This is a genomic window from Saccharopolyspora taberi (genome assembly GCF_039534165.1).
Lineage (GTDB): Bacteria > Actinomycetota > Actinomycetes > Mycobacteriales > Pseudonocardiaceae > Saccharopolyspora_D > Saccharopolyspora_D taberi.
The window spans coordinates 56,321-113,991 of record NZ_BAAAUX010000002.1 but is presented as its reverse complement, the minus strand read 5'-3'; the positions used below and the strand labels follow the sequence as shown (position 1 = coordinate 113,991).

At 72.2% G+C, this 57,671-nt stretch carries 47 protein-coding genes (2 of these 47 running past the window's edge); 19 read left to right on the top strand and 28 right to left on the bottom strand.

Annotation, left to right across the window (positions count from 1 at the left end):
- The 4 genes from ABD691_RS02180 to ABD691_RS02165 form a co-directional block, all read right to left on the bottom strand.
- Window positions 1–681: the 5' portion of an MlaE family ABC transporter permease gene (locus ABD691_RS02180; protein WP_344677621.1), read on the bottom strand. Its footprint begins 135 nt before the window's first position; 681 of the gene's 816 nt are visible here — the first part of the coding sequence; it begins with the start codon at window positions 679–681; its stop codon lies beyond the left edge, outside the window.
- A gap of 4 nt (window positions 682–685) precedes the next feature.
- On the bottom strand, window positions 686–1,474 hold the full coding sequence (locus tag ABD691_RS02175; protein WP_344677620.1) for an MlaE family ABC transporter permease: 789 nt from the start codon (window positions 1,472–1,474) through the stop codon (window positions 686–688).
- 224 nt (window positions 1,475–1,698) lie between these two features.
- Window positions 1,699–2,469, bottom strand: coding sequence for an adenylate/guanylate cyclase domain-containing protein (locus ABD691_RS02170; RefSeq protein WP_344677619.1), 771 nt, complete (start codon window positions 2,467–2,469; stop codon window positions 1,699–1,701).
- 15 nt (window positions 2,470–2,484) lie between these two features.
- On the bottom strand, window positions 2,485–3,339 hold the full coding sequence (locus ABD691_RS02165; RefSeq protein WP_425564939.1) for an SDR family NAD(P)-dependent oxidoreductase: 855 nt from the start codon (window positions 3,337–3,339) through the stop codon (window positions 2,485–2,487).
- A 38-nt stretch (window positions 3,340–3,377) separates the two neighbouring features.
- On the opposite strand from ABD691_RS02165, the gene ABD691_RS02160 reads away from it, so the two are divergent.
- Together ABD691_RS02160 and ABD691_RS02155 are read left to right on the top strand one after the other, a co-directional pair.
- Window positions 3,378–4,022: a TetR/AcrR family transcriptional regulator gene (locus ABD691_RS02160; RefSeq protein WP_344677618.1), complete on the top strand. Its 645-nt coding sequence runs from the start codon at window positions 3,378–3,380 to the stop codon at window positions 4,020–4,022.
- A 75-nt stretch (window positions 4,023–4,097) separates the two neighbouring features.
- A complete protein-coding gene (locus ABD691_RS02155) occupies window positions 4,098–6,074 on the top strand; it encodes an SDR family oxidoreductase (RefSeq protein WP_344677617.1) in 1,977 nt (658 codons plus the stop codon).
- Between the two features lie 586 nt (window positions 6,075–6,660).
- Here the strand turns inward: ABD691_RS02155 and ABD691_RS02150 are convergent.
- The 8 genes from ABD691_RS02150 to ABD691_RS02115 all read right to left on the bottom strand — a co-directional run bounded on the left by ABD691_RS02150 (window position 6,661) and on the right by ABD691_RS02115 (window position 21,572).
- Window positions 6,661–7,332: a PaaI family thioesterase gene (locus ABD691_RS02150; RefSeq protein ID WP_344677616.1), complete on the bottom strand. Its 672-nt coding sequence runs from the start codon at window positions 7,330–7,332 to the stop codon at window positions 6,661–6,663.
- Window positions 7,329–8,093 carry a crotonase/enoyl-CoA hydratase family protein gene (locus ABD691_RS02145; RefSeq protein ID WP_344677615.1) on the bottom strand — a complete coding sequence of 255 codons (765 nt, stop codon included), beginning with the start codon at window positions 8,091–8,093 and terminating at the stop codon, window positions 7,329–7,331. Before ABD691_RS02145 ends, ABD691_RS02150 begins: the two co-directional genes overlap by 4 nt.
- A gap of 108 nt (window positions 8,094–8,201) precedes the next feature.
- On the bottom strand, window positions 8,202–9,239 hold the full coding sequence (locus tag ABD691_RS02140) for an MBL fold metallo-hydrolase (protein WP_344677614.1): 1,038 nt from the start codon (window positions 9,237–9,239) through the stop codon (window positions 8,202–8,204).
- Window positions 9,240–9,404: 165 nt separating this feature from the next.
- Window positions 9,405–12,518: an amidohydrolase family protein gene (locus ABD691_RS02135; RefSeq protein WP_344677613.1), complete on the bottom strand. Its 3,114-nt coding sequence runs from the start codon at window positions 12,516–12,518 to the stop codon at window positions 9,405–9,407.
- Between the two features lie 105 nt (window positions 12,519–12,623).
- Window positions 12,624–13,565: a sporulation protein gene (locus ABD691_RS02130; RefSeq protein ID WP_344677612.1), complete on the bottom strand. Its 942-nt coding sequence runs from the start codon at window positions 13,563–13,565 to the stop codon at window positions 12,624–12,626.
- Window positions 13,566–13,737: 172 nt separating this feature from the next.
- The gene (locus tag ABD691_RS02125) at window positions 13,738–15,189 is read right to left on the bottom strand and encodes a glutamate synthase subunit beta (RefSeq protein ID WP_344677611.1); all 1,452 of its coding nucleotides are present in this window, start codon (window positions 15,187–15,189) and stop codon (window positions 13,738–13,740) included.
- Window positions 15,182–19,744, bottom strand: a complete 4,563-nt coding sequence (gene gltB, locus ABD691_RS02120; protein ID WP_344677609.1) for a glutamate synthase large subunit — start codon at window positions 19,742–19,744, stop codon at window positions 15,182–15,184. The genes ABD691_RS02125 and gltB overlap by 8 nt, the downstream gene beginning before the upstream one ends.
- 559 nt (window positions 19,745–20,303) lie before the next feature.
- Window positions 20,304–21,572: a glycosyltransferase family 87 protein gene (locus tag ABD691_RS02115; protein WP_344677608.1), complete on the bottom strand. Its 1,269-nt coding sequence runs from the start codon at window positions 21,570–21,572 to the stop codon at window positions 20,304–20,306.
- A gap of 210 nt (window positions 21,573–21,782) precedes the next feature.
- Between ABD691_RS02115 and ABD691_RS02110 the strand changes: the two genes are divergently transcribed.
- Window positions 21,783–22,445 carry a 4'-phosphopantetheinyl transferase family protein gene (locus ABD691_RS02110; RefSeq protein ID WP_344677607.1) on the top strand — a complete coding sequence of 221 codons (663 nt, stop codon included), beginning with the start codon at window positions 21,783–21,785 and terminating at the stop codon, window positions 22,443–22,445.
- Between the two features lie 46 nt (window positions 22,446–22,491).
- Here the strand turns inward: ABD691_RS02110 and wrbA are convergent, their stop codons facing one another.
- Window positions 22,492–23,091 carry an NAD(P)H:quinone oxidoreductase gene (gene wrbA, locus ABD691_RS02105; RefSeq protein WP_344677606.1) on the bottom strand — a complete coding sequence of 200 codons (600 nt, stop codon included), beginning with the start codon at window positions 23,089–23,091 and terminating at the stop codon, window positions 22,492–22,494.
- A gap of 163 nt (window positions 23,092–23,254) precedes the next feature.
- Between wrbA and ABD691_RS02100 the strand changes: the two genes are divergently transcribed.
- Window positions 23,255–23,752, top strand: coding sequence for a MarR family winged helix-turn-helix transcriptional regulator (locus ABD691_RS02100; RefSeq protein WP_344677605.1), 498 nt, complete (start codon window positions 23,255–23,257; stop codon window positions 23,750–23,752).
- Window positions 23,753–23,762: 10 nt separating this feature from the next.
- Here ABD691_RS02100 and ABD691_RS02095 read toward each other — a convergent pair whose 3' ends face one another.
- From ABD691_RS02095 to ABD691_RS02080, 4 genes are all read right to left on the bottom strand, one after another.
- On the bottom strand, window positions 23,763–24,587 hold the full coding sequence (locus tag ABD691_RS02095) for an MFS transporter (protein ID WP_344677604.1): 825 nt from the start codon (window positions 24,585–24,587) through the stop codon (window positions 23,763–23,765).
- Between the two features lie 264 nt (window positions 24,588–24,851).
- Window positions 24,852–25,601: a heparin lyase I family protein gene (locus ABD691_RS02090; RefSeq protein ID WP_344677603.1), complete on the bottom strand. Its 750-nt coding sequence runs from the start codon at window positions 25,599–25,601 to the stop codon at window positions 24,852–24,854.
- Window positions 25,601–26,614: a glycoside hydrolase family 5 protein gene (locus ABD691_RS02085; protein WP_344677602.1), complete on the bottom strand. Its 1,014-nt coding sequence runs from the start codon at window positions 26,612–26,614 to the stop codon at window positions 25,601–25,603. Before ABD691_RS02085 ends, ABD691_RS02090 begins: the two co-directional genes overlap by 1 nt.
- A gap of 175 nt (window positions 26,615–26,789) precedes the next feature.
- Window positions 26,790–28,316, bottom strand: a complete 1,527-nt coding sequence (locus tag ABD691_RS02080) for a 3-hydroxyacyl-CoA dehydrogenase (protein WP_344677601.1) — start codon at window positions 28,314–28,316, stop codon at window positions 26,790–26,792.
- Between the two features lie 163 nt (window positions 28,317–28,479).
- On the opposite strand from ABD691_RS02080, the gene ABD691_RS02075 reads away from it, so the two are divergent.
- From ABD691_RS02075 to ABD691_RS02040, 8 genes are all read left to right on the top strand, one after another.
- Window positions 28,480–29,373, top strand: a complete 894-nt coding sequence (locus ABD691_RS02075) for a LysR family transcriptional regulator (protein ID WP_344677600.1) — start codon at window positions 28,480–28,482, stop codon at window positions 29,371–29,373.
- 103 nt (window positions 29,374–29,476) lie between these two features.
- On the top strand, window positions 29,477–30,685 hold the full coding sequence (locus tag ABD691_RS02070) for an acetyl-CoA C-acetyltransferase (RefSeq protein WP_344677599.1): 1,209 nt from the start codon (window positions 29,477–29,479) through the stop codon (window positions 30,683–30,685).
- On the top strand, window positions 30,682–30,858 hold the full coding sequence (locus ABD691_RS02065) for a hypothetical protein (RefSeq protein ID WP_344677598.1): 177 nt from the start codon (window positions 30,682–30,684) through the stop codon (window positions 30,856–30,858). The genes ABD691_RS02070 and ABD691_RS02065 overlap by 4 nt, the downstream gene beginning before the upstream one ends.
- A gap of 314 nt (window positions 30,859–31,172) precedes the next feature.
- Window positions 31,173–33,872 (top strand): class IV lanthionine synthetase LanL, encoded by a 2,700-nt coding sequence (gene lanL, locus ABD691_RS02060; protein ID WP_344677597.1) that lies wholly within the window; start codon window positions 31,173–31,175, stop codon window positions 33,870–33,872.
- On the top strand, window positions 33,869–35,626 hold the full coding sequence (locus tag ABD691_RS02055) for a S9 family peptidase (RefSeq protein WP_344677596.1): 1,758 nt from the start codon (window positions 33,869–33,871) through the stop codon (window positions 35,624–35,626). The genes lanL and ABD691_RS02055 overlap by 4 nt, the downstream gene beginning before the upstream one ends.
- Window positions 35,627–35,736: 110 nt before the next feature.
- Window positions 35,737–35,892 (top strand): VenA family class IV lanthipeptide, encoded by a 156-nt coding sequence (locus ABD691_RS02050; RefSeq protein WP_344677595.1) that lies wholly within the window; start codon window positions 35,737–35,739, stop codon window positions 35,890–35,892.
- An 85-nt stretch (window positions 35,893–35,977) separates the two neighbouring features.
- Window positions 35,978–37,732 (top strand): ABC transporter ATP-binding protein, encoded by a 1,755-nt coding sequence (locus ABD691_RS02045; RefSeq protein WP_344677594.1) that lies wholly within the window; start codon window positions 35,978–35,980, stop codon window positions 37,730–37,732.
- Window positions 37,725–39,488, top strand: a complete 1,764-nt coding sequence (locus ABD691_RS02040; RefSeq protein ID WP_344677593.1) for an ATP-binding cassette domain-containing protein — start codon at window positions 37,725–37,727, stop codon at window positions 39,486–39,488. Before ABD691_RS02045 ends, ABD691_RS02040 begins: the two co-directional genes overlap by 8 nt.
- Here the strand turns inward: ABD691_RS02040 and ABD691_RS02035 are convergent.
- Window positions 39,455–39,715, bottom strand: coding sequence for a GlsB/YeaQ/YmgE family stress response membrane protein (locus tag ABD691_RS02035; protein ID WP_344677592.1), 261 nt, complete (start codon window positions 39,713–39,715; stop codon window positions 39,455–39,457). The two genes, ABD691_RS02040 and ABD691_RS02035, sit on opposite strands and share 34 nt — an antisense overlap.
- A gap of 75 nt (window positions 39,716–39,790) precedes the next feature.
- Entirely contained in the window at window positions 39,791–40,885 is a 1,095-nt protein-coding gene (locus ABD691_RS02030) for a glycosyl transferase family 9 (RefSeq protein ID WP_344677591.1), read from the bottom strand.
- 183 nt (window positions 40,886–41,068) lie between these two features.
- Between ABD691_RS02030 and ABD691_RS02025 the strand changes: the two genes are divergently transcribed.
- From ABD691_RS02025 to ABD691_RS02015, 3 genes are all read left to right on the top strand, one after another.
- A complete protein-coding gene (locus ABD691_RS02025; RefSeq protein WP_344677590.1) occupies window positions 41,069–42,415 on the top strand; it encodes an NsdA family TPR-like regulatory protein in 1,347 nt (448 codons plus the stop codon).
- A 6-nt stretch (window positions 42,416–42,421) separates the two neighbouring features.
- The gene (locus tag ABD691_RS02020; protein ID WP_344677589.1) at window positions 42,422–43,258 is read left to right on the top strand and encodes an NAD(P)-dependent oxidoreductase; all 837 of its coding nucleotides are present in this window, start codon (window positions 42,422–42,424) and stop codon (window positions 43,256–43,258) included.
- A gap of 144 nt (window positions 43,259–43,402) precedes the next feature.
- Window positions 43,403–44,635: an NAD(P)/FAD-dependent oxidoreductase gene (locus tag ABD691_RS02015; protein WP_344677588.1), complete on the top strand. Its 1,233-nt coding sequence runs from the start codon at window positions 43,403–43,405 to the stop codon at window positions 44,633–44,635.
- A 580-nt stretch (window positions 44,636–45,215) separates the two neighbouring features.
- Here ABD691_RS02015 and ABD691_RS02010 read toward each other — a convergent pair.
- Window positions 45,216–46,352 (bottom strand): FAD-dependent oxidoreductase, encoded by a 1,137-nt coding sequence (locus ABD691_RS02010; protein ID WP_344677587.1) that lies wholly within the window; start codon window positions 46,350–46,352, stop codon window positions 45,216–45,218.
- A 141-nt stretch (window positions 46,353–46,493) separates the two neighbouring features.
- On the opposite strand from ABD691_RS02010, the gene ABD691_RS02005 reads away from it, so the two are divergent.
- Genes ABD691_RS02005 through ABD691_RS01995 form a run of 3 tightly spaced genes read left to right on the top strand, consistent with a single transcriptional unit; the run spans window position 46,494 to window position 48,483 of the window.
- Window positions 46,494–47,330, top strand: coding sequence for a metallophosphoesterase family protein (locus ABD691_RS02005; RefSeq protein WP_344677586.1), 837 nt, complete (start codon window positions 46,494–46,496; stop codon window positions 47,328–47,330).
- Between the two features lie 41 nt (window positions 47,331–47,371).
- The gene (locus ABD691_RS02000; RefSeq protein ID WP_344677585.1) at window positions 47,372–47,941 is read left to right on the top strand and encodes a TetR/AcrR family transcriptional regulator; all 570 of its coding nucleotides are present in this window, start codon (window positions 47,372–47,374) and stop codon (window positions 47,939–47,941) included.
- Window positions 47,938–48,483, top strand: a complete 546-nt coding sequence (locus ABD691_RS01995) for a hypothetical protein (RefSeq protein ID WP_344677584.1) — start codon at window positions 47,938–47,940, stop codon at window positions 48,481–48,483. The genes ABD691_RS02000 and ABD691_RS01995 overlap by 4 nt, the downstream gene beginning before the upstream one ends.
- Here the strand turns inward: ABD691_RS01995 and ABD691_RS01990 are convergent.
- From ABD691_RS01990 to ABD691_RS01965, 6 genes are all read right to left on the bottom strand, one after another.
- Complete coding sequence (locus ABD691_RS01990) at window positions 48,480–48,692, bottom strand: DUF2277 domain-containing protein (protein ID WP_344677583.1); 213 nt, start codon at window positions 48,690–48,692, stop codon at window positions 48,480–48,482. The genes ABD691_RS01995 and ABD691_RS01990 overlap by 4 nt on opposite strands.
- A 44-nt stretch (window positions 48,693–48,736) precedes the next feature.
- Window positions 48,737–49,207 carry a nitroreductase family deazaflavin-dependent oxidoreductase gene (locus ABD691_RS01985; RefSeq protein ID WP_344677582.1) on the bottom strand — a complete coding sequence of 157 codons (471 nt, stop codon included), beginning with the start codon at window positions 49,205–49,207 and terminating at the stop codon, window positions 48,737–48,739.
- 60 nt (window positions 49,208–49,267) lie between these two features.
- The gene (locus ABD691_RS01980; RefSeq protein ID WP_344677581.1) at window positions 49,268–50,422 is read right to left on the bottom strand and encodes a dipeptidase; all 1,155 of its coding nucleotides are present in this window, start codon (window positions 50,420–50,422) and stop codon (window positions 49,268–49,270) included.
- A 137-nt stretch (window positions 50,423–50,559) separates the two neighbouring features.
- The gene (locus ABD691_RS01975) at window positions 50,560–51,117 is read right to left on the bottom strand and encodes a type 1 glutamine amidotransferase domain-containing protein (protein ID WP_344677580.1); all 558 of its coding nucleotides are present in this window, start codon (window positions 51,115–51,117) and stop codon (window positions 50,560–50,562) included.
- A 63-nt stretch (window positions 51,118–51,180) separates the two neighbouring features.
- Window positions 51,181–52,626: a purine-cytosine permease family protein gene (locus ABD691_RS01970; RefSeq protein ID WP_344677579.1), complete on the bottom strand. Its 1,446-nt coding sequence runs from the start codon at window positions 52,624–52,626 to the stop codon at window positions 51,181–51,183.
- A gap of 65 nt (window positions 52,627–52,691) precedes the next feature.
- Window positions 52,692–54,287, bottom strand: a complete 1,596-nt coding sequence (locus ABD691_RS01965) for an AMP-binding protein (protein WP_344677578.1) — start codon at window positions 54,285–54,287, stop codon at window positions 52,692–52,694.
- Window positions 54,288–54,462: 175 nt separating this feature from the next.
- Here ABD691_RS01965 and ABD691_RS01960 point away from each other — a divergent pair, with 175 nt between their 5' ends.
- Window positions 54,463–55,290, top strand: coding sequence for an enoyl-CoA hydratase family protein (locus ABD691_RS01960; RefSeq protein ID WP_344677577.1), 828 nt, complete (start codon window positions 54,463–54,465; stop codon window positions 55,288–55,290).
- A 251-nt stretch (window positions 55,291–55,541) separates the two neighbouring features.
- On the opposite strand, the gene ABD691_RS01955 is transcribed toward ABD691_RS01960, so the two are convergent.
- Window positions 55,542–56,561 (bottom strand): NAD(P)/FAD-dependent oxidoreductase, encoded by a 1,020-nt coding sequence (locus tag ABD691_RS01955; RefSeq protein ID WP_344677576.1) that lies wholly within the window; start codon window positions 56,559–56,561, stop codon window positions 55,542–55,544.
- A gap of 74 nt (window positions 56,562–56,635) precedes the next feature.
- Window positions 56,636–57,671: the 3' portion of an acyl-CoA dehydrogenase family protein gene (locus ABD691_RS01950; RefSeq protein ID WP_344677575.1), read on the bottom strand. 77 nt of this gene lie beyond the right edge of the window; 1,036 of the gene's 1,113 nt are visible here — the last part of the coding sequence; its start codon lies off the right edge, out of view; its stop codon occupies window positions 56,636–56,638.

Genomic DNA, 57,671 nt, shown 5'->3' with positions numbered 1-57,671 from the left:
CGCGCGGTAGCCGAAGTAGCAGTGCACGAGGACGATCACCACCGCGAACAGCAGCACCTTCGCGAACGACCACAGGACGTCCTGCGGCGGCAGGAACAGCGTGAAGTAGTGGTCGTAGGTGCCCGCCGACTGGCCGTAGAAGGAGACCGTGATGAGCCTGGACGCGAGGTAGGACGACAGCAGGCCCAGGACGTAGAGCGGGATCACCGCGAGGAACCCGGCCAGCACCCTGGTGGTCACCAGGAAGGGCAGGCTCGGCACCGCCATCACCTCCAGCGCGTCGACCTCCTCGGAGATCCGCATCGCCCCCAGCTGGGCGGTGAACCCGCAGCCGACCGTGGCCGACAGCGCGAGCCCCGCCGCCAGTGGCGCCACCTCGCGGGTGTTGAAGTAGGCGGACATGAACCCGGTCAGGGTGTCGGTGCCGAGCTGTTCGAGCGCGGCGTAGCCCTGCATCCCGACGACGGTGCCGGTGAACAGGGTCAGCCCGACCATCACGCCGAGCGTGCCGCCGATCACCGCCAGCGCGCCGCTGCCGAAGGTGACCTCGGCCAGCAGCCGGACGATCTCGCGGCCGTACCGCACGACCGCGCGCGGCGCCCAGGCCAGCGCGCGCAGGTGGAAGATCGCCTGGTCGCCCAGCGACTCCAGGCGGCGCAGCGGGCCGTCGACCGGGGTCATGGCCTCACATCCCCCTGGGTGGCACGAGTTGCAGGTACGCGGCCGTCAGCACGACGTTGACCAGGAACAGCAGCAGGAACGTGATGACCACCGCCTGGTTCACCGCGTCGCCCACGCCCTTCGGCCCGGGCGCGGGCCGCAGGCCGCGGTGCGCCGCCACCACTCCGGCGACGAAGCCGAAGACCACCGCCTTGATCTCCCCGATCCACAGGTCCGACAGCTGCGCGAGGGACGCGAAGCTCGACAGGTAGGCGCCCGGAGTGCCGTCCTGCATGATCACGTTGAAGAAGTAGCCGCCCGCCACGCCGACCACGCTGACCACGCCGTTGAGCAGCACGGCCACGAACATCGCGGCCAGCACACGCGGCACCACCAGCCGCTGGACCGGCGAAATGCCCAGCACCTCCAGCGCGGAGATCTCCTCGCGGATGGCCCGCGCGCCCAGGTCGGCGCACATCGCCGAGCCGCCCGCACCCGCGATCAGCAGCGCGGTCACCAGTGGACTGGCCTGCTGGACGGTCGCGAGCACGCTGGCCGCGCCGGTGAACGACTGCGCCCCGATCTGCTTGGTCAGCGATCCGATCTGGAGCGCGACCACCGCACCGAAGGGGATCGCCACCAGCGCGGTGGGCACGATGGTCACGCTGGCGACGAACCAGGACTGCTGCACGAACTCGCGCACCTGGAACGGCCGGGCGGGCATGGCCCGCAGCACCGCCCAGGTCAGGGCGAACAGCTCCCCGCTCTCGCGGAGCACTCCACCGTGAGTCCCGGTCCTGGCCGTCGTTCCCATGCCACCTCCGCAGTGCGGTCAACGCGTTGCGGCGTGTTCCCGGTCACGGTAACGATCAGTCGGCGCACCTGCGAAGACGCGACGGCGAAGTTCGCCGGGACAGCCCAATTGCGCCGTTCGGGCCACCGGTTCGGATCCTGGCCAGCGGTGTCGGCTGGCTGATGAAGCACGTGGGTCCGGTGTCGAGCACTTGGACGGCGACGACTACCGCCTTCCCGCAGAGCTCAGGTCCGGACCGAGAAGACCTGGACGTCGTCGGGAACTCCCTTGGCGCGGAAGAAGATCCTGCGCCGCAGCCGCAGGTCCGCGTCGCCCAGCCGGTCCCGGACCGCATTGGAGATCAGCACTTCGCCCGGTCCCGCCGCGGCGGCGACCCGCGCGGCGATGTTGACGTCGCGGCCGAAGTAGTCCTCCCCCAGCTCCCGCGGACGGCCCACGTGCACCCCGGCCCGCAGTCGCAGCCGGTGCCCGTCCACCACGACGCCCTCGACCGCATCGGCCGCGGCGAGCCCGGCGGCCACCGCGTCAGCGGCGTACGGGAAGACCGCCATCAGCCCGTCGCCGAGCCGTTTGACCACCCGGCCGCGCCGCTGGACCAGCGGCTCGACCGCGATGCCGACCTTGCGCAGCATCTCCACCGCGACGTCGTCGCCGACCTGGAGGGTCCAGTCCGAGAACCCGGCGAGGTCGGTGAACAGCACCGCCATCTCCTGGTCGGCGGCGTCCGCGGGCTGGCTGCCCGCGTGCGCCTGGAGGACCTGGAGCGCGCCGAACCCGACCTCCCGCAGGACGCTGGGCTGCCGGGCGGCCAGCGCGGTGAGCCGCCGCGACAGCGGGGTTCCGGGCGCCCCGACCGACAGCGGATCGCCGTAGCCGGCGTCGCCGGGGAGGCGCAGCCGCACCCATTCCGCCAGCGCGACCAGCCACGGATCGCCGTCGACCCGCCGCGCGAAGGTGCGCAGCCGGGCACCGAGCCGCTTGCGGTCCTCCCCCACCGGCCCCACCGCCGCCTACTGGACGAGCCTGCGGCTGACCGCCGCCACCAACCGCTGGTAGCCGGACCCGAGCACGCGCGGCAGCGCGTCGATCACGTGGGCGTCCGGGCCGACCAGGATCCGCGCCCGGCGGCGGCTGATCCCGTCGACGATGATCTCGGCGGCGCGCTGCGGCGTCGTCCTGGCGATGGAGTCGAAGGACTTCGCGACCTTCTCCCGCTCGCCGTCGGCCACCCCGCGGGCACTGCGCGCGATGTTGGTGCGCACACCGCCCGGGTGGATGCAGGAGACGTACACCGGTGCGCGCTCGGCCAGCATCTCCTGCCGCAACGCCTCGGTGAACCCTCGCACCGCGAACTTCGAGGCGTTGTAGGCGCTCTGCGTCGGCACGCCGATGAAGCCGAAGACGCTGGAGACGTTGGCGAGGTGACCGCGCCCGGAGGCGATCAGGTGCGGCAGGAACGCCTGGCTGCCGTGCACGACGCCCCAGAAGTTGACGTCCATCACCGCGCGCAGCTGCGCCTCGCTCATCTCCCGGACCTGCGCCTTCAGCGCGATTCCGGCGTTGTTGAGCACCAGGTCCACGCCGCCGAAGTCCTCGGCCACCTGCGCGGCGTGGCCGTGCACGGCGTCCCGGTCGGTGACGTCCAGCGCGTACGCGCGGGCCCGCGCCCCGATCCGCTCACAACCGCGGACCGTTTCCTCCACAGTGGACTCGTCAACGTCGGAGGCGGCCACCGCGGCCCCCGCCCGCGCGAGCCGCAGGGCGACCGCTCGCCCGATGCCCGATCCGGCTCCGGTCACCACCGCGACCCGGCCCGTCCACGTCTCCAGCCTGGCCAACTCTGCCGCCCATCTTTGGTGGTACATGTCGTACCGGGTAATTTTGCCGTTATCGTAGCCGGGTGATGGCCCGAGTCAAGAGCGGCGGGCCGGCCGCGGTGGACGGCCGGTCGACCAGGTGGACCCAGCACCGGCAGCGCCGCCGCGCGGAGTTCGTCGACGCCGCGATAGCGGCGGTGGAACGGCACGGGCCGGACGTGCTCATCGAGCAGGTCGCCGCGGCGGCCGGGGTGCCGCGGCCGAAGCTCTACCGGTACTTCGACGGCAAGGCCGACCTCCAGCGGGCGGTCGCCGAGCGCGCGATCGAGCTGTTCGACGCCGAGATCGAGCCGCTGTGGCGGGCCGGGCTGGCGCCGGAGGAGCTGGTCCGCGGCCTGGTCACGGCCGCGCTGGACTGGATCACCGGTCATCCGCACCTCTACCGGTACCTCCAGCACGACATCGGCGGAACCGGCGCCTACGCGCAGGGGCGCAGCGCGCTGCGCGCGCAGGTGACCAGCGTGGTCAACGCCCACCCGGACGCCGCGGGTCATCCCGCCGCCGAGGCGCTGGCGGCGGGCCTGGTCGGCATGGTCGAGGCGGCCGTGGACCAGTGGCTCACCAACCCGGCGGGCATGAGCCGGGCGGAACTGGACGACGAGCTGGTGCGGTGGATCTGGGCCGTGCTGAGCGATCTGGCCCGCCGGCACGGCGAGGGGCCGATCGCGTAGTTCCGCCCGGAGCCGGGCAAATAGGTGGTACACGGATTCCCACATATCCTGCTACGGTTCCCGCGGGAGGCTGGCATGAGCAGGTACTTCGTCACCGGCGCGACGGGTTTCCTCGGCCGAAGGCTGGTCCACCGGCTGGTGGAGCGGCCCGACTGCGAGGTCGTGCACGTCCTGGTCCGCGCCCAGTCCCGGCACCGCGTCGCCGAGCTCTTCGACTCGCCGCGCGTGGTCGCCGTCGTCGGCGACCTCACCGCGGACGGGCTCGGCATCCACCCGCTCCCGGACCCGCCCGACCACGTGCTGCACCTCGGCGCGATCTACGACTTCACCGCCGACGACGCCGAGGTCCGCGCGGTCAACGTCACCGGCACCCGCAACGTGGTCGCCTTCGCCGCGGCCACCGGTGCGCGCTGGCTGCACCACGTCTCGTCCATCGCGGTCGCCGGTGACCACAGTGGATGGTTCGCCGAATCCGACTTCCAACTCGGGCAGAACCTCACTTCCCCTTACCACGAAACGAAGTTCGCCGCCGAGCGCATCGTGCGGGAGGAGTCCGCCGTCGCCTACCGCGTCTACCGCCCGGCGGTCGTCGTCGGGGACTCCGGGACCGGCGAGATGGACAAGGCCGACGGGCCGTACTACTTCCTGCCCGCGATCTCGCGCCTGGCGCGGCTGCCCTCGCGGATCCGGTTGCCGGGCGTGGTTTCCGGCCGGACCAACATCGTCCCCGTCGACTACGTCGTCGCCGCGATGGACCACCTGATCCACGCCGACGCCGCGCCGGGCTCGACCTACCACCTGGCCGCACCGCGTTCCCAGCCGCTCCACGAGGTTTACAACGCGTTCGCCAGGGCAGCGGGGGCGCCGAAGATGCTCCCGACACCTGTGCCGGACAGCGTGCGCGGACTCGGACGGCGCACCACCAACGCGATCGACCGGCTCCCTCGCGGACGCGCGGCCCGTCACGCCGTGCTGAGCGAGCTGGGCGTTCCGCCTCAGGTCCTCCCGCACCTGCACCAGCAAGCCGACTTCGACACCACCGCGACGCGCGAGGCGCTGCGCGGGACCGGGCTCGAAGTACCCCGCTTCGCCGACTACGCCGGAAAGCTCTACGACTACTGGCACCACCACCTCGACCCGGACCGCGCCCGCTGCGACCACCCGCGCGGGCGGTTGCACGGGCGTCGCGTGCTGATCACCGGGGCGTCCTCCGGCATCGGGCGCGCGACCGCGCTGGAAGTGGCTCGGCGAGGCGGAATCCCGCTGCTGGTCGCCCGGCGCGCCGACCGGCTCGACGAGGTCGCGGCGGAGGTCGCCGGGCTTGGGGCGCGGGCCGCGACCTACCCGTGCGACCTCAGCGACCCCGGTGCCACCGACGCGCTGGTCAAGCAGGTGCTAGCCGAACACGACGGCGTCGACATGCTGGTGAACAACGCGGGCCGGTCGATCCGGCGCTCGGTGCAGCTGGCCACGGACCGCATGCACGACTACGAGCGGACCATGGCGCTGAACTACTTCGCCGCGGTCCGCCTGACGCTGGGGCTGCTCGACCACATGCGGCAGCGCCGGTTCGGCCACGTCGTCAACGTCACGACGCAGGGCCTGCAGGCCCACACGCCGCGGTTCTCCGCCTATCTCGCCTCGAAGGCGGCGCTGGAGGAGTTCGGCCGTTCGGCCGGCCGGGACACCCTCGCGGACGGCATCACGTTCAGCTCCGTCCGGCTCCCGCTGGTCCGCACCGAGATGGCGGGGGAAACCGACGCGTGGCGGGGTTTTCCGCACATGAGCGCGAAAACCGCGGCCAGGTACGTCGTGCGGGCGCTGGAGGAGCGGCCGGAGATCGTCAACGTCGGGATGCCGCCGGGAACCGCCGCCGAGATCGCCGCGCGGATCGCGCCGAGGACGATCCGCGCGGTGGCGCACCTGGCCGGTTACCAGGCGATGCGCGAAAGCGCGCCCGAAGCCCGCGACACCGCGCATCCCGGCGCGCTCCCCGCGGTCGCCGGTGCGGTCACCCGCCTGTTCTGGCGGCGGTTGCGAAGCCGCGGCTGAACCCGGCGGGGCGGTCCTGCCTGGGAGGGCGCCGAACCGCGCGTCGGGCCCAGTCCTGGCTGCGAGGCCGCTGCCGAACCGGCTGGCTCCAGTTCCGCCTGGCAGGTCGGCGCCGAACAGCTGCCCCGAGATGTCCCGGCGGAGCCGCTGCAGGACCGGGCGGTTTTGTCGCGCCTGGCGAAGCCGCAGCCGAACCGGGCAAGGCAGGCCCAGCCCCGCCCGACGGAGCCACCGCCGAACCAACCGGCTCAGCCGCGCCCCGCGAAACCACGGCCGAACCGGTGAGGCAGCTCAGTCCCGTCCGACGGAGCCGGTGCCGAACCAGCCGGTTCAGTCGTGCCTGGCGAAGCCACCGCCGAACCGGCGAGGCGGCCCAGTCCCGCTCGGCGAAGCCGCCGCCGAACCGGGCAAAGCAGGCCCAGCCCCGCCCGACGGAGCCACCACCGAACCAACCGGCCCAGCCCCGCCCCGCGAAACCACCGCCGAACCGGGCAAAGCAGGCCCAGCCCCGCCCGACGGAGCCACCACCGAACCAACCGGCCCAGCCCCGCCCCGCGAAACCACCGCCGAACCGGGCAAAGCGGGCTCAGTCCCGCCTAGTACCGCGGCTGAAAGCCGAGGTGTCACCGAACAGCGCCTGCACCTGCTCCGGGCTCGGGCTCACGAAGACCCCGGTCGCCTCGACCAGCGGCTCCTCCGGCTCGGCCTCGGTCGCGATGGTCGCGCGGCATCCGCCCGGCGCGACCTGGCGGTCGGGCCAGCCGGTCAGCCGCAGCGGCGTCTGCAACGGCACCGGGCGCCGGTAGCGCAGCGACAGCTTGATCGTCATGCCCGGCCGTCCCCTGGCGGCGTGGACGTGCCCGAGCAGCTGGTCCAGCAGCAGCGCGCTGATCCCGCCGTGGCCGTAGCTCGGCGGACCCTCGAACGCCAGCCCCAGGGTGCAGCTGCCGACCACGGTCCCGTCGTCGCCGACCTCCACCCGCATCGGCGGCGCGATCGGACTTCCGGGCCCGACAGCGGGGTTGTACATCCGCCGCCTGCCCTGGCCCAGGACGTCCACTGTGGGCAGCTCGTGCCGGGTCCGCTGGGCCGCCTCCAGCGGCGCGACCAGCTTCCTGGCCTCCTCGGCCACCCGCACCAGGGTCTCGGTGTCGACCTCGGTGGACACCGCCGCCTCGTTCAGCTCCCGCAGAACGGCGCCGAGTTCCCGGATCGCGCGCAGCCGCACGGCGGTGTCGGCCGTGGCATCGACGCTCATTCGCCCTGCCAAACCGGACGGCGCTTCTCGGCGAACGCCCGAGCACCCTCCTGCGCGTCGGCGGAGGCGAACACCGGCGCGGCGATCTCGGCCTGAGCGGCGAACGCCTCCGCGTCGGTCCAGCCCACCGCGCCGGACACGATCCGCTTGGTGGCGCGGATCGCCAGCGGTCCGTTCTCCGCGATGCGCGCGGCCAGCTCGCGCGCGCCGTCGAGCGCCTGGCCCGGTTCGGTCAGGACGTTGACCAGCCCGTGCGCGTGGGCCCGCTCTGCCGACAGCGGATCGCCGGTCAGCGCGAGCTCCATCGCCAGCTGGTACGGCAGCGCCTTGGGCAGCCGAAGCAACCCGCCCGCCGCCGCGACCAGCCCGCGCTTGACCTCGGGCAGGCCGAACTTCGCGTCCCTGGCGGCGACGACCAGATCGGAGCTGAGCGCGAGCTCGCAGCCACCGGCCAGCGCCCAGCCCTCCACCGCGGCGATCAGCGGCTTCGACGGCGGGCTTTCGGTCAGGCCGCCGAAACCGCGCCCGGGAATCCCCGGCCGCTCGCCGCGGGTGAACGCCTTGAGGTCCATCCCGGCGCAGAAGGTGCCTTCGGCTCCGGTGAGGATGCCGAGCACGAGGTCGGGCCGCGCTTCGAGCTCGTCGACCGCCGCCGCCAGCCCCTCGGCGACCGAGCGGTCCACCGCGTTGCGGGCGTGCGGCCGGTTGATCGTGATCACGGCGACCCCGTCACCGAACTCGGTCAGGACACTCCCACCCACACCGTCTCCTCTGCATCAGGGGGAAACCGCCAACCAGTCTGACCGCAGCCGCAAAAACAGTCCAGCGTGATTGTTATTGCAGTTGTCGTCGTCACTGCTCCGTGGTCGTCACCGCGCGGGCCACCACAGCGGTACCGCCTCGCCGCCACGCCGGACCCGGCCTCCGGACTCCAGCACCAGCAGGTGCGCCAGCGACTCCCCGACGGCCAGCCGCATCTGGAACTCCCGCATCTCCTCGAAAGGCCGGGACCAGCCCAGCCGGGTCGTCAGCTCCCAGCAGGTGCTGCCCGGCCGGTCGAACACGGCTTTCTCGATCTCGGCCAGCCGTTCGCCGTGGTGCGTCAGGAGGTCGTCCACGCGGTCGCGCAGCCCGCGGAAGCGGTACTCGTGCGCCGGGAGGACCTCACCGGCGTCGATGTCGGCGACCGCCCGCAGCGACCGCAGGTAGGTGCCCAGCGGATCGGGGAGCTGGCGCGGCTGCACCGAGATGTTCGGGCTGATCCGGGGCAGCACGTGGTCGCCGGACAGCAGCACGCCCAGCTCCGCTTCGTGGAAGCACAGGTGCCCGGGCGTGTGCCCGGGAGTCCACACGGCGCGCAGGTTCCAGCCGGGCAGGTCCACCCGCTCCCCGTCCTCCAGGAAGCGGTCCGGGCCGGACTTCATGAGGTTGCGGGCTCCGGGCGAGCCGATGCCGAATCCGGCCACCACGGCGTCCGGTGCTCCCGTGGCGGCCAGGTGCGCGCGGGATTCCGCCAGCAGCTCACCCACCACCGACTCGTCGCGGCCGACCAGCGCCGCGTCCGCGGAGTGCATGCCGACCCACGCACCGGACTCGGCGCGCACCCGCCCGGCGAGTCCGAAGTGGTCCGGGTGCATGTGCGTCACCAGCACCGCGCGGACGTCCCCGATCCAGTGGCCGGCCTCGGCCAGCCCGGCGACCAGCGCCTGCCAGGAATCCTCGCTGTCCCAACCGGCGTCCACAATGGCCACTCCACCGGGCAGTTCGAAGGCGTGCACGAGCACGTAGCGCAGCGGGCTGTCCGGGATGGGGACCGGGATCGACCACAGCCCGTCGCGAACCCGCTCCACCGGCGGCAGCACCTTCTCCCGCCACGCCGCGTGCTGCCGAACACCGGAAATCTCCATCGCCGTCCCCTCCGCGCTCCTCCGGCCTTTCAATCCACCAGGCGTGATCCCGACGCGCAAGGGCCGGCAGGAGAGGTCCAGATCACCGGCTCGCTTCCGGGGGAGGCGGAACGGAGGTGACGGAGCGCTCTGCCCGGTGACCGACCGTGGTGAAAGCCGGTTGCGTCAGCAGCAGCACCGGTCGGGCTGGAACTCCCTGCGATGCCACCAGAACCGGTCCCGGGCGGGCCCCTGCGGAACCTCGCCGCGCACCGCGTGGACCGGCACCGGCTCAGATGGCCCGGCAGTCCGAGGTGTGGGCGGTGAAACGAGGTCCGCGACGGTGTGCAGCGCACCGCCGAGCATCACCTGCCGGACGTCGGCCGCGGTGCCGATGTCGGTCAGCGGATCTCCCCGCACGAACGCGAGATCCGCCAGTTTGCCCGGCTCCACGGTCCCGATCCGGTCGCTCATCCCGAGCGCCCTCGCCCCTTCCACCGTCGCCGCGCGAAGCGCCTCGTACGGCGTGATCCCGTTGCGGACCATGCACTGCACGTTGAGGTGGTAGTGGACGCCGGAGGCCGCGATCGGTGAGTCGGTGCCCACCGCGACGTGCCCGCCACCGTCGAGCACCCGGCGCATGGTCGTCACCTCGCGCTGGACGAACGTTAGGGCGTTCTCGGGCCGGTGCTCCATCGCCTCCCGCACCTGCTTCCGGAACTTCTCGTAGGTCTGCGGCGGAAGCAGCGCGGCCAGCCGCCGGTCGTCCAGCGCCCAGCCCGCGTGGTGGTACAGCGCGGGGCGCGTGCTAGCGGACAAGCCCAGCGTCGGGGTGAGCGTCATTCCGGACCACACCAGCGGTTTCACCACGTCGTCGTAGGCGCGTCCGGTCGAGGTCCCCTTCTGGTTCCGCCCGTAGCGGCTGGTGGCGCTGAGGTGTTCCACCCCGTCCGCACCGAGGTTCGCCGGGCCGAACAGGTAGTGCGACGCCGCGGGCACGCCGAGCGCGTGCCCGGCCTCGATCGCCTCCCGCTGGAGCGCGTACGGCAACCGCACGTAGGTCTTGACCAGGTCGTGGCCGAGCTCGGCGACCCGTTCCAGTTCCCGGTGCAGCTGCTCGTGATCCGTGATCGGGCGGGCGGTGTCGTAGTACACGCGGGAGCCGTCGATGAGCTCCCCCGCGGTGAACAGCCTCGGACCGAGCCTGCGGCCGGACTCCTGCGCTTCCTTCGCCTCCACCGCGGAGTAGTGGTGGCTGCCCGGCGACCGGAGCGAGGTCACGCCGAACGACAGCCACAGCCGCCCTTCGGTGCTGTTGCGCTGCCAGGGGAAGTGTTCGTGCGTGGCGACCAAACCGGGCAGGACCGTCAGGTCACGGGCGTCGATCACCTCACCGCCGAGGTCCTGTCCGCCGGCGGTGACTTCGACGATCCTGTTGTCCTGCACGACGATGTCGACATCGCGGCGCAGCTCCGGACGCCGGCCGTCCCAGAGCGCGCCGGCCCGGACGACCTTGCGGCCGTGCGGTTTCTCCGGTCGCCAGGTCAGGGTCATCGGCACCCTGCGCGGGGCGCCGCCACCCGCGGCGACCCGGCGCAGCCTGCCGTTGGACAGGTACAGCAGGGTGTCCCCGCTCCAGCTGGGCGCGTCGGCCGTCTCGTCGCCGATCCGCCTCGCATCCGGTCGCGGGCGTCCCAGTTCATCCACAGAGGACACCCACAGCACACCGTCGACGACGAACGCCATCCGGCTGCCATCGGGCGAGTGCACCGGACCGGCGTCGACCCGGTTGCCCAGCGACCGCCCCGGCACCGCCGGGGTGTAGTGCAGGTCGCCGGTCGCGAGATCGATCGTGAGCACCAGGTTCTCGCCCTCGCGGTAGCGCCCGGTCGCGGGCGCGAACCCGGCGAGGGCCAGCCGGGCACCGTCGGGCGAGAAGTTCGGACGGCCCGGCAGGTTCAGCTTCCCCGTGACCTTGCGCAGCTCACCGGTCCGCGCGTCGACCGTGTGCACGGCGTTGTCCGACAGGAACGCGACCGTCACGCCGTCCGGGCCGAACGCCGGGGCGCGCTCGTCCCCGGCCAGGTCGGTGAGCCTGCGCTGCCGGCCGGTTTCCAGGTCGTGCAGCCACAGGTTGAGCGTGCCGTGCCGGTCGCTGGCGTAGACGATGGTCCGGCCGTCCGGCGACCACGCCGGGTCGGTGTTGAAGCTCCCGTCGGACACGATCGCCCGCGGGTGCTCGTCCTCCTCGCCCAGCAACCACAGGTCGCCCAGCGCGTGGAAGGCGACTCTCGTACCGTCCGGAGAGAGCGACGGGCTGACGATTCCCTTGACCTGCCGGTCTTCCGCCGAGTCGAAATCCCGGTCGCTGCGCGGAAGTGACACCGTCTGGACCTCGACCTCGGCAGTGAAGTCGATGTCCCGCACCGCACCTCCGAGAACGCGGCACCGGATTCGGCCATCGGCCGCGTACAGCAGCTCCCCGGAGGAAATCCACCTTGCGGCGAAAGGAAAAACGTCCTCCTCTTCGGCGGACACCGCCTTGCCGTCGACCACCAGCGAGGTCCCGGCCTCGGTCCGGTGGACGTAACCGAGCTTGCCGTCGGGAGACCAGGTCGGCGCCACGACATCGCCGTCGTCGACAGTCACCAGGGTTCGCCGCCCACCCCGTGCATCGACGACTTCGATCGCGTGCGGGGTGCTCTCCTCGGCGACGGTGAAGGCGATGGCCGAGCCGTCCGGCGTCCACACCGGCTGGCCCTCCTCCAGCTCACCGCGCGTCCACTCGGCGACCTCACCGGTGGCCAGGGACAGCACGTGGATGCCGTAGTGCCCGCCGGACTCGGCGGCGAACGCGATTCTCCCGCCGTCCGGCGAGAACCGCGGCTCGCGGTGGTCCGACCGGCCGCGGGTGAGGCGGGTCAGGCCGGTTCCGTCCGCGCCGATCAGGAAGAGGTGGAAGTTGCCGTCCTGATAGGACTGGAAGACGATGGTCCTTCCGTCCGGCGAGAAGTCCGGCTCGGTGGCCTCCTGCACCACGTCGGTGAGCCGGACCGCTTCTCCCCCGGTGACCGGAACGGTCCACAGCATGTTGAGCAGGTCGAACACGACGGCCCGCCCGTCCGGCGACACCGCCGCCGACGCGTTGGTGATCTGCCGCAGGGTGATCCGCTCGGCCTCCGCCGACAGCGGCCCGGCCGGAGCGACCGGACGTCCGAGCGGATCGAGGAGCCACGTCGCGCCCAGCCCGGCCGCCGCCTGCCCGCCCCGGCGCAGCAGCGCCCGCCGCGAAAGATCCATCACGCACCTCCGTCAACGACCCCGGTCGATCACGGAGAGTGTGCCACGCATGACGGACGGTGGATCAGCGGGAACGAGCGTGGGAATGCCCGTTCCCGCCGGTCATCAGCCTTCGTCGCCCTCGAAGAAGTCGCCGACCTCGTCCACGACCTCGCCGAGCACCATGCCGCCGACGACGCCCGCCACGGCACCGGCCGCCGCACCGGCGATCACGCCGCCCATGCCGGGACCGGAATGGTGCTCGCCGTTGTCGTGGTAGCCGTGGTGGTGGTTGCCGTGCCCGCGCTGCGCGACCTGCTCCGTCCAGTCGCGGATCCGGGCGACCCAGTCGGCCGATTCCCCGTGCTCGGCCCGGAAGCGGCCGAACGCGTCGTGCGACGGGGTGAAGAACCCACCGCGCTTGTCCGCCTCCAGCACGACGTCGAGTCCGTGCGGACCGGCGACGAAGGTCAGCTCGACCTCGTTGACCCGGCCCGCGTACTCGGCGGGCGGGTAGAACTCGATCTCCTGGTAGAAGGGCAGCTCCTGGTGCACGCCGTGGATGCGGCCGTGCTCCAGGTCGGCGTGCTTGAAGTGGAAACCGAGCCGGGAGAACGCGTCCAGCACGTCCTCCTGGAGCGGCAGCGGCTCGACCGAGACCGGGTCGAGGTCACCCTTGTCGACCGCCCTGGCCACCGACAGCTCGGTGCGCACGCCGAGGGTCATGCCGTGCAGGTGCTGGCCGTAGACGTCGGTGATCGGGGTTTCCCACGGGACCGGGAACTCGAACGGGATCGTCCGGTCCTCGCCCTCGCCGAGCCGGAACGGACCGCTGACTACTACGCGGTGGAACTCGGCCGTCGCGTTCCCGTCGTGGTCGCCGTGCTCGGTCTCGATCCTGGTCACCAGCCCGAGGGCGACGTGCTCGACGTCCACCTCCTGCGAGCCGCCGGTGATGCGGACCTCGCCCGCGAGGTTTCCGCCCGGGCGCACCTGCGGGTGGTGGAGCACGGTGTCGACCGACGGTCCTCCCATGCCGAGCGCCCCGAGCAACTTCTTGAAGACCATGAGCTGGCCCGTTCCCTTCCTGCGGTGTAGGCGTGACGGGTCGTCCGTCCGCTCGTACCAACGCAAGATCGGGACCGCCGGTTCCGACCGTGATCAACCCGACACCCCGGGTATCGGCGCGAAGCAGACCGGGGGTGGGACGGAATCCGCCCCACCCCCGGTCCCGCGTGCCTCACACCAGCGGGCGGTCCGTCGGTGCGATCGGGGCGGGCAGCACGTCCCGGCCCGACAGGTAGCGGTCCACCCCGGCGGCGGCCGACCGGCCCTCGGCGATCGCCCACACGATCAGCGACTGGCCGCGTCCCATGTCACCCGCGGTGAACACACCGTCCACAGTGGTCATGAAGGCGTCGTCGCGGGCGACGTTGCCGCGCTCGTCGAGCTCCACGCCGAGCTCGTCGAGCAGCCCCGCCCGCTCCGGGCCGACGAAGCCCATCGCCAGCAGCGCCAGGTCGCACGGCAGCTCCCGCTCGGAGCCCTCCACCGGCACGAACCTCCCGTCCTCGCGGCGGACCTCGACCAGCCGCAGCGACCGGACCCGGCCCTGGTCGTCGCCCAGGAACTCCTGGGTGTTGACCGAGAACAGCCGCTCGCCGCCCTCCTCGTGCGCCGAGGACACCCGGTAGATCATCGGGTAGGTCGGCCACGGCTGGGACTCGCTGCGGGTCGAGGGCGGGGTCGGCATGATCTCCAGCTGCGTCACCGACGCCGCGCCCTGCCGGTGCGCGGTGCCGACGCAGTCGGCACCGGTGTCACCGCCGCCGATGACCACGACGTGCTTGCCCTCGGCGTGGATCGGCGACCGCTGGAGGTCGCCCTCCTGCACCTTGTTGGCCAGCGGCAGGTACTCCATGGCCTGGTGCACCCCGTCCAGCTCGCGGCCGGTGATCGGCAGGTCCCGCGCCTGCGTCGAGCCGCCCGCCAGCACCACCGCGTCGAACTCCGAGCGCAGCTGCTCAACGGTGAGGTCGATGCCGACGTTGACCCCGGTGCGGAACTCGGTGCCCTCGGCCCGCATCTGGCCCAGGCGGCGGTCCAGCCGCATCTTCTCCATCTTGAACTCGGGGATCCCGTAGCGCAGCAGCCCGCCGATGCGGTCGGCCCGCTCGAAGACCACCACGTCGTGGCCCGCGCGGGTCAGCTGCTGCGCCGCGGCCAGCCCGGCGGGACCGGAACCGATGACCGCGACCTTCTTCCCGGTCCGGGTCACCGGCAGCTGCGGCTGGATCCGGCCCTCGTCCCAGGCCCGGTCGACGATGGAGATCTCGACCTGCTTGATGCTGACCGGGTCGGAGTTGATGCCGACCACGCATGCCGCCTCGCACGGGGCGGGGCACAACGTCCCGGTGAACTCCGGGAAGTTGTTGGTGGCGTGCAGCCGCTCGATCGCCTCGCTCCAGTCGTCCCGCCACACCAGATCGTTCCACTCCGGGATCAGGTTGCCCAGCGGACAGCCCTGGTGGCAGAACGGGATCCCGCAGTCCATGCAGCGGCCGGCCTGCTTCTGCAGCCTGCCCGGCTCGAAGTCCAGGTAGACCTCGCGCCAGTCGCGGATGCGGATGTCGACCGGACGGCGCTGGGGCGTCTCCCGCGGCGTGGTCAGAAAGCCCTTCGGGTCAGCCATGTGCGGCCTCCATGATCGCCTCGTTGACGTCGCGGCCGTCGCGCTCGGCGGCGGCGCTTGCGGCGAGCACCCGCTTGAAGTCCCTCGGCATCACCTTGCCGAAGCGCTCGACCGCGGTGTCCCAGCTGTCCAGCAGCTCGCGGGCCACCTGCGACTCGGTCTGCTCGAAGTGCCTGCGCAGCCGGTCGGTCAGGAACTCCCGGTCGGCGTCGTCGAGCGGGTCGATGTCGACCATCTCCGGGTTGACCCGCCGCGGGTCGAGGTCGAGCACGTAGGCGATGCCGCCGGACATGCCCGCGGCGAAGTTGCGCCCGGTGCCGCCCAGGACCACCACCCGGCCGCCGGTCATGTACTCGCAGCCGTGGTCGCCGATGCCCTCGACGACCGCGATCGCGCCGGAGTTGCGGACGCAGAACCGCTCGCCCACCACACCGCGGACGAACAGCTCACCGCTGGTCGCGCCGTAGAGCAGCACGTTGCCCGCGATGACGTTGTCCTCGGCGGTGAACTTGGCGTCCGGGTCGGGGCGCACCACGATCCGGCCGCCGGACAGGCCCTTGCCGACGTAGTCGTTGCCGTCGCCGAGCAGCCGCAGCGTGATGCCGCGCGGGACGAACGCGCCGAAGGACTGACCGGCGGACCCGGTGAAGGTCACGTCGATCGTGTCGTCCGGCAGGCCCTCGCCGCCCCACCGCCGGGTCAGCTCCGACCCGAGCATGGTGCCGACGGTCCGGTTGACGTTGCGCACCGGCAGGTCCAGCCGCACCGGCGAGCCCTCCTTGAGCGCGCCCTCGCAGAGCTGGATCAGGGTGTTGTCCAGCGCCTTCTCCAGACCGTGCTCCTGCGAGGTGGTCTGGTGGCGGGCCTCGCCCCTGTCCAGCTCCGGAACGTGGCTGATCGGCGAGAGGTCCAGGCCCTCGGTCTTCCAGTGCCGCACCGCGGCCTCGGTGTCGATCACCTCGGCGTGCCCGACGGCCTCGGCGACGGAGCGGAAACCGAGCTGCGCCAGGTACTCCCGCACCTCCTGGGCCACGAACTCGAAGAAGTTCACGACGTACTCGGCCTTGCCGTCGAACTTCGCGCGCAGCTGCGGGTTCTGGGTGGCCACGCCGACCGGGCAGGTGTCGAGGTGGCAGACCCGCATCATGATGCAGCCCGAGACCACCAGCGGCGCGGTGGCGAAGCCGAACTCCTCGGCGCCCAAAAGCGCCGCGATGACCACGTCCCGGCCGGTCTTGAGCTGGCCGTCGGTCTGCACGACGATCCGGTCCCGCAGCTTGTTGGCCAGCAGCGTCTGCTGCGTCTCGGCCAGCCCCAGCTCCCAGGGACCACCGGCGTGCTTGATCGACGACAGCGGCGACGCACCCGTTCCGCCGTCGTGACCGGAGATCAGCACCACGTCGGCGTGCGCCTTGCTGACACCCGCCGCGACCGTGCCGACACCGACCTCGGAGACCAGCTTCACGTGGATGCGGGCCCGCGGGTTGGCGTTCTTCAGGTCGTGGATCAGCTGCGCCAGGTCCTCGATCGAGTAGATGTCGTGGTGCGGCGGCGGCGAGATCAGCCCGACGCCCGGCGTCGAGTGCCTCGTCCTGGCCACCCACGGGTAGACCTTGTGACCGGGCAGCTGGCCGCCCTCGCCGGGCTTGGCGCCCTGCGCCATCTTGATCTGGATGTCGTCGGCGTTGACCAGGTACTCGCTGGTGACGCCGAAGCGGCCGGAGGCGACCTGCTTGATCGCCGAGCGCCGCGAGTCGCCGTTGGCGTCCGGGGTGAACCGGTCGGCGTCCTCACCGCCCTCACCGGTGTTGGACTTGCCGCCCAGCCGGTTCATCGCGATCGCCAGCACCTCGTGCATCTCCTGCGAGATCGAGCCGTAGGAGATGGCGCCGGTGGCGAACCGCTTGACGATCTCGGAGACCGGCTCGACCTCCTCGATCGGCACCGGCTTGCGCAGCCCCTCGCGGAACTGGAAGAGCCCGCGCAGGGTCATCAGGTCCTTCGACTGGTCGTCGACGGCCTTGGTGTACTCCTTGAAGACCTCGTAGCGCCCGCTGCGCGTGGAGTGCTGGAGCTTGAACACCGTCTTCGGGTTGAACAGGTGCGGATCGCCCTCGCGCCGCCACTGGTACTCCCCACCGACGTTGAGCGTTCGGTGCGGCGCCCGCACCCCGTCGACCGGGTACGCCTTGCGGTGCCGCTCGGCGATCTCGCCCGCCAGCACGTCGAATCCGACGCCGCCGAGCCGGGAAGTGGTGCCGGTGAAGCACTTCTCGACCACTTCCCCGCCGAGCCCGATCGCCTCGAAGATCTGCGCGCCCGTGTAGGAGGACACAGTGGACACACCGATCTTCGACATGGTCTTGCGCACGCCCTTGCCCAGGGCCTTGATGAGGTTCGCAGTGGCCTGCGCGGCGTCGACGTCCTTGATGACTCCGGTCCGGACCTGGTCCTCGACGGTGGCCATCGCCACGTACGGGTTAACGGCGGCGGCGCCGTAACCGATGAGCAGAGCGACATGGTGGACTTCGCGGACGTCGCCGGCCTCGACGACCAGCCCGACCCGGGTGCGCTTCTTCTCGCGCACCAGGTGGTGGTGCACGGCCCCGGTCAGCAGCAGCGACGGGATCGGCGCGTGCTCGGCGTCGGCCGAGCGGTCCGAGAGCACCAGCACGTGCGCGCCGTCGACGACGGCCGCCGAGACCTCGTCGCAGATCTCGTCCAGCCGGGCGCGCAGCGCCTGCCCGCCGCCCGCGACGTCGTAGGTCATCCGGATCGTCGCAGGCTTGAGGCCGGGGCGGTCGCCGTCGTCGTTGATGTGCACGATCTTGGCGAGCTGGTCGTTGTCCAGCACCGGGAACGGCAGCACCAGCTGGCGGCACGCGTCCGGGTCGTGGTCGAGCAGGTTGTGCTCCGGCCCGACGTGGGTGCTCAGCGAGGTGACCAGCTCCTCGCGGATCGCGTCCAGCGGCGGGTTGGTGACCTGCGCGAACAGCTGGGTGAAGTAGTCGAACAGCTGCCGGGGGCGCGGCGAGAACGCCGCGAACGGCACGTCGTTGCCCATCGAGCCGATCGGCTCGGCGCCGGTGGTGGCCATCGGCTTGAGCAGCACGCCCAGTTCTTCCTGGGTGTAGCCGAAGACCTGCTGCCGGTGCACCAGCGAGGCGTGCGACGGGAGTTCGCGCTCGCGGTCGGGCAGGTCCTCCAGGTGCACGACGCCGTCGTCGAGCCACTCCTGGTAGGGGAACTCCGCGGCGAGCCCGCTCTTGATCTCCTCGTCGTCGACGATGCGCCCGGCCTCGGTGTCGACCAGGAACATCCGCCCCGGCTGCAGCCGACCCTTGCGCACGATCCGCTGCGGCTCCACGTCGAGCACGCCGACCTCGCTGGCCAGCACGACCAGCCCGTCGTCGGTCACCCAGTAACGACCCGGCCGCAGACCGTTGCGGTCGAGCACCGCGCCGATCTGGGTGCCGTCGGTGAAGGCCACCAGCGCGGGACCGTCCCAGGGCTCCATCAGGTAGTTGTGGAACTCGTAGAACGCCCGGCGGGCCGGGTCCATCTCGGCGTGGTTCTCCCACGCCTCGGGGATCATCATCAGGACCGCGTGGGGCAGCGACCGGCCGCCCAGGTGGAGCAGCTCCAGCACCTCGTCGAAGGTCGCCGAGTCGCTGGCGTCCGGCGTCGCGATCGGGAAAAGCCGTTGCAGGTCACCGGGAATCAGGTCGGTGGCCAGCATGCTCTCGCGGGTGCGCATCCAGTTCCGGTTGCCGCGCATGGTGTTGATCTCACCGTTGTGCGCGATGAACCGGTACGGGTGCGCCAGCGGCCACGACGGGAACGTGTTCGTCGAGAACCGCGAGTGGACCAGGCCGATCGCGCTGGTGTAGCGCTCGTCGGTCAGGTCGGGGAAGAACAGCGGCAGCTGCGCCTCGGTCAGCATCCCCTTGTACACGATGGTGCGGGCCGACAGGCTCGGGAAGTACACGTCGGCCTCGTGCTCGGCGCGCTTGCGCACGCAGAACGCGCGCCGCTCGAACTGCAGCGCCGTCTCGTCGTGCGCGGCGTCGGCGCCGTGCCCGAGGAACAGCTGCCGGAAACCGGGCATGACCTCGCGCGCCGCCCAGCCCGCGCTGGACGGGTCGGTCGGCACCTCGCGCCAGCCGAGGACCCGCAGGCCCTCCTCGGCCACGATCCGCTCGATCACCGCGACGGCCTGTTCGGCCGCCTGCTCGTCGGCGGGCAGGAACGCGGTACCGACCGCGTACCCACCGCGTTCGGGCAGCTCGAACGGCACCGCTGAGCGGAAGAACCCGTCCGGGATCTGGGTCAGCAGGCCGACCCCGTCGCCGGTGTCGGGATCGGCGCCCTTGGCGCCCCGGTGCTCCAGGTTCCGCAGCGCGGTCAGCGCTTTGCCGACCAGGTCATGGCTTCGCCGTCCGCGCAGGTCGGCTACGAACGCGACGCCGCAGGCGTCCCGGTCGTTGGCGGGGTCGTAGAGACCCCGGGTCTCGGCGCTACGCTGCACCGCTCTCACATGGTGGGAATTAGGCATCGGACCTCCCGTCGCCAGGCCGCGGGCCGCGCGAGGGCAGAGTCACTCGACGCGTGCCCGCAAGAACCTTTCGGGCACTGACAAAAGGATGCGCCGTTGCACTCTTGGTCAGTTTGAGGCACTCTACATACCGAGCCACCGGAAAGCTACCGTTAAGTAACACGAGTTAAGCCGACGTGAACAATCCCACTCAATGGGAGTAATGTCGGACCAAACCCGGTGACCTCGGCAAACACCCGGGACATGGCCGTCCACACGCGACTCGTGCCCGCCCGGCCGTGGCGTTGTTCACGATCCCCTTGCGGCCCAGGGCGATCGTCCGGCAGCGGAACGCACCGGGGCCGCAAACCGCGCACCGGCAACGGACAGCGGACCGTAACCGTCCACAGTTGACCCGTTACCGTACCGGTTCAGCGCCGTCGCTTCGGCACCCGTCGCTTCAGCCCCGGAGGATTCGGCGCCCATGGCTTCGGCCCTGGAGGATTCGGCGCCCATGGCTTCGGCCCTGGAGGATTCGGCGCCCGAGGATTCGGCGCGCGAGGATTCAGCGCCGGAAGACTCAGCGCGACCCCGCCGCGAGCGCCACCGGCGGCTCGTCCGGATCCGCTTCCCCAGCGCGGGAAACCCGCGCGTAGCGCGCGAGCAACACCAGCAGCACCAGTCCCAGCAACAGGTACGGGTTGCCGACGACGTGCTGCACCGGCGTCCAGGTGACCCCGTTCGGCACCCACCTGAACGACGCCAGCAGCACGGTCGCCGTGGTCGCAAGCCCGGTCGCGAGCCAGCCCGCGCTGCGCAGCCGCCACGCGCAGCCGAACATCACCAGCAGCGCCGGAACGCACCACACCCAGTGGTCCGACCAGGACGTGGGCGATGCCAGCAGAGCGAGCAGCCCGTTGGCCACCACCGCCAGCGGCACCTCGACCCTCGCCATCGCGTACGCCGCAAGCGCCGCGACCGCCAGGCACAGCGCGACCCACAGCGCGGTCCGCAAGCCGTGCGGGATTTCCATCCTGGCCAGGCCGCCAATGATCGATTGGTTGGTGTGGAAGGCGGATCCGCTTACGCCGTTGGCAGGTCCGCTGCCGAACCAGTACTCCACCGCCGCCCGCCGGTCGAGCAGGAAACCGACGGCGGTGCACGCCGCCGCAGTCACCACCGCAGTGACCGCGGCCCGGAAGTCCTTGCGGACCACGAAGAAGAGCAGGAACGCGGCCGGCGTCAGCTTGATCGCCGCCGCAATGCCGACCAGCAGGCCGCGCGGCCAGCGCGGGTTGCGGGCCAGGCAGTCAACGGCGGCCAGGCCCATCAGCACGATGTTGATCTGGCCGAGCCCGAAGGACGCGTAGACCGGTTCCAGGAACAGCGCCGCCGGCAGCAGTCCGGCAGCGGCCGCGATTCCGCCGCGCCGGTCCAGTTCCGGCCACAGGTGCCGCACCACCAGGTACAGCACCGCGCCGATCGCGAGCAGATCGACGGCGTAGAGCGCAAGCAGCCCGGCGACGTGCGGCAGCAGTGCGAACGGCAGCAGGGGAAGCAGTGCGAACGGCGGATAGACCCAGGGCAGCACCCGTCCGGTGCTGGTGGTCGGCGCGGTGTGCATGATGTCGCCGCCGGAGAGCCAGGTGTGCACCGCCCACCGGTACACCTGGTAATCGATCCCGGACCCTGCGTCCAGACCCGCGCGGCGCAGGAGCAGCATCACCGCGAACGACAGCAGCACCCCGGGCACCGCCAGGGCGATCACCACGTGGGCGTGCTTGCTCAGAAACCGGATCAGGCCGGGGCGCGACACGGCGCGACCGGACTCGCCTGGCACCGTGGCCACTGGCGTCCTCTCGCTCGTGCGGCCGTCACCTGGTGTTCTGTCACCTGGTTTTTCGGCTGCCTGGTGTTCCGCAGAACCTCCGGCCGCTGGATTCAACCCGTCAAAGAACCGGGTGACCTTAACCCACCCCCGCGGCCGGACCGGAACCGGGCGAGTGCGGGACCGGCTCCGGCTAGCATGGTGCGCAGCGACGAGACGAGCGGACACAGGATGATCGAGGAGCTGCTGCCCGACGGGCCGAGCTGGGCCGAGGCGTTCGACGACCCGGCCGACGCGACGCTGTTCCCGGAGGAGGAAGCGGTGATCGCGCGCGCGGTCGACAAGCGCCGCAGGGAGTTCACCACCGCACGGCACTGCGCCCGCCGCGCGATGGCGGGCCTCGGCGTCGCACCCGCACCGCTGCTGCCCGGTGAACGCGGAGCGCCGAAGTGGCCGGACGGCGTGGTCGGCAGCATGACCCACTGCGCCGGTTACCGCGCCGCGGTCGTGGGCCAGGCAGGCAAGGTGCTCACCGTGGGCATCGACGCCGAACCGCACGGGCCGCTGCCCGACGGAGTCCTCGACGTCGTGTCCCGGCCTGCCGAGCGCGCCCAGCTGCACGATCTGTCCACAACGGACCCGGACACGCACTGGGACCGGATCCTGTTCAGCTGCAAGGAATCCGTCTACAAGGCGTGGTTCCCGCTGACCGGCGAGTGGCTGGGCTTCGACGACGCGGAGCTGAGCTTCGACGCCGGTTCCGGGGAGTTCACCGCGCGGCTGCTCAAGACCGGGCACTCGGCGGAGGGCGAGCCGTTGACCGGTTTCCACGGCCGGTGGCTGGTCGGCAACGACCTCGTGGTCAGCGCCATCGTCCGCCTCCGCCGGAACTGACGACGCGGAGGGGCGGCCCGGGCCCACCCCTCCGCGCTCGCGATCGTCAGGCGGTGAGGGCCTCGGCGACCTTGACGACGCGACGGGCCTGCACCGCGGCGGCGTTGCGGGTGGTCTCGCCCACCTTGATCTGGCCCTGGCCGTCGACGTGCGAGGTGCCGTAGGGGTTGCCGTCGGCGAACTTGGCGCTGTCGGTGTAGCCGGGAGCCACCAGGATCCCGCCGAAGTGGTGGATCATGTTGTACATCGCCAGCAGCGTGGACTCCTGGCCGCCGTGCTGCGAGGCGGACGAGGTGAACCCGCTGTAGACCTTGTCGGCCAGCGCGCCCTGCGCCCACTGGCCGCCCAGGGTGTCGATGAACTGCTTGAGCTGGGAGGCGATGTTGCCGAACCGGGTGGGCGATCCGAAGATCACCGCGTCGGCCCAGGTCACGTCATCGGCGGTGGCCTCGGGCACCGCGGCGGTCGCGTCGGCGTGGGCGCGCCAGGCCGGGTTGGCGTCGATCGCCGACGCGGGCGCCAGCTCGGCCACCTTCCGCAGCCGCACCTGCGCGCCCGCCGCCTCGGCCTCGACGGCCAGGGTGTTGGCGATCTCGGAGATCGTGCCGGTCGCCGAGTAGTAGATGACGCTCAGCTTCACGCTCATGGAACCTGACTCCTCAAACCTCACCACGCCGAGCGCTCCCGGCGCCAGAACTGACTTACGCCGAAGACGCTAATCCGCGAATATCTTCCATGCAAGCCTTTTCCTCGCAAAGCGAGCTGCGCTACACTCGGCGACGACCCGATCACGGCGGAAGGAGCACACGGTGACCAGCGACAGCACGGCTCGTCCCGGAACGGGCGTGGATCCGCGCACCGACGATGACGAGATCATCACGTGGTGGGGCCTGGTCATCGAGGGCTACCACGTGACCCAGGCCAAGGTCGACGCCGAGCTGTCGGACCGGTTCAAGCTGGCCCCGGCGTCGTTCGACATCCTGCTGCGGCTGGTCCGCTCCCCCGACTGCCGGCTGCCCATGACCCGCCTCGCCCGCGAGGCCGCGCTCAGCAGCGGCGGGTTCACCAAGGTCGCCGACCGGCTCGCCGCGGCCGACCTGATCCGCCGCGAGCCCTGCGACACCGACCGCCGCGTCACCTACGCCGCGCTCACCGACCACGGCCGCCACATCGCCGAGCAGGCCCGCGCCGCCGTCGCGGTGATCCTGCGCGAGCGGGTGCTGGACGTCCTGGGCGTCGAGCGGTCCGGCGAGCTGGCCACGGCCATGCGCACGCTGCGGTCGGCCAACGGGGACTGCAAGGAGTGACGGCTGGCGGTCAGCGCCGCACCACGACCGCGACCGCGGCCAGCACCAAGATTCCGATCGCAGCGGCCCGGAGCGTGCCGCTCGCGCCGAGGAGGGCGATCGCCGGTCCGGCCAGCGCGGTTCCGAGCGGGACCGACAGCACCCGCACCGACGAGCTGGCGGCCAGCACCTCGGCGAGCATCGCCGGTGCCGCCGAGTTCTGGACCAGCGTCGTCGACAACGACGCGTAGGGCGGCCAGAGGAGTCCGGCCAGGGCGAACCCGCCGAGCGCGACCGCCTGCGGCACGTCCATGCCCAGCGGCAGCATGGCGACGCCGAAGGCGCCGACGATGCCGACCGTGGTCGGCCACAGCGGAAGCGCGCGCAGGTGACCGGCCAGCGCGCCTCCGGCGACCGATCCGGCTCCGAACGCGGTGTAGAAGGCGGCGAGCAGTTCCGGCGAACCTCCTGGTTCCTCGGACACGTGCAGCGGCAACGCCACGTACACCGGACCAAAGAGGAAGAAGAAGCAGAAGGTCAGGCTCAGCAGCCCGAGCAGAGCGGGCGTGCGCCGCACGACTGCGAAGCCCGAGCCGCGCTGTTCGGCGGGTGGCGGAGGCGGGACCGGGGCTACGCCGATCAGGAAAGTGCCTGCCAGCACGGCGAAAGTCGCGGCGTCCAAAGCGATCACGGTCGCCGCGCCGCTCCAGGCGATGATCGGTGCCGCCAGCACGGGCCCGATGACCGTGGTGGCAGCACCGATCGTCGACAGCACAGCGTTGCCGGGCAGGCGGTGCTCCTCGGGCAGCGATCTGGCCATGAAGGTGTAAATGCCCGCCTGGCCCCAGGAATGCACGGCGGTGCAGGTAGCGGAATCTCGGACGCGGTCTTGTCGCGAGACCAGCGATTCTGCCGTTTCGGAGTCCAACATGAGCGAAAGGACTGGCCTCGCCTGGAGATCCGACTGGCCGGGGCAGAGCCAGAACCCGCAGCTGTGCCAGCTACAGGCGTGGACCAAGCGGCCGGCTCCGCTTCAAGAACCTGAAGCTCCCCGGTCTCCTGTCTTGGAACACGTGCCGCAGCACGGATGCGGCGCGCCCCACGGGACGCGCCGCCCCGATCACGGTGCGACGTCCTCGTACGACGTCCCGACCCTGGCGTCGGCAAGGTACGCCGTGGCGGGGCCGGTGATGCCGTCCGAGCGGTAGACGCCCCACTTGTCGGTCACGAAGTCCGCGCGCAGGGTCGCGGCCGGGTACTGCCCCGGCCTGCCGCCGAGCTCCTGTTCCTCGCCGTTGACCCAGAAACGCACCCAGCCCCGCGCCGGGTCGCTGGAGACCCCGATCCCGACGACGAAGCTGTTCCACTGCTCCAGCGGCAGGTCCGCCTGCCACAGCCGGGTCGTCTTCATGCCGGGATCGGCGTACTCCAGGTCGAGCTGGTCGCCCCGGGCCCGGATCGACAGCGGCGGGGTCGCCGCGCCCGATCCGTAGTCCTTGAGCTGCCACAGCGCGACCCACTCGCCTTCCGCGGTCGGCAGCGGTCCCCACATCGACCGCCAGCCGACGTAGTAGGTGCCGCCCTCGGTGAACCGGAGCGGCCTGCCGTCCGGGGTCAGGTGCCCCCTGGTCTCGACCCGGACCCGCTCGGACCCCTCCGGCTCGCCCGAGGTGTCCAGCCGGTAGACGTCACCGTGCTGCCCCTTCGGATCCGCGATCACCTCAACGTTGCCCGGCTTGGTCTCGATCCCCTCGAACACCTCGGTTCCCCGTCCCGGATCGGCTTCCCACCGCGGTGCGGGCGCGCCGGCCGCCACGAGCACGGCGACCGCGACCAGCGATCCGAGCAGCGTCGACGCTCTCCGCCGCATCACTGCACCCGCTCGCGAACCCACGCACCCGCGGGCTTGAGCGGTTCGGTGCCGGTGTACGGACCGCTGTCGCAGGTGCCCTCCTTGAACACCGCGCCGGACCGGGAGTCGTCGGAGTAGTTCCAGTTGGTCCAGCTGATGTTCTTCTCGGCCATCAGGTCGAGGTAGCGCTGGGCGCTGCCGAAGTCGTCACCGCCGTCGCCGGAGGCTTCCTGGGTGCCGAACTCGGTGACGAACATCGGAAGCTTGTCCGCCGCGCGCGACAACGTGTTCAGGTACTCCTCGCCGTGCGAGGCGGCGTAGAAGTGGAACGTGTACATGATGTTGTCGGCGTTGACCGGGTTGTCGACGACCTCCTGCTCGCTGCCGCCCTCGGACACGCCGAGCGACGACCAGGCGCGGGTGCCGACCAGCACCACCGAGTCCGGGTCCTGCTCCCGGATCACCGGGATGACCTCCTCGGCGTAGCCCTTGATCTCCGGCCACTCCACGCCGCTGGGCTCGTTGGCGATCTCGTAGAGGACGTTGGTCTTGTCCCGGTGCGTCCTGGCGACCTCGGCGAAGAACGTCCTGGCCCGCTCCAGGTTGAAGTTCGGGTCGCCCGGGTCCAGCATGTGCCAGTCGATGATCGCGTACATGCCGCGCTGCGTCGCGGCCTCGACGTACTGGTTGACCAGCGCGGTGAACCGCTCCGGGTCCTCCTCGTAGCCGCCTTCCTGCACGTACATGGAGATCCGCAGCACGTCGGCCCGCCAGTCCTGCGCGAGCGCGTCGAGCGACTCGTCGTTGACGCACTGGCTGTACCACTGCAGGCCGTGCGTGCTCATGCCGCGCAGCTGCACCGGCTCACCGCTGTCGTTGCACAACGTGTTGCCGCAGACCGAAACCTTGCCGTTGGCCGCCAACGGCGTCTCCGCCGCCGGCTGCGGGGCGGGCGCGGCGTAACCCGCCGTGCCCGCCGTTCCCAGCACCGCGGCCAGTGCCACCGCGCGAACCGGATTCTGCCATCTCATCAGCGTTCTCCTTGCCACGGCGGCGGAAGGAAACAATTAGGAAAGTAACTTTCCGATTGCGGACCGTAAGCGGCAAGCCGAGTGGACGTCAAGAAATCCGTTGGCACAGCGGGAAAACGGCCGTACGGCTACCGCCGAACGGCCGCGTTCCCGCTGGTTCAGGTGAAAGAGGGGCTCAGGGAGCGGTTCCGGTTTCCGTCAGCGGGATGCCCAGCTCAACGCGCTCGGTCAGCCACCGGCTCGGGCGGTACCGGGGGTCGCCGGTCTCGGCCTGCATGCTCCGCAGGATCCGAAGAATCCGCTCCGCGCCGACGTGTTCGCCCCACTCCAGCGGACCGCGCGGGTAGCCGAGCGCGAGCCGCACGGCGGTGTCGATGTCGGCCGGAACGCCGATGCGCTGCTCGGCGATGCCGCAGGCGGTGTTGACGATCGAGGCCAGCAGCCGCTGCGCGATCGTGGCGGGTGCGTCGGCGACCACGGTCACCGGCAGTCCGGTCGCGGCCAGCACGGCATGCGCCGAGTCCGCCAGCTCGCGGTCCGCTCCGATGTGGACAGCCATGACCATGCGGTTGCCGAAGTCGTTCAGCGGCTCGACGCCGAAGGTCCGCTCCGGCCGCAGTCCGTTGCCCAGCGCCGTGCGCGCGGCACTGCGGCCGCAGGAGGCGACGAAGGCGATCGTGTCGTCGGACGGCTTCTCGGCGATCTCCACACCCGCGTCGGCCAGCAGGGCGATCAGGCGCTCGCGGCTCTCCGGCTCGGAATCGTCGACCCAGACCGGCAACAGCGGCGCGTCCGGCACCGGAGCCTCCGGAGCTTCCTGCTTCACGCCGTCGACGTAGCGGTAGAAGCCCTCCCCCGTCTTCCGCCCGAGCAGCCCGGCCTCCAGCCGGGAGCGGGTGATGCCGGACGGCCGCAGGCGGGGATCGCCGTAGAAGCCCGACCACACGCTTTCCAGCACCGGGTGGGAAACGTCGAGACCGGTCAGGTCGAGCAGTTCGAACGGACCCATCCGCAGCCCCAGGACGTCCCGGCCGATCCTGTCCACATCGGACGGAGCGACGCCGGATTCGGCCATGATCTGCAGGGCTTCGGTGACCAGCCCGCGGCCTGCGTGGTTGACCAGGAACCCCGGGGTGTCGGCGGCGATGACCGGCTCGTGGCCGAACCGGCGCACGAGGTCCACCAGGTCGCCGGTCAGGGCGGGCCGACTGCGGGCGCCGGGGATGACCTCCACCAGCCGCATCAGCGGGACCGGGTTGAAGAAGTGCAGCCCGGCGAACCGGGACGGGTCCTCCAGCGCGGCGGCGATCGCGGTCACCGACAGCGAACTGGTGTTGGTCGCGAGCACGGTGCGCTCCGGGCAGACCTTCTCCAGCGCGGCGAACAGCTCGCGCTTGGTCTCCAGGTCCTCGCGGACCGCCTCGACGACCAGGTCGCAGTTCTCGGCCGGGGCGAGCGGGTCACCGACCGGGCGCAGCCGGGCGGTCGCGGCCTCGGCCTGCTCGGCGGTCATCCGGCCCTTGGCCGCCAGCTTGCCGAACATCTGCCCGACGTGGTCGACCGCGGCCGCGACCGCCTCCGCGCGCGCGTCGGCGAGTTCGACGGTCAGCCCCGCCGCCGCGGCGAGCTGGGCGATGCCGCGGCCCATCACCCCGGTGCCGATCACCCGAACCGTGCCGACCTGCCGTGCCCACTGGCCCATCGCCGTTCCTCTCCTCCGATCCGTCCGCGGCCCCAGCGTAGTGACCCGCACCCGGAGTCCCGGTTGATCAGCCCCTGAACCAACCACAGGACGCCCAAGAGCGTCCAATACCGAATCGAGACGTCAGTAAGATGGAAAGCCGAACAATCGAGGGAGGTGCGCCGTGGAGTTCCGCCATCTCGCCGGGTTCGTCGCCGTCGCCGAGGAACTGCACTTCGGGCGCGCCGCCGCCCGGCTCAACATCGCGCAACCCCCGCTGAGCCAGCAGATCCGGCAGCTCGAACACGAGCTCGGGGTGCAGCTGTTCGAGCGCAGCACCCGCTCGGTCCGGATGACCTCGGCCGGGCAGGCGATGCTCGACCCGGCCCGCCGGGTGCTGGCCGACCTCGACGTGGCGACCCGGGCGGCGCTGGCGGGCGGGCGCGGCGAGACCGGCCGGGTCAGCATCGGCTTCCCCGGGGCGAGCAGCCACCACGCGCTGCCCCGGCTCACCAGGGCGGTACGCGCCCGCCACCCCGGGATCGAGCTCGTCCTGCGCGGGCAGACCTATTCCGGGGAGGCGCTGACCAAGGTCGCCGAGGGCGAACTCGATCTCGGTTTCGTGCGGCTGCCGGTGCGCCGGGACGGCGTCGACGTGCGGCTGATCGAACACGAGCAGCTGGTCGCCGCGCTGCCCGCCGAGCACCGCTTGGCGGGCGAACCCGAGGTCAGCCTGCCCGACCTGGCCGACGAACCGTTCGTGACCTTCCCCGGCACGCGCGGCTCCGCCGTCCGCGACGCGCTCGTGCACGCCTGCGTCACCGCCGGGTTCAACCCGCGGATCGTGCAGGAGGCACCGGACTCCTACACGATCCTGGCCCTGGTGGGCGCGGGCGTCGGCGTGACGCTGACGGTGTCGTCGGTGCAGCACATCCAGGCCGAGGGCATGGTCTTCCGCCCGCTTGCCGGACCGGCCCGGCCGATGTCGTTCGCCCTGGCCTGGCGCCGGGACAACCCGTCACCGGCGCTTCGGAGCGTGCTCGCCGTCGCCGAGGAAGCCATGCCCACGCCGCCCTGACGACCGATTATGTCGATTGGCGTCTTGCTGCGGGCCTGATTTGGTATTGGACGCTCTCGCGGGCCTAGTGTCAGGGTGTCGATTCGAGAGAGAAGGAGCAGCAATGCGCGATGCGGTGATCTGTGAACCGCTGCGGACCCCGATCGGCCGCTTCGGCGGCGCGCTGAAGTCCGTGCCCGCCGCCGAGCTGGCGGCCACCGTGATCACCGCGCTGGTGGAGCGCACCGGGCTGCCGGGCTCCGCGATCGACGAGGTGATCCTCGGCCACTGCTACCCGAACTCCGACGCGCCCGCGATCGGCCGGGTCGCGGCGCTGGACGCCGGGCTGCCGGTCGAGGTCGGCGGGACCCAGATCGACCGCCGCTGCGGCTCGGGCCTGCAGGCCGTGCTCGACGCGGCCATGCAGGTGCAGACCGGGGTGAGCGACGTGGTGCTCGCCGGCGGCGCCGAGAGCATGAGCAACGCGCCCTTCTACACCACCGAGGCGCGCTGGGGCATCCGCGGCAGCGGCCTGGAGCTGCACGACTCGCTCGCGCGCGGGCGCGTGACCGCGGGCGGGGCCAACCACCCGGTCCCGGGCGGGATGCTGGAGACCGCCGAGAACCTGCGCCGGGAGTACGGCATTGCCCGCGAGGAGCAGGACGAGCTGTCGGTCCGCTCGCAGCAGCGCGCCGCCGAGGCGATCGCCGCGGGCCGCTTCGACGACGAGCTCGTGCCGGTGACGGTCCGCTCCCGCAAGGGCGACACCGTCATCGACGCCGACGAGCACCCGCGTCCGGACACCACACTCGAATCGCTGGCCGCACTGCGCCCGGTGCTGGGCAAGTCCGACCCGGAGGCCACGGTCACGGCGGGCAACGCCAGCGGGCAGAACGACGCCGCGGCGGTGTGCGTGGTGACGACGCCGGAGCGGGCCGCCGAACTCGGGCTGCGACCGCTGGTCCGGCTGGTGGCGTGGGCGCGGGCGGGCGTGCCGCCGCGCACGATGGGCATCGGGCCGGTCCCGGCGACGGCCACCGCGCTGGAGCGGGCCGGTCTCGGGCTCGCCGACATCGACCTGATCGAGCTCAACGAGGCGTTCGCCGCCCAGGTGCTGGCCTGCACCCGCGAATGGGAGTTCGCACCGTCGGACTTCGACCGGCTCAACGTCAACGGTTCCGGGATCTCGCTCGGGCATCCCGTGGGCGCGACCGGCGGCCGGATCCTGGCGACGCTCTCGCGCGAGATGCACCGCCGGGACGCCCGGTACGGGCTGGAGACGATGTGCATCGGCGGCGGCCAGGGTCTGGCCGCGGTGTTCGAGCGGGTGTGAGGTCGGTCGGCGCCGCCGAATCGCTTCGGCGGCTCTTCTCGCGATTCCTGTTGCAGTACAAGGATTTTCTTCTCGACAAGCACCTGGCACAAAGCAAGCAACTGTCTGAAGTGGACACAGAGATCCAGTTCGATGGCGGCCCCGCACGGCGGGCCGCCATCGTTTTCCGCTGATGCCTCAAACAGGTAATCGAGCCCGTTCGATGCAAGGCGTCATCTTCGGACAGAAACCAAAGTCCTCTTGTGATCCCTCCACGGAACACTCTGGTGAGTGACCGTTTGCCCGAGACCGGCTCCCTTGCGTGAACTCCTCACGAGCGCGTCGCCCCGGCGCCGCGAGCGTTACCGTCCCGTTCGAATGCATTTCACCCCTCCGCGCCTACCCACGGTCCACCCAGCGGACCTCCGCCTCTACCGGCCACGGCGAGCGCACCTGCCGAATCGAACTCAGCATTGGAGAAGCTGGTCGGCTCACTGGGGAGGGGCGAATGAAGCAGGAGTCACGTGCGCCTGCGAGCGGTGCGATGCCGTCGTGCGACGCGAAAATCCCCGGCTCCGACGGCAGTCTCGTGCCGCTGCTGCGGGACGCGCTCGGCGTCCGCGCCGCCGCGTCGTGGGCGGTGCGCGAGGACGAGTTCTGGTGCCGGGCGACGCCGGTGGAGTCCACGATGGCCAGGCAGGGCTGGAAGCTGCACCTGGCAGCCACCACCCCGACCGCCGGCGCCGTGCTCCAGCGCAGTCTTCCGGTGCTGCTGGACGCGCGGGTTCCGTTCAAGTTCGCCGCCACTCTCGCAGGCGTCCACGCGCTGAACTCCAGCCACGCCCCGCGGTCGAGCGCGGGCAAGTTCCTCACCGTGTACCCGGGCACCGACGAGCAGTGCGCGGAACTGGCCGAAGCACTGCACCTGGCCACCGTCGGCCTCAACGGACCGGTGATCCTCTCCGATCGGCCCTACCGCCGGGGAAGCCTGGTCCACTACCGCTACGGTTCGTTCGTCGACCAGCGGGTGCTCACCAACGACGGGCTGTACCGCAACATCATCCGAGGACCGTCCGGCGAGGCGCTGACCGACCGCCGCGAGGCGCGCTACACGCCGCCGGACTGGGCGCGGTCGCCGTTCGCCGACGCCGAGCCGTTGCCGCGGCGACGGCGACGGCGGCAGCCGATCCTGCTCGGGGACCGCTTCGCGGTGAAGGAGGCGATCCGCCACGCCAACAAGGGCGGCGTCTACCGAGCGCGGGACACCTTCACCGGTGCCGAGGTCGTGCTCAAGGAAGCGCGTCCGCACGCCGCCGCCGGTCCCGACGGCACCGATGCCAGGGACCTGCTCCGCGTCGAGGCCGACGCGCTGAGAACGCTGGCGCCGCTGGGCGTCTGCCCGCGCGTGGTGTCGCTGTTCGACCACGGCGGGCACGTGTTCCTGGCCGTCGAGCAGCTGACCGGCGCACCGCTGCGGAAGTGGGTCGTCGACGGCATCCGCGAGCACGGCTCGCGCGGACACCTGCCCGCCGGGCTGCGGATGGCCGCACGGCTCGCGGCGAAGCTGGAGGCCGTGCACGGCGCGGGGCTCGTGCTGCGCGACTTCAACCCCAACAACGTCGTGGTCGTCGACGGCGAACCGTGGCTGATCGACTTCGAGCTGTCCGTTCCGGTGCACCGGCCCGCCGAGCGGCCGGCCATCGGCACCCCAGGTTACGCCGCGCCCGAACAGCTGCGCGGCGACCCGGCGGAGCCGACCGCCGACCTCTTCGCCCTCGGGGCGACGATCCTGTTCGTCCTGACCGGGGCGCACCCGATCATCCCGGACGACAGGCCGTCCGGACGCCCGCTCCGGGATCGGCTCGCGCTGTGGCTGCCGACGGTTTCCGCCGTGGAACTCCCGGCACCGGTCACCTCGCTGATCACCGGCCTGATGGACGACGATCCCGCCGCGCGGCCCGGACCCGAGCGGGTCCGGGAGGTGCTCGCCGCACCGCCCGGGCGGGAGCCGCGTCCGGCCCGGTGCGAACCCTTCTCCGGGGTGGAGTGGCAGGAGGCCGTCGACGGCATCGTCGATCACCTGCTGGCGACCATGGACCCGCACAACGGGGAAGCGCTTTGGCCGGTGGCGCGGGACATCCACGATCCCTGCAACCTCCAGCACGGCGCGGCGGGCCCGCTCGCGGCGCTCGCGCTGTACCACCGCCTGCGCGGCGGGGACCGGGTCGCCGAGGCGATCGCGACCGCCGTGGACTGGATGCGCCTGCGGGCCGAGCGGGATCCGTTCCGGACCCCGGGCCTGTACTTCGGGCGCGCGGGCATCGCGTGGGCGCTGCACGACGCGGCCACCGCGATCGGCGACCACGAGGCCACCGACCACGCGGTGCGGCTGGCCAAGGAGCTGCCCACGACCTGGCTGAGCCCGGACATCACGCACGGAATGGCGGGCCTCGGTCTCACCGCGCTGCACTTCTGGCAGGTCACCGGTGATCCGGAGTTCGCCAAGCGGGCACGCCTGAGCGCCGACGCGTTGTCCCGGTCCGCGCGGGAGGACGCGGACGGGCCGTTCTGGCAGACCGCCGACGACGCCGACTCCGACTTCGCCGGACGGCGTTTCCACGGCTTCGCCCACGGCACCGCCGGTATCGGCTGCTTCCTGCTCGCCGCCGCCGAACTCGGCGGGCCCGCCTACCTCGACGCCGCCGAAAGCGCGCTGCGGCCACTGCAGCGGCACGCCGTGGTCGACGACAGCGGGGCGCGCTGGCGCTCCTCGCCCGACCGGAAGGGCCCGGTGCTGCCGCACTGGTGCAGCGGCTCGTCCGGCGTCGGTACCTTCCTGGTCCGGCTGGCGCGCGCCACGGGGAACCCGACCGCGCGCGACCTGGCGGTGCGGGCCGCGGCGGCGGCCGTCGACCACGCGTGGCGGGGCCCGGTCGGCCAGTGCCACGGGCTGGCCGGGAACGCGGAGTTCCTGCTCGACATGGCCGATCACCTGGAGGAACCGGCCTACCTCGCCACCGCGCACCGGATCGCGCACGCGATCTTCGCGCGGCGGGTCTACCGCGACGGGCTGACGGTGTTCCCGGACGCCGAGGGCGGGGTGTCGGTGGAGTGGGCCGACGGGCTCAGCGGTGTCCTCGGCTTCCTGCTGCGGCTGCGCTACGGCTGCCCCCGGCAGTGGACGACCGGACAGGCCGACCGGCCATGAACACGTTGCGCGGCACCGCGACCGACCTCGCCCCGGTGCGGTCGAACTTCGGCTTCGCCCCCGGCGGGCGGCGCATGGCGTGCGTGCGGACGCGGGGTCGCGACACCGCCTTCGAGGTGTGGGACTTCGACTCGGGCACGGCGCGGCTGCGCCACGAGGAACCGTCGGCGGGCCGTGCCGGGCAGGCCCAGCCGCTCGGTGACGACCGGGTGCTGCTGTTGCCGAAGTCGGGCGAACGCCGTCCGCTGACCCTGCTGGAGCGGGACGGCCGGCGCCGCGTGCTGCACGAACCGACCGCGCTCGGCGGCTACCTGCTGCCCGGTCCGGACTCGTCCTCGCTGGGCTTGCTGATCACGCACGAGAGCGCGGCGGAGTCGGTCGTCTGGCGGGTCGGCGACCGGGGCGCGGAGGCGGTGGTGCGGTTGCCGGGCGCGGCCTCCGGCGGCGTGTGGCTGGACGCCCGCAGGGAACTGCTGGCGGTCAACCTGACCAGTGCACCGGGCGTCCGCGACGGCGTGCTGGTGGACCTGCGGCAGCGGTGCTGGCGCACGTTGCTCTCGCTGTCACCGGACAGCAGCGACCGCGTGATCGCCTTCCACCCCGCCACCGGGCTGCTCGTCGTCGAGACCAACGCCGGCGGGCCCGAGCGCTTCGGATGGGCGCGGCTGGACGGTGCCAACACCGTCCGGTTCCCGGACTCGCTGCGCACCTCCGAGCACCGCCACACCGCGCTCGCCGTCGACCCGAGCGGGAACCGGATCCTCGTGCAGCGGTACTCGGGAGCGGTGTCCACGCTGCACGTCTACCGCCCGGACCACGACCGGCTGGAGCCGCTCGCGATCCCGGCCGGTGTGACCCGCGGCCCCGCGCAGTGGTCCCGCCACGGGATCCGGCTTCCGTTCACCTCGCCGACGCAGCCCACCACGCTGCTGACGATCGCGCCGCGGAGGCAGCCTTCGGTGCTGCCCGGCGATGCCGGCCCGCGGGACTGGGCCGGAGCCGAACTGGTGCCGCTCAACGCGGCAGCGGGCGAGGTCGAGGCGATCGTCTACGGCAGCGACTGGGCGCGCGCCGACCGCCTCGTGCTCGCGCTGCACGGCGGTCCGCTGTCGTCGTGGCGGATGGAGTTCGAACCGCTCTTCCAGGACCTCACCGCGGCCGGGATCTGCGTGGTGGCGCCGAACTACCGGGGCAGCACCGGCTACGGCCGCGCGCACCTGGATCCGGTGATCGGCGCCTGGGGCGGGCCCGACCTCGACGACGTCGTGGCGATCGCCGCCGACCTGGGTTCCAAGCGGGCCGGGCTGCCGCCGCCGATGGTGCTGGGGGTCAGCTACGGCGCGTTCCTCGCGCTGCTGGCCGCCAGCGCGGCCCCGCACATGTGGTCGGCGTGCGTCGCACTGGCACCGCTGCTGTCCGGAGCCCGGCTGCACAGCGCGGGGGCGCCGTGGGTGGGCCGCCGCGCGGCGAAGCTGGGTGCGCTCGAAGAGATCGACGACGATCTGGGAACCCGCGACGTCCTGCGGCTGTGCCCTTCGATCTCGGCGCCGCTGCTGCTGATGCACGGCACCGACGACGAGGTGATCCCGGTCGAGCAGTCCCGCGCGCTGCGCAACCGCCTGCTGGAGTCCGGTGCGGCCGACCGCCTGGACTACCGGGAACTCCCTGCGGGCCATCACGAGGTCGTGACCGGCAGATCCGGCGAGGTCCGCGACGCCGTCACCCGGTTCTGCGGCTCATGGGGGCGAGCATGAACGTGTGCGCGCAGCAGGACCTGAGCCCCTCGCGGGATCCGCCGCGGTCGCCGGTGACACCCGCTTGATCCGTTCACGAAAAGGCAATCCGAACTATCCGGAGGTTTGAGATGTACGAGGAATTCGAGCTTGACGTCAGCGCCCTGCAGCAGCTTCCCGAGACCGATCCGGTCGACCAGGACGGCGTGCAGTTCGGTGGTGACGGCGGTGACGGTGGTGACTGCCTGATCCTCACCAACGACTCGTGCCTCGCCGTCACCCTGTAGTGACCGCCGATCAGAGGCTGACGGGCGGAAGTGGCTGCGAGGCGGCCACTTCCGCCCGCTCGCGCGCGACCGGGCGGAAAGCCTGATGGCCGGCGGAACCTCCTGGGCGGCCCGCAGCGGCTTCGCCCGGTTCGCCGCGCCGGACCGGGCCGAGTCCGAGGACGCCGCGGCCGGGCGCGGGCTGCTGTTCGCCGGTGTCCGCGATGCTCCGCTGTGGAGCGTTGTGCTGGTCGTCTCGGTGATCGCCAAGTCCGCCGCCGCGCTGGCGCTCCCGGCGGCGGTCGCGGCGGGAATCGACGCCGCGGTCAGTGGTTCGGGGGCGACCGGTCCGGTGCTGGTCGCCGCGCTCGCCGTGCTGGTGCTCACCGTCACCGACGCGGGCGCGGAACTGGCCAACGCCTACTACGTCACCGACGTGACCGCCGGGTTGCGCAACCGGCTCGTGCGGCATGCCTTGGCTCTGGGGGTGCCAGGGCGCCGCCGGTTCGCGGCCGGGGACGTGCTCTCCCGGCTCACCGCCGACGCCGCCAGACCGGCGACCTTCCTCAGCGTGCTGATCACCATCGGGGTCTCGGTCCTGATGCTGGCAGGCTGCCTGGTCGCGCTGGCGCTCATCGACTGGACGCTGGCGCTGACCCTGCTGGTCGGCATCCCGCCCGCGGTGCTGATCGTGCGCTGGTTCGTCGCGGGTGCGGGCGGGCCGTTCCTGCGCTACCAGCAGTTGCAGGCCGAGGTCGTGACGCGGCTGCTGGACGCGCTGCGCGGCGTCCGCACCATCCGCGCGAGCGGTGTGCGCGACGCCGAGACCGCGCGGGTGCTCCGGCCCGTGCCGCGGCTCAACGAGACCGGGCGCCAGGTCTGGGCGGCGCAGGCCCAGGTCAGCTGGCAACTCCTGCTGCTGATCCCGATGTTGCAGATCGCCGTGCTGTGCGTGGGCGGGTTCGGGTTGTCCGCCGGGCGGATCAGCGCCGGTGAGCTCGTCGCCGCCGCGGGTTACGTGCTGCTGGCGGTCGGCAGCTTCGAAGCGGTCGACAGCATCGTGAAGCTGCTGACCGCGCGGATCGGTGCGACCCGGGTGGCGACCGTCCTGTCCGCTCCCGCCCCGGCCGTCGCGTCCGAGCCGCGGCGCGTCGGCGACGGCCGGGTGGAGCTGCGCGGCATCACCGTGCGTTCCGGCGAGCAGCTCGTGCTCGACCACGTCGACCTGACGATCCCCGCCGGGTTCAGCGTGGCGGCGGTCGGGCGCAGCGGCGCGGGGAAGTCGCTGCTGGCCGCCGTGATGGGCCGGCTGGTGCGCCCGGAGAGCGGAACCGCGACCATCGACGGCACGCCGCTGGACGACTTCCCCGAGGACGCGCTGCGCGAGGCCGTCGCCTGCGCCTTCGAACGCCCGGCGCTGCTGGGCGCGACGATCCACGACACCATCGCCTACGCCCGCCCCGGCGCTTCGCGCGCCGAGGTGCGGCGCGCGGCGAGGGCAGCGCAGGCCGACCACTTCATCCGCAGGCTTCCCGGCGGTTACGACACTCCGCTGAGAGAAGCCAGGTTCTCGGGCGGTGAGGTCCAGCGGCTCGGCCTGGCCAGGGTGATGCTCACCGACGCCCGGATCGTCCTGCTCGACGACGCGACCAGCAGCCTGGACACGGCCACCGAGATGGAGGTGGCGCACGCGTTGCAGAAGCTGCTCGCCGGGCGGACCACGCTGCTGGTCGCGCACCGGGCCGGGACCGCCGCCCGCGCCGATCTGGTGGCGTGGCTGGACGGCGGCCGGGTGCGGGCGCTGGCCCCGCACGACGAACTGTGGCTCGACCCCGCCTACCGGGAGGTCTTCGGTGCGTGACGGTTTCTGCCTGTTGCGGCGCCATCTCCTGCCGCACCGGCGCGCGCTCGGGCGGCTGGCGCTGTGGTCGGCGGTGGAGGCCACGCCGCCGCTGCTGTCCGGCCTGCTCGTCGCCGCCGCCATCGACCGCGGTTTCCTCGCCGGTCTTCCGTGGATCGGTGCGGGATGGCTGCTGCTGTTCGCCGCCGTGCAGGGCGTGGCGGCGGTGGCGACCCGCAGGCTCTACCCCTGGCTGGCCGACGTGGTCGAGCCGCTGCGCGATCAGCTGATCACCGGCGTGATCACCGCGACCGTGCGCCGCTCGGTCGCCGCCGCCACCGCGCCCGGCGGAGCCGGTGTCGCGCACGCGACCGAGCAGGTCGACACCGTGCGCGGCATGGTCTCGTCGGTGCTTCGCAACGCCCGCCAGTTCCTCACCGCGCTCGTGGCCGTCGCCGGGCTGGCGCTGCTGTCGCCGGTGGTCGCGGCCCTGGTCGCGCCGATGGTGCTGGTCGCGGTGCTCGGCTTCGCCTGGGTCCTGCGGTCGCTGGTGGACCGCCAGCGGCGGGTGATCCTCAGCAGCGAGCGGGTCGCCGCGGCGGCGGAACCGGTTCTCGAAGGCGTCCGCGACGTGGTGGCGTGCGGAGCCCAGGACCGGGCCGCCGCGGCGGTCTCGGCCGCGGTCGCGGAGAACGCCGAGGCCGGACGCGCGTACGCGCGCGCAAGGGTGGCGCGCGTGCTCGTTCTGGTCGCCGGCGTTCACGTCCCGCTGCTCGTGCTGCTGGTCATGTCGCCTTGGCTGATCGCCCACCACTTCGCGACGGCCGGGGTCATCGGCGGCGCGGTCGTCTACCTGTCGCAGCAGCTCGATCCCGCGCTGCGGTTCCTGGTCAACGCCGGAAGCACCTGGCTGGTCACGCTCGGGGTCGTGCTGACCCGGCTGGCCGAGGTCACCGGCGGACCGCCGCCCACCGCGACGCGGGCCGGAATCCCCGCACCGGGGCGGAACCTGCGCCTGGAGGCGGTGACGTTCTCCTACTCCGCGCACGCCGCGCCGGTCATCGCCGATCTCAGCTGCGACATCCCGGCGGGCGCGCACCTCGCGGTGGTCGGCCCGAGCGGCGTCGGAAAGTCGACGCTGGCCGACCTGCTCACCGGGATCGCGCAGCCGCAGCGGGGGCGCGTGCTGTTCGGCGGCGTGCCGGTGCACGACGTCGCCGGGCTCCGCCGGGAGATCGCCCTGATCCCGCAGGAGGCCTACGTCTTCGCCGGAACCGTCCGGGAAAACCTGGCCCTGCTGCGCACCGGCGCGACCACCACCGAGATCGAGCACGCCGCGGCGGAAGTCGGTTCCGGGGAGCTGATCGACCGGCTCGGCGGGCTGGACGCCGAGATCCCGCCCGGGGCGGGAACGCTTTCGGCGGGCCAGCGCCAGCTCCTCGCGCTCACCCGGGTCTGGCTGTCACCGGCCCGCGTGGTCGTGCTGGACGAGGCCACCTGCCACCTGGATCCCGACGCGGAGGCCGGTGCGGAGACCGCCTTCCAGCGGCGCGGCGGAACCCTGGTCGTGCTCGCCCACCGGATGAGCTCGGCACTGCGAGCGGACCGGATCCTGGTGCTCGACGGCGAGACCGCCGTCCTCGGCAGCCACTCGGACCTGCTGGTCCGCAGCCCCCTCTACGCCGATCTCGTGGGGTTCTGGCAGGCCGACCGGACGTCGGAGGCCGAGCCCGCGCAGCCCCATCACGCCCTGGCGCGGTGGAAGATCAGCCGGTAGATGATGAGCAGGATGAGCGATCCGATGACCGCCCACACGAAACTCATCAGGTTGAACCCCGACACCCCCGAGCCGCTGACCGCGCTGCCCAGCCAGCCGCCGAGCAGGCCGCCCAGCACACCGATGATGATCGTGACGATGATCCCGCCGGGATCCTTGCCCGGCATGATGAACTTCGCGATCGCCCCCGCGATCAGCCCGAAGACGATCCAGCTGAGAACACCCACGGCAGCTCCCCTTCCGATCGAGGTCTGCCGCCCGGGTTCCCCCTCCGCCCGCCGATCACACCTGCCGGTGCGCGGCTACCGCCAGCCCGCGCAGTTCGACGCGAACTCGGCCACCAGGAACCGGGAGATCCTGCGCAGGCTCGCCGACTCGATCCAGGCCGGGTCGGCGAGTTCGGCCGGTTCGGCGGTGCGGTCGGCGAACGCGAGCATCTGCGCGAAGCGGGTCGCCACGGCGTGCTGGTTCGCCGATCCGGTCGTCCACTTCGTGTAGGAGCTGCGCGCGTGCAGGACGACGACCTGCGGTGTGGTCCCGTCCGGGCGGGTGCACAGGGCGGCCAGCTGGGTCAGCCCGACGTCGGTGCCGACGACCAGGTCCGCCGATGCGAACAGGTCGACGCAGTCGCCCGCGGGCGGATCGCACAGCACGTCGGCGGGCAGCCCGTCGAAGACCGGCGGGACCGCGCTGTTGCGGCCGGTGATCACGGTGAACCGCCACGGCGCGCTCGGGTTGGCTGCCATGAGCTCGCTCGCCACCTCGGCGAAGTCGTCGACCCGGAAGTCCAGGTGCCGCGGCCAGCCCGGGGTGGTCACGAACACCACGTGCCAGGGCACGCGCTTCTCCAGCGAGGGGAAGACCGGAGCCGGCGTCGCGTCCCGGGACAGGCGCTGCCCGACCCGCTGCTCGATCGCCAGGTAGTGCCGCATCGGCAGCGCCGAGTGCACCTCCATCTGCCCGGGCTCCACCTCGTCGAGCCAGGCCGGGGATTCGGCTGGATCGATTCGGAACCGGACCGGGGACCTCGTCGCCGTGCGGATCACGTGCGGACCCCAGGTGTGCTCGCTGGACTCCACCGGCAGGCCGCAGCGGCGCATCAGCTTCGCCTCCGGCCCGTCGTAGTGCAACGGCACCCCGGGCGTGAGCTCCTGCAGTGCCGCCGCGGCGGCGAGCCCGAGCAGCAGTTCGCTGGTGCCGCGCTGTCCGAGGTCAGCGATCCAGCCGCGGGACCGGACCAGTCCCGCGCAGCCCGCCCTGGGCTGCTCCCCCGCCGCGCGCCGGTACGGCAGCAACCGCCCGAAGGGCACCTGCGCCGCGGGAACCAACACCTGCCCGCCGCGATGGCAGCGGACCTCCCGGACATGCCATTGGATCAGGTCGTCCCGAGCACACACCAACTTCCACCTCCACCGATAGCGATGTTCATGAGAGTGTGCTGCGGACCTGAAGGACTCGGCGAAGACACTTCCCCGCATCCGCCGGACATTTTCCTGACATATTGCCGGAACCGGATGTTTAACTTCGTACTCTGAGCCGATGCTGAGGACGCCGGATGACCGGTCCGAGGAGGTGCGGAAGTGGTAGAGCCCCTGTCCCCGCACCGCACCCGCCTGGAGCAGCTGGTGCGGCAGAACCGCCGAACGGTGCAGGAGTTCTGCGCCGACTTCGCCGCCGCGGCCCGCGAGACCGGCGGGGCGCACGCGGTCTCGGAACGGCAGGCCGGCCGGTGGATGGCCGGCCGGGTCGGCGGTCTTCCGCACCCGGCGACCTGCCGGGTGCTGGAGCACATGTTCGGCGAGTCGGCCGAACAACTGCTCGGTCCGCCGCGCTACCAGCCGGCGACCGAACGGCACGGCGTCGCAGCGTCCAGCACAGCCGGTCCACCGCGTGCCGAAGACGTGGACCTGACGATCGAAGGGGAGGTCGCCATGGCCGCGGCCGAGTCCGCCCGGTTCGGGCAGTTCGCCGAGCAGAGCAATGTCGGTCCGCACACCCTGGAGCAGTTCCGGGCCGATGTGCGGCGGATCGTCACCACCTATCCCAACCGGCCCGTCTACCCGATGTTCGCCGAGCTGCGCGAGCTGCGGAACCGCACCTTCGACCTGCTGGAGGGCAGGCAGCGGCCGGAGCACGCGCGCGAGCTGTACCTGGTCGCAGGCGTGGTCTGCGGGGCGCTGGCCAACGCGTCGTTCGACCTGGGCTGGCTGTCGGCGGCCGAGACCCAGGCCAGGACCGCGTTCCTGTGCGCGGAGCTGGCGGGCAGCAACTCGCTGCGCGCGTGGATCCGGGGCACCCAGAGCCTGGTGGCCTACTGGGACGACCGCGCCCGCGACGCCGTCCAGCTCGCCGCCGACGGCTGGCACTACGTCCCGGAGAACGGCACCGCGCGGGTCCGGCTCGCCGCGATCGAGGCCCGCGCGCAGGGCAGGCTCCGCGACGAGCGCGCCACCGAGGACGCGCTGCGGCGCGCCGAGCGGGCGCGCGAGGAGGTCCTCGGCGAGGACTACCCCGGCGGCATGCTCGCGTTCCCGACCGCCAAGCAGACCTTCTACGGCGCCACCGCCCGGCTGTGGCTGGGCGATCCGGCCAACCTGGTCAAGGCCGAACGGCAGGCGGAGAAGGCCATCGACCTCTACCAGCAGGACCCGCCGGAGCGGCGGCGGCTCGGGGAGCTGAGCCTGGCCCGCCTGGACCTGGCCGCCGCGCGGCTGGGCCAGGAGAACCTGGAGGGCGCGGCCGACCAGGTCCAGCAGGTGCTGGCGGTGGCGCACCGCCGCCGCACCGACAGCGTCGTGCGGCGGCTCCGGCAGCTCACCGGGACGCTGCAACGGCCGCGGTTCCAGACCTCGGCGCTGGCGGTGGACCTGCACGACCAGATCGTCACCTTCTGCGACGCCCCGGCGCCGGCCGGGCTGCCGGAGTGAGCGCGCATGAGCACGGCAGGACTGCTCCACCCCGGTGAGATGGGCGCGGCGGTCGGCGCCGAGATCCGCCGCAACGGGCACGACGTCGTGTGGTGTCCCGAGGGCCGCAGTGCGCGCAGCAGCCGCCGCGCGCAGGACGCGGACCTGCGCGCGGTCGGCGACCTGGGCACCATGCTCGACCAGTGCGACGTGGTGCTGTCGATCTGCCCGCCCGCGGCGGCCGAGGACGTCGCCCGCGAGGTCGCCGAGGCCGGGTACCGCGGGATCTTCGTCGACGCCAACGCGATCAGCCCGCAGACCTTGTTGCGCGTCGCCGACGTCGTCGCGGTCGGCGGGGCCGAGGTGGTCGACGCCTCGATCATCGGCCCGCCGCCGAAACCGCGCCGCAACCGCGCGCGGTTGCACCTGTCCGGAGCGCCAGGGCACCTCGACGTCGTGGCGTCGTTGGTGTCCGGCACCGCCGTGCAGCCGGTCCGGCACGGCGACCGGCTCGGCGCCGCCAGCGCGGTCAAGATGGCGTTCGCGTCGTTCCAGAAGAGCAGCCGCGTGCTGGCCGGGCTCGCGCACGCGCTGGCCGACGAGCACGGGGTCGGCGAGGCGCTGCTGGAGGAGGCCGAGCTGATGTCGGGCCGGATCCTCGCCGAACGCGACTTCGTGCCGAACGTGGCGGCGCGGGCGTGGCGGTGGGGTCCGGAGATGGCCGAGGTCGCCGACACCCTGCGCGGGGCCGGACTTCCTCCGGACCTGGCCGAGAGCACGGCCGCGGTGCTCGCCCGCTGGCACCGCGACCGCGACCGCGGCCATCTGTCCACTGAGGACGCTCTGACGCACCTGCGGACCTAGCTCCGGCGCGGCCGGTCCTCGGCCGGCCGCACCGCGCGGGTGCGTTCGGCTGCCCGCACTCGAACGCGCGGCCGAACACGCCTGCGGAAGCACCGGACTACCGATAGCGTCGGGGGAAACATCGCCGCAGCTCGGGAGGAAACCATGGCGGCTCCTGCACGGGTGGTCATCGTCGGTTCCGGAATGGCGGGCGCCACCGCCGCCGGGGCGTTGCGAGAGCAGGGATTCGACGGTGAGGTCGTGTTGTTCGGGCAGGAAAGGCACCTGCCGTACGAGTTGCCCGCGCTGTCCAAGGACGTGCTGCTGGGCAACGCCGACGAGCCGGTGCGGGTCCACGACGAGGGCTTCTACGCCGACAAGGACATCGACCTGCGCACCGGGACCGCGGTGGAAGAGATCGACGCCGCCGAGCGGACGGTGCGCGACTCCGAGGGGCGGGAGCAGCCCTACGACCGCCTCCTGCTGGCCACCGGCTCGCGGCCCCGCTCGCTGAGCGTGCCCGGCAGCGAGCTCGCGGGGCTGCACAAGCTCCGCACGATCGACGACTCGCTCGCGCTGCGCGGCGAGTTCCGGGAGGGCCGCCGGGTCGTCATCGCGGGCGCGGGCTGGATCGGCTGCGAGGTCGCCGCCGCGGCCCGCTCGCACGGGGCGTCGGTCACCGTCGTCGACCCGGTTCCCCTTCCGCTGCTGGGAGTTCTCGGCGAGTCGATGGCCGAGGTCTTCCGCCGCCTGCACGTCGAGCACGACGTGAACTGGCGGCTGGGCGTCGGCGTCGCGGGGTTCGGCGGCAGCGACGCGGTGGAGTCGGTGCGGCTGGCCGACGGCACCGAGCTGCCCGCCGACCTCGTCGTCCTCGGGGTCGGTGCGGCGCCCCGGCTCGAACTCGCCGAGCGGGCCGGCCTCGCGCTGACCCGGGAGGTTCCGGGCGGCGGCGTGGCGGTCGACGCGACGCTGCGCACCTCGGTCCCGGAGATCTTCGCCATCGGTGACATCGCCGCACCGGAGCACCCGGTCCACGGGCGCATCCGCGTGGAGCACTGGGCGAACGCCCTCGACCAGGGCAAGCACGTGGCGGCGAACCTCCTCGGCGAGGAACAGCCGTGGCGCCGGAGCCCTTACTTCTTTACGGACCAATACGATCTCGGGATGGAGTACCGGGGCCTCGCCGACCCGCGCAGCGACGAGCTGGTGGTGCGCGGCGATCCCTCGGCACGGGAGTTCATCGCGTTCTGGCTGCGCGATGGGAGAGTCCAGGCCGCGATGAACGTCAACCTCTGGGACGACGGCGAGGCGCTGGACGCGCTGGTGGGCGGCCAGGTCCAGGTCGAGGCAGCGCAGCTGCGCTCGGCCGACGACCTCGGGGCCCTCGTCGGCTGAGCCGACGCCGGGTGCCGGGCGGTTCGGCTGGGCGAGCACCGGGTTTCGTGGCGGCTCGGCTGGGCGGACAGCCGGTTCCGTACCGCTCGGCCGAGCGAACGCCCCGTTTCGCGCGGCCCGGCAGAGCCAACGCCGAGTCCCGCACGACTCGGCGGAGCCGACACCGGGTCCCGCGCCGCCCGGCCGAGCGAACGCCGGATTCCCCACGACCCGGCAGAGCCGACACCCGGTCCCGCGCCGCCCGAACGAGCTGACACCGGATTTCGCACCGCCCAGCAGAACGGACACCGAGCCCCGCACCACCCGACCCAGCCGACACCGGGTCCCGCACCGCCCGGCCGAGCCGACGCGGAGTTCCGCACGACTCGGCCGAGCCGATCCCCGGTCCCGCGCCGCCCGGGCGAGCCGACACCGGATTTCGCACGACCCGGCAGAACAGACACCCGGTCCCGCACCGCCCGACCGAACCGACACCCGATTTCGCGCAGCCCGACCCAGCCAACACCGAGCCCCGCACGGCCCGACCAAACCGACACCCGGCCCCGCCCGGTGCCGCAGTCCCGCGCGAACCCCCGCGGCCTCAGGAATTCGAGGCCCCTTCAGCCGCGCGGAGGGCGCTGTTGATCGCGATCTCGCCCCGCATCCCGGGCGCGGCGACCATGTCCCCGGCCAGGAACACGCCGTCGCCGCGCTCGATCGCGGGCCGGTCGCGCCAGGTCCGGCCCGGCAGGTCCAGCGCGCCCGTGCGCCCCCGGGCGCTCGCGGCCCGCTTCCAGGTCGTGCGCTCGCGCCAGTCCGGCACGGCCAGGTCCGCGAACCGCTCCAGCCGGTGCCGCGCCTGCGCGCGGCTCTCCCCCGCCCGGACCGGGATGTCGAGCTGGAACAGCGACTCGCCCTCAGGGGCGACCGTCGGGTCCTGCATCGAGTAGGACTCGTGGAACGCGCCCTCGTCGAGGTCGAAGACGATGAACTGGTCCCGCCGGTCGCGGCGCACCGCGAGGTCCAGCAGCTCGCAGTGGCCGCTCTCCCAGGTCAGCGACTCGTCCCCGAGCAGGGCGCGCGCCGAGGCCAGCTCAGTCGCCACGATCACCGGCCCGGACGGGAGTTCGGTGACCCGGGACCGCAGCTCCACCCGGACGCCGAGCTCGCGCGCCCGGTCCGCCAGCCGGTCGACGGTGCGCTGCCACCCGCCGATCACCCAGCGCACGGCGGGCGGAGCGGGGGCGAACACCCGCCGGAACAGCCCCCACACGAACGCCGCCGAGAGCCTGCCGGTGTCGGCGTCGTAGGTGGCGACGCCGATCGCGCTCGCGGCGGCCCTCGCGGCCCGCTCCCCGTAGCGGCGCGACGCCCAGGTCGTGAAGTCCTCGTCCACCGGAGCCTCGCGGCGGACGTCGGCGACCATCCGCAGGAAACCGGCGGGAACCGTGCGCCGCAGCCGCCCGCCGGAGCGGACCGACGCGCGCAGCACCGCCCGCGCGGGCGGACGCCCCAGCGGCGCGACCATCCCGCGCTCCGCCAGCCACGTCCAATGTGGACCGTCGGCGTAGAAGACGTGCGCCCCCTCGTGCGCGACGTACGGCGCGGCCGTGCCGCGCGCCCGGCCGCCGAGCGAGGAGTGCGCCTCGTGCAGCGTCACCTTCGCGCCGCGCTCCGCGCACGCGATGGCTGCGACCAGCCCGCCCAGTCCGCCACCGATGATCGTGATCTTTCGCATCGCCATCCTCCTTGGTGTCGCCGGGATGACGAGACCGGCTCCCCGGGTGTGACGAGCCCCGGGGTGACCGCGGCCACACGCCCGGAATCGGCCCGATCGAGGCGGACCGGCAGCGGCAAGATCGTTGCTACGCTCGCGCCCGTGAGCGGAACCGGAAAGCTGTTCGCGGTCAGCGACCTGCACGTCGGGCACGCCGACAACCGCGCGATCGTCGAGGGCCTGCGGCCGGAATCCGACGAGGACTGGCTGATCGTCGCCGGTGACGTCGGCGAGCTCACCACCGGGATCGAATGGGCGCTGAGCCTGCTCAGCCGGCGGTTCGCGACCGTGCTGTGGGTTCCCGGCAACCACGAGCTCTGGACACCGCCCAAGGATCCGGTGTCCCTGCGCGGAGAACACCGCTACCTGCACCTGGTGGAGATGTGCCGCGGGCTGGGCGTGCTGACCCCGGAGGACCCGTACCCGGTCTGGCGGGGCGACGGCGGCCCGGTGCGGATCGCGCCGCTGTTCCTGCTCTACGACTACTCGTTCCTGCCGCCGGGCGCCGAGGACAGCACCGCGGGCCTGAAGATGGCTTACGACGCCGGGGTGGTGTGCAACGACGAGTTCCTGCTGCACCCGGACCCGCATCCGAGCAGGCAGGCGTGGTGCCACGCCCGCGTCGCCGAGACCGAGCGGCGGCTGGCCGAACTCGGCGACGACATGCCGATCGTCCTGGTCAACCACTACCCGCTCGTCCGCGAACCCACCGACGTGCTCTACTTCCCGGAGTTCGCGCAGTGGTGCGGAACCACGCTCACCGCCGACTGGCACCGGCGGTTCCCGGTCAAGGCCGTGGTCTACGGCCACCTGCACATCCCGCGCCGGACGAACTACGACGGCGTTCCGTTCGAAGAGGTGTCGATCGGCTATCCGCGCGAATGGGGCAAGCGCGGCCATCCCCACGGGCTGCTGCGCCAGATCCTCCCCGCAGCGTAGGTCGGGCCCAGCGCGGGTCGGCCACAGCGTAGATTGGTCACATGACCAAATCCGGGCGCGGTGACCGCAGGCGCGAGCAGTTCGTCGACGTCGGCGTCGAGCTGCTGACCGAGGGCGGCTGGCAGGCCGTCACCACCCGCGCGGTCGCCGAGCGGGCCGGGGCGAACCTGGGGCTGATCCACTACCACTTCGGCGGGGTCGCGAACCTGCACACCGCCATCGCCCGCCGCGCGGGCGAGCTGGTGATCAACCCCGTGCTGGCCGAGCTGTTCGAGGCCGCCGACGAGACCGCCGCGCTCGACGCCGTGCGCAGGCTCCTCCCCGCGACGACCGGCGATCCGGGGATCACCCGGCTGGCGGCGGAACTGGTCTCGGGAGCCACCCGGGACCCGGCGCTGCGCGAGGTGTTCCGGGACCAGCTGCGGCAGGCCCGCGAGGACATCGCGGAACGGCTCGGGCGGGCGCATCCGGACTGGCCGGAGCGGCGGCGCACCGGAGCGGCGACGCTCGCCGCGGCGTTGCTGGACGGGCTGATGCTGCACCGCATGATCGACCCGGACACACCGGTGGACCCGGCGCTCGACGCGCTCGCCGAGCTGGTCCGGTCATGACCCGGTCGAGCCTGGTGTTCGGCACGGACTCCACGGTGGCCGAACGGGTTCTGGTGTTCGTCGCCGCGGCGACCGGCCTCGCGATCTGGATTCCGACCGCGCTGGGCGAACCCTGGCCGTGGTGGCTGTGGCTGGTGGGCGCCGTGGTGGTCTTCGACCTCACCGGCGGGGTCGTCTCGCTCGGGCTCGACGCGGCCAAGCGGTTCCACCGGACCCCGCCGCCGGAACCGCGCACCCGGATTCAGCGGCTCCTGCACGACAAGGTCGGCTTCGCCGCCGTGCACGTGCAGCCGATCGCCGTCGGGCTGCTCTTCGGCGGTCCCTGGTGGTGGGGACTGCTCTGGTACGGCTGGGCGCTGGCCGGAGTCCTCCTGGTCGGGCGGGTTCCAGCGCACCTGGCCCGGCCGGTGGGGCTCCTCGTGCTGCTGGCCGGCCTGATGACGGCACCGGCCGTGCCCGCACCCGCCGGTTTCGGCTGGCTTCCGGCGGTGCTGCTGCTCAAGCTGGTCGTCGGGCACGCGGTCCCCGAGCAGCCCCGCTAGCGCGAGCCGCGGACCTCGATGGTCGCCAGCAGCTCCGCGGTGGCCTTCTCGACCGCGTCCACGGCCCGTGTGAACGCCTCCTCGTTGTGCGCGGCGGGCGCGCGGAAACCGGAGATCTTGCGGACGTACTGCAGGGCGGCTGCACGGATGTCGGTCTCGGTGACCTGCTCGGCGTACGGCGGTCGGAGGGTCTTGATGCTGCGGCACATGCCGCCATTATCCACCCGATGCCGCATCCACCCAGGCCGTTTGCTCAGCGTGGGACGAAGCGCAGGAACGGGATGCCGCGGCCGACCTCGCGGAAGTCCGATTCGGAACCGTCCACGGCGAACCCCATGAACCGGCACAGCTTCCGGGCCGCGGCGGGGTGGCGCCCGGCGTAGCGCGCCATCAGCTCGCCACCGTCCTCAGTGGACAACGCGACCGCCCGCACCTCCAGTTCCCGGGTGCCGATCCGGATCGTGACATCCGGCTGCGCGAGGACGTTGCGGTACCAGTCCGCCCGGGCGCCGAAGCCCGAAGCGACCACGCAGGAGTCGCCGTCGCGCTCGACGACTTCCACGACCGCCTGCCGCGGCTTCCCCGACCGCCGCCCGACGTGGTTGATCAGCACGAACCGGCCGCCGAGCAGCCATCCCAGGCGCAGCCGGTACAGCCGGATCGGCAACCGGAACAGCACCCGGGCGAGGCCGGTGGGCGGCTGCGGCCGTCCGACGATCTCCACGCGCCACCTCCAGTATTGGTCGCACGACCAGTTTGGTCGCGCGACCAATACTAGCCGGAGTCAGAACCGGTTCGCGACCTCCTCGGCCGCGCGCAGCACGCGCAGGACGTTGCGCCCGGCGAGCTTGGCGCAGTCCTGCTCGCTCCAGCCGCGGTCGAGCAGTTCGGCGAACAGCGCCGGATAGCGGGAGACGTCCTCCAGCCCCCGGGGCAGGTAGCCGACGCCGTCGTAGTCGCCGCCCAGGCCGATGTGGTCGATCCCGGCGACCTCGCGGGCGTGTTCGACGTGCGCGACGACCTCGGCCATCGTCGCCTCCGGCTTGGGGTGCTGGACCTCCCACGCCTCGGCGAACGCGGCCCGCGCGGTGAGGTCCCGCGGGTCGTCGCCCACCTTCCGCATCGCCTCGCGCAGCCCGGCGTCCCACGCCGCGAGCGAGCTGGAGACGAACGCGGGCACGAACGTGACCATGCAGACGCCGCCGTTGACCGGCAGGCGCTTCAGGACGTCGTCGGGAACGTTGCGCGGGTGGTCGGCGACCTCGCGGCAGGAGGAGTGGCTGAACACCACCGGCGCCACCGCCACGTCCAGCGCGTCGTGCATGGTCGAGGGCGCCACGTGCGAGAGGTCGACCAGCATTCCCAGCCGGTTCATCTCGCGGACCACCTCGCGGCCGAAGCCGGTGAGGCCACCGGCTCGCGGCTCGTCGGTCGCCGAGTCCGCCCACGGCACGTTCTCGTTGTGCGTCAGCGTCATGTACCGGACGCCCAGGCGGTGCAGAGCGCGCAACACCCCGAGCGACTCGGCGATGCTGTGCCCGCCCTCGGCGCCGAGCAGCGAGGCGACCTTGCCCGCCGCGAACGCCTTCTCGGCTTCGTCCGCCGTCCGCGCGATGGCCAGGTCACCGGGATACCGGGAGGCCAGTTCGTGGACGAGTTCGACCTGCTCCAGCACAGCGGTGACCGCCGCGTGCCCCCGCAGTCCGCACGGAACGTAGACCGACCAGAACTGGCCGCCGACCCGCCCGCGGCGCAGCTTCACCAGGTCGGTGTGCAGGTCGGGCTGTTCGGTGCGGAGGTCCCGCGGCCCCGGGTTCACCCGCGCGTGATCCGCGCCCGCGCTCTCGCGCAGCGCCCACGGGAGATCGTTGTGCCCGTCGATCAGCGGAGTGCGCCCCAGCAGTTCCGTCGCCCGCGTCAGGGCCTCGTCTGTCGCCACACCGGCTCCTTACTCGTCGCACAGGGTCCGGCACGACGCTATCTCGTCCCACCCACGATCGAAGTTCGATCTGCACCCGGGTGATCGATCAAGCCGGGCAGAACCACTACTGCGCGAGATCATCCCCGGTGAACGGCTCACCCGCTGCTGCGCGCCACCGCAGAAGCGATCTCCTCGACGGTCCTCGCGCAGAACGCCGGCAGGTCACCCGGTCTCCTGCTGGTCACCAGCCCGGAGTCGACCACGACCTCTTCGTCGACCCACTCCGCACCGGCGTTGCGCAGGTCGGTCGCCACGCTCGGGTAGGAGGTCAGCCTGCGGCCCCGGACCACATCGGCCTCGACCAGCAGCCACGCCGCGTGGCAGATCGCCGCGACCGGTTTGCCCCGGGCGAAGAACTCGCTCGTGAAGCGCACCGCGGCCGGGTCCTGCCGCAGGGCGTCCGGGTTGGCCACGCCGCCGGGCAGCACCAGCGCGTCGTAGTCCTCGGCGCTGACGTCGGCGACCACCCGGTCGACCTCGAACCGGTCGGCCTTGTCCAGGTGGTGGAACGCCTGGATCGAACCGGCCCGCTGGGAGACCAGCTCCGGGCTCGCGCCCGCGTCGCGCACCGCCTTCCACGGCTCGGTCAGCTCCACCTGCTCGACGCCCGCGGTCGCGACCAGGAACGCGACCTTGCGTCCGCTCAGATCCATGACGCACCTCCTCGCCAGGTCCGGACGCCCACAGGCGTGCCCGGTCCCGGGGCGCGGCAAACGTCAGCCCGAAACGCCCACAGTGGACGGTTCGGCCTCCTGCGCCCGAACCGCGGAGCGGGCGAAGGCGAAGGTCGCGGCGAAGCCGAGGACCAGGGCGACCAGCACCCCCGGGTTCGCGCTCGCCCAGTCCTCCAGCCCCAGCGGGCCGAGCAGGTAGCCCTGCCAGCCCAGCCACCCGGCGGCGGTGTTGGTCACCAGACCCCAGCCGAGCGCGGTGGCCGCGACCAGGACCGCGACGGGCAGCAGCCGCACGTCGCCGTAGCGGCCGGAACGGCTGTGCAGGTCGGCCTCGGCGTAGTCGCGGCGGCGCAGGGCGATGTCGGCCAGCACGATGCCGCACCACGCGGCGACCGGAACTCCCAGCGTGGTCAGGAAACCCTGGAACTGCGCGAGGAAGTCACCCGCGAAGAACACGACAGCGACCGTGCCCGCGACCATGATCACACCGTCGGCCAGCGCCGCGACCGGGCGCGGCACCCGCACGCCCGCGGCCAGCAGCGCGAGCCCGGACGAGTAGATGTCCAGCACCGCGCCGCCGACCAGGCCCAGCACCGCGACCGCCACGAACGGGACCAGGAACCAGGTGGGCAGCACCGCGGCCAGCGCGCCGATCGGGTCGGCCGCGACGGCGTCGTCGAGCTCGGGCGACGAGCCCGCCAGCAGCAGTCCGGAGACCAGCAGCACGACCGGCGCCAGCGAGGCCCCCAGCACCGTCCAGCCCACCACCGCCCGGCCGGACGAGGTCCTGGGCAGGTAGCGGGAGTAGTCGGCGGCGGCGTTGACCCAGCCGAGCCCGAACCCGGTCACCAGGAACACCGCGGCGCCCAGCACGTTCTGCGCCGATCCGGGCGGGATGGCCGCGACCGCCTGCCAGTCGACGCGCTGCGCGGCGAAGCCGATGTAGCAGGCGGTCAGGGCCGCCGTCACGACGGTGATGACCGCCTGCATCCGCATGATGAGGTCGAACCCCATGACTCCGCCGGTGATGACCAGCGCGGCGACCACGAACAGCGCGACGAGCTTCGTCGCGGTGCCGCCGCCGAGGCCGAGCTGGCCGAACACGGTCGCGGTGGCCAGCGTCGCCAGGATCGCCAGCACGGTTTCCCAGCCCACCGTGAGCACCCAGGACACGAGCGCGGGCAGCCGGTTGCCGCGCACGCCGAACGCCGCGCGGCTGAGCACCATCGTCGGCGCCGATCCCCGCTTGCCCGCGAGCGAGATGAACCCGCAGAGCAGGAACGATCCGACGATGCCCGCGATCCCGGCGATCAGCGCCTGCCAGAAGGAGATCCCGAAGCCCAGCGCGAACGAGCCGTAGCTGAGCCCGAGCACCGAGACGTTGGCGCCGAACCAGGGCCAGAACAGCTGGCGCGGGGTGCCCTTGCGCTCGGCGGCATCGATGACGTCAAGTCCGTTGCGCTCCACCTGCCACGAGTTCGCCGCCATCGCATCGCTCCACTGTGTACTTTTCGGGGCACTTTCCGGGATTTCGTGATCCTTCCCTGTGGATTCTACCGACCGGCTGCCCGTTGCCGTAACACATAGCGCTGGAGCTTGCCGTTGCTGGTGCGCGGCAGTTCCGCGAGGTACTCGACCTGCCGCGGGTACTTGTACGGCGCGAGGTTGCTCTTGACGAACGCCTGGAGTTCAGCGGTCTCCGCATTGTCGCCGCGCACGCCGGGCCGGAGCACGACGTACGCCTTCACCACTGTGCCGCGCCGTTCGTCCGGCGCCCCGACCACCGCGACGTCGACAACGTCGGGGTGCGCGAGCAGGACGTTCTCGACTTCCGGGCCCGCGATGTTGTAACCGGACGAAACGATCATGTCGTCATTGCGGGCCTGGTACCAGAAGTAGCCGTCGGAATCGCGGACGTAGGTGTCGCCGGTGATGTTCCAGCCGTGCTGCACGTAGACCTGCTGGCGGGGGTCGTCGAGGTAGCGGCACCCCGTCGGGCCGCGGACCGCGAGCCTGCCCGCGACGCCGTCGGCGACGGGTTCGCCGTCGTCGTCGAGCACCACGGCCTCGAATCCGGGGACCGCCTTGCCGGTCGCGCCGGGACGGATGTCGTCGTCGGCCGCGGAGATGAAGATGTGCAGCAGTTCGGTGCCGCCGATGCCGTTGATGATCTTCAGGCCAGTCTGCTCGCGGAACTCCCGCCACACCTCCACCGGAAGGTGTTCACCGGCCGAGACGCACCGCCGCAGCGTGCGCAGCGCGGGAGCTTTTCCGTTCGCCAGCAACGCTTTGTACGCGGTGGGCGCGGTGAACAGCACCGTCACGCCGTGCTCGGCGACGGCGGTCGCCAGCTCGTCCGGGCTCGCCCTCTCCAGAAGCAACGAGCTGGCGCCGAAGCGCATCGGGAACACGACCAGGCCACCGAGCCCGAAGGTGAAGCCCAGCGGCGGTGTCCCGGTGAACACATCGTCCTCGCAGGGTTTCAGCACGTACCGCGCGAACGTGTCCGCGTTGGCGAGCACGTCGCGGTGGAAGTGCATGGTGGCCTTGGGTTTCCCGGTCGTGCCCGAAGTGGGCGCGAGCAGGGCGACGTCGTCGGCCGCGGTGCGAACCGCGTCGAACTCGCCGGTTTTCGCCTCGCACATCGAGTCGAGTTCGGACAGCACCACCAGTTCCGGCGCACCGGTGGAGAGGTCGTCGGCGAACCGGTGGTCGCAGACCGCGAGTTCCGGCTTCGTGAGGTCGCAGAGCGCGCGGATTTCCTTGGGGCGCAACAACGGCATCGTGGTCACCGCGACGCATCCGGTCTTGAGCACGCCCAGCCAGGCCGCCACCAGCCACGGGTTGTTCGGCCCGCGCAACAGGACCCGGTTGCCGGGCACGAGCCCGAAGTCCTCGGTGAGCACCTGGGCGACCTGGTTGGCCCGGCGCCGGAGCTCGCCGTAGGTCCAGCGCTCGGACGGCGTGACCAGGCAGACCCGGTCCGGCCCCCAGGTGCCGATCGCGTGGTCGAGCAGGAATTCCGCGCAGTTGAGCCGTTCCGGGTAGTCCAGCTCGGGCAGGTCGAAGCGGAACCGGGGCCACTGGGCGGCGGGAGGGAGGTTGTCCCGGCAGAACGAGTCGACGTGCGCGGACGGCGAAAGCCGCATGATCGGGTCTCCCTCCTGGCCGGCTGGGATCCGTCTCAGTATTCACCAATCATGACGGCAGTCAACATCCCGCGATAGTAGATGTCGTTTCCGTGACGACAGTCAGATTTGAGTGATACCCTCGGGTCGCCTGCGGCCCGGTCGGCGGGCCGCACCATCCAGGGAGGACGCCGGCATGAGCCCGTTTCGCGGATCGGTCCCCTTCACCGAGCGGTGGGAGAACTTCCGCCTGGAGCGCGCCGACGGCGTCGCCACCGTCACCTTCGACCGGCCGGACAAGCTCAACGCGCTCACCTTCGACGCCTACGCCGACCTCCGCGACCTGCTGACCGAGCTCCCGCACCGGGGCGACACCCGGGTACTGGTGCTGCGCGGGCAGGGCCGCGCCTTCTGCTCCGGCGGTGACGTCAACGAGATCATCGGCGAAACCCTGAAGATGCGGCCCGACCAGCTGCTGGAGTTCACCAGGATGACCGGGGCCGTCGTCCAGGGGATGCGGGAGTGCCCGATCCCGATCATCGCGGCCCTGCACGGCACGGCCGCGGGGGCGGGCTCGGTGCTCGCGCTGGCCGCCGACTTCCGGATCGCCACCCGCGCGGCGAAGTTCGCCTTCCTGTTCACCAAGGTCGGCCTCTCCGGTGCCGACATGGGTGCGGCCTACCTCCTGCCCCGACTGGTCGGCCTGGGCCGGGCGACCCAGCTGCTCATGCTCGGCGACACCGTCTCCGCTGAGGAAGCCGAACGCCACGGGCTGGTCAGCGAACTGGTCGGCGACGACGAGCTGGACGCGGCGGTCGACCGGCTGGCCACCAGGCTCGCCACCGGCCCGGCCCAGGGCTACGCGCTGACCAAGGAACTGCTCACCCGCGAACAGGACATGAGCCTGTCCAGCGCGCTGGAGCTGGAAGCGGTCACCCAGGCCCTGCTGATGAAAACCTCCGACTACGCCGAGTTCCACGCCGCCTTCAACGCCAAGCGCCCGCCGGAGTGGCGGGGCCGCTGAATCCCGCCTCGGCGGGCGGCGCCGTCGCTGCTGGGGGGAGACAGCTCGCTCGGTTCAAACGAGTCGAGCCACAGCTTGGCCCCGCTTTTGAACTCGTAGATGTTGGTGCCGGCACTGACGACTTCGGCCGCACCGGCCAGCTTCTGATCCCGCAACCATCTCCAGTGGTCACCGCGGTTCTTGATCCAGGCCCCGAGCAGAGCACCCGACAAACACCGAGCCGACGCGGCCCCGGCCCCCGCATTCCGGGCTCAGCCGAAGCCGTGGCGGCGGCTCCCCGCGGCCTGCTCGCAGAGCCGCGCTTCGGACTCCGCCGAGAAGGGCGCTCGGTGCGCCCGCACGGCGAGTCGGGTGTCCTCGGCGATGAGATCCGCGTTGATCGCGCTCCCGACGGCAGCACCGGCCGCCGCCGAGACGACGACGTTCGCTGGCGGATCGGCGATGTTGCCCGCGGCCCACACGCCGTCCACCGCCGTCGCGCCTGCCTTGCCGGTGGCGATGTGCTCGCCGATACCCGCCGGGTGCACGGTCGGCTCCAGCCCGAGCGACACGGGCAACTCCCCGCGCACGCGAGCGCGCGGCGCCACGGCCAGCGCCCGCACCGGGACGACCTCACCCGAGCGGAGCCGGACCCCGGCGAGCTGGTCCTCGCTGATCTCCAGACCAACAACCTCCCCTTCCATGACCCGCACACCGCGCGCGGCCAGTTGCTCGGCCTCTTCCTCGGACAGAGCGGGCCCGGTGTGCCGGAACAGCGTCAGATCACTGGTCCACTGCCGGAAAAGCTGCGCCTGGTGCATGCCCAGCGGGCCAGTCGACAGCACACCGATCGGCTGGTCCCGGACCTCCCACCCGTGGCAGTACGGGCAGTGCAGCACGTCGCGTCCCCACCGCTCGGCGAGCCCCGGCACGTCGGGAAGCTCGTCCACAACCCCGGTCGCCAGCAGCAGCCGCCGGACACAGACCTGCCCGCTGTCGAGTCCGAGGAGGAAACCGTCCGGCGTCCGCACAGCCGACAACGCCCGGCCGTCTCGGAACTCCACCCCGTAACCGGCAACTTCCTGCCGTCCCAGCTCCCGCAGCCGCTCCGGCGGCGTGCCGTCCCTGGTGAGGAAGGCGTGCGCGTGCGCGGCGGGAGCGTTGCGCGGCTTCCCGTCATCCACCACCAGCACCGAGCGCCTGGCGCGCCCGAGCATCAGCGCAGCGCTCAGCCCGGCCGCACCGGCGCCGATGATCCCCACGTCGTAGCTTTCCCGGTCCACTTCGGTCATCGTGACCACCTCCGGGTACGACCGTGCCCGCGAGGCGGCGGTTTCGACAAACCTGGTTGCCGGAACGGCAACAACTACCGGTACAGCTCCCGCGCGATGATGGTGCGCTGCACCTCGGAAGCGCCTTCGTAGATGCGCGGCGCGCGGACTTCGCGGTAGAGGTGTTCGAGCAGGCTGCCGCGCCGCAGGGCCCGTGCGCCGTGGATCTGAACCGCCGAGTCGACCACGAACTGCGCGGTCTCGGTCGCCAGCAGCTTGGCCATCGCGGCTCGCCCGGCCAGGCGCTGCTCCCCCGCGTCGTAGGCGGCAGCGGCCGAGTAGACCAGCAGCCGCGCGGCCTCGGTCCGGGTCGCCATCTCGGCCAGGGCGTGCGAGACCGACTGGAGTTCGCGCAGCGGGCCGCCGAACGCCTCCCGCGAACCCGCGTGCTCGACCGCCGCGTCCAGCGCGGCCTGCGCCATCCCCACCGCGAACGCGCCGACGCTGGGCCGGAACAGGTCCAGCGTCCGCATCGCCACCCGGAACCCGCGGTCGGGCTCACCGAGCAGCTCGTCCCGGCGGACCGCCACCCCGTCGAAGACCAGCCTGCCGATGGGGTGCGGGCTGAGCATGTCCAGGTGCTCGCCGGAGAGCCCGGGGCGGCCGGCGGGGACGACGAACGCGCTGACTCCCCGCGCGCCCGCGCCCGCGGTGGTCCGCGCGAAGACCGCGTAGAAGTCGGCTTCCGGGGCGTTGGAGATCCAGATCTTCTCGCCGGTCAGCCGCCAGCCGTCGCCGTCGGGTTCGGCGGTCAGCTCCAGCGCCGCCGCATCCGATCCCGCCTCCGGCTCGGTGAGGGCGAAGGCCGCGACCGCGTCACCGGCCGCGACCGCCGGGATCCAGCGGTTCACCTGCTCCTCCCGGCCCGACTGGAGCACCGGGTAGCTGCCGAGCCCCTGCAACGCCAACGCCGTCTCGGCCTCGGTGCTCTCCCTGGCCAGCGACTCGCGCAGCAGGCACAGGTCGGTGGAGGCGGCCTCGCCGCCCGGGAAGAGCCGGGCGAGCAGACCGAGCGCGCCCATCTCCTTGATCAGCTCGCGGTTGACCGCGCCCGGACGCCCGGCCTCGGCC

What these genes read in the sequence shown, in the direction of transcription:
- ABD691_RS02165 (WP_425564939.1), bottom strand. Translation starts at nt 3,339, where the DNA reads ATGTACCACCAAAGATGGGCGGCAGAGTTGGCCAGGCTGGAGACGTGG.
- ABD691_RS02130 (WP_344677612.1), bottom strand. Translation starts at nt 13,565, where the DNA reads ATGGTCTTCAAGAAGTTGCTCGGGGCGCTCGGCATGGGAGGACCGTCG.
- ABD691_RS02020 (WP_344677589.1), top strand. Translation starts at nt 42,422, where the DNA reads ATGAGCACGGCAGGACTGCTCCACCCCGGTGAGATGGGCGCGGCGGTC.
- ABD691_RS01970 (WP_344677579.1), bottom strand. Translation starts at nt 52,626, where the DNA reads ATGGCGGCGAACTCGTGGCAGGTGGAGCGCAACGGACTTGACGTCATC.
- ABD691_RS02070 (WP_344677599.1), top strand. Translation starts at nt 29,477, where the DNA reads ATGCGCGATGCGGTGATCTGTGAACCGCTGCGGACCCCGATCGGCCGC.
- gltB (WP_344677609.1), bottom strand. Translation starts at nt 19,744, where the DNA reads ATGCCTAATTCCCACCATGTGAGAGCGGTGCAGCGTAGCGCCGAGACC.
- ABD691_RS01975 (WP_344677580.1), bottom strand. Translation starts at nt 51,117, where the DNA reads ATGGATCTGAGCGGACGCAAGGTCGCGTTCCTGGTCGCGACCGCGGGC.
- ABD691_RS01990 (WP_344677583.1), bottom strand. Translation starts at nt 48,692, where the DNA reads ATGTGCCGCAGCATCAAGACCCTCCGACCGCCGTACGCCGAGCAGGTC.
- ABD691_RS01960 (WP_344677577.1), top strand. Translation starts at nt 54,463, where the DNA reads ATGAGCCCGTTTCGCGGATCGGTCCCCTTCACCGAGCGGTGGGAGAAC.
- ABD691_RS02055 (WP_344677596.1), top strand. Translation starts at nt 33,869, where the DNA reads ATGAACACGTTGCGCGGCACCGCGACCGACCTCGCCCCGGTGCGGTCG.
- ABD691_RS02050 (WP_344677595.1), top strand. Translation starts at nt 35,737, where the DNA reads ATGTACGAGGAATTCGAGCTTGACGTCAGCGCCCTGCAGCAGCTTCCC.
- ABD691_RS02140 (WP_344677614.1), bottom strand. Translation starts at nt 9,239, where the DNA reads ATGGAGATTTCCGGTGTTCGGCAGCACGCGGCGTGGCGGGAGAAGGTG.
- ABD691_RS02080 (WP_344677601.1), bottom strand. Translation starts at nt 28,316, where the DNA reads ATGGGCCAGTGGGCACGGCAGGTCGGCACGGTTCGGGTGATCGGCACC.
- ABD691_RS02010 (WP_344677587.1), bottom strand. Translation starts at nt 46,352, where the DNA reads ATGCGAAAGATCACGATCATCGGTGGCGGACTGGGCGGGCTGGTCGCA.
- wrbA (WP_344677606.1), bottom strand. Translation starts at nt 23,091, where the DNA reads ATGAGCGTGAAGCTGAGCGTCATCTACTACTCGGCGACCGGCACGATC.
- ABD691_RS02155 (WP_344677617.1), top strand. Translation starts at nt 4,098, where the DNA reads ATGAGCAGGTACTTCGTCACCGGCGCGACGGGTTTCCTCGGCCGAAGG.
- ABD691_RS02000 (WP_344677585.1), top strand. Translation starts at nt 47,372, where the DNA reads ATGACCAAATCCGGGCGCGGTGACCGCAGGCGCGAGCAGTTCGTCGAC.
- ABD691_RS02085 (WP_344677602.1), bottom strand. Translation starts at nt 26,614, where the DNA reads ATGAGATGGCAGAATCCGGTTCGCGCGGTGGCACTGGCCGCGGTGCTG.
- lanL (WP_344677597.1), top strand. Translation starts at nt 31,173, where the DNA reads ATGAAGCAGGAGTCACGTGCGCCTGCGAGCGGTGCGATGCCGTCGTGC.
- ABD691_RS02135 (WP_344677613.1), bottom strand. Translation starts at nt 12,518, where the DNA reads ATGGATCTTTCGCGGCGGGCGCTGCTGCGCCGGGGCGGGCAGGCGGCG.
- ABD691_RS02110 (WP_344677607.1), top strand. Translation starts at nt 21,783, where the DNA reads ATGATCGAGGAGCTGCTGCCCGACGGGCCGAGCTGGGCCGAGGCGTTC.
- ABD691_RS02015 (WP_344677588.1), top strand. Translation starts at nt 43,403, where the DNA reads ATGGCGGCTCCTGCACGGGTGGTCATCGTCGGTTCCGGAATGGCGGGC.
- ABD691_RS01995 (WP_344677584.1), top strand. Translation starts at nt 47,938, where the DNA reads ATGACCCGGTCGAGCCTGGTGTTCGGCACGGACTCCACGGTGGCCGAA.
- ABD691_RS02045 (WP_344677594.1), top strand. Translation starts at nt 35,978, where the DNA reads ATGGCCGGCGGAACCTCCTGGGCGGCCCGCAGCGGCTTCGCCCGGTTC.
- ABD691_RS01955 (WP_344677576.1), bottom strand. Translation starts at nt 56,561, where the DNA reads ATGACCGAAGTGGACCGGGAAAGCTACGACGTGGGGATCATCGGCGCC.
- ABD691_RS01965 (WP_344677578.1), bottom strand. Translation starts at nt 54,287, where the DNA reads ATGCGGCTTTCGCCGTCCGCGCACGTCGACTCGTTCTGCCGGGACAAC.
- ABD691_RS02090 (WP_344677603.1), bottom strand. Translation starts at nt 25,601, where the DNA reads ATGCGGCGGAGAGCGTCGACGCTGCTCGGATCGCTGGTCGCGGTCGCC.
- ABD691_RS02175 (WP_344677620.1), bottom strand. Translation starts at nt 1,474, where the DNA reads ATGGGAACGACGGCCAGGACCGGGACTCACGGTGGAGTGCTCCGCGAG.
- ABD691_RS02160 (WP_344677618.1), top strand. Translation starts at nt 3,378, where the DNA reads ATGGCCCGAGTCAAGAGCGGCGGGCCGGCCGCGGTGGACGGCCGGTCG.
- ABD691_RS02125 (WP_344677611.1), bottom strand. Translation starts at nt 15,189, where the DNA reads ATGGCTGACCCGAAGGGCTTTCTGACCACGCCGCGGGAGACGCCCCAG.
- ABD691_RS02150 (WP_344677616.1), bottom strand. Translation starts at nt 7,332, where the DNA reads ATGAGCGTCGATGCCACGGCCGACACCGCCGTGCGGCTGCGCGCGATC.